The sequence below is a fragment of the Cohnella cellulosilytica genome (assembly GCF_042431195.1).
Lineage (GTDB): Bacteria > Bacillota > Bacilli > Paenibacillales > Paenibacillaceae > Cohnella > Cohnella cellulosilytica.
On sequence record NZ_JBHMDN010000016.1, the window covers coordinates 230,687 to 288,357 of the forward strand.

The window sequence follows — 57,671 nt, forward strand, 5'->3', positions numbered from 1 at the left end:
ATGGAATTCATGAAACAAAATCCCGATATCAAGATCGATATTCAGATGACCCCCTATATCGATTATCCGGTTAAGCTGAGCACATCGGCTGCGGGCAACCAGTTGGCGGATCTGATTTTAATGATAAGAGGCGGATCGCAATTGGAATCGATGGTTCATACGGGATTGCTCATGCCGATCGATGAGGTTATGAACCGGTGGCCCGAAGATTATTTGAAAGCCGACCTCATTCAAGACTTCAACGTAGATGGAAAGCAGTATGGGATTCCAAGCGAAATCTCATACCACTCGATTATCTTTTATAACCAAAAAATATTGAAGGATGCAGGGTATTCCAGCTTTCCGGCTTCATTCGAAGAGTTTGAAAAATTGATCATGGCACTTAAGGCCAAAGGGATTACGCCGATTTCCGTCGGCAATGCGAAAGGCGCGGCTCTGATGGATTCCTATCTGTCTCCGCTGAATGCAAAAATTTCGGGCAAAGGCGTGTATGAAGCCCTCTTGTCCGGCCAAAAGAAGTTTACGGACGCCGACTTCGTAGCTTCGCTGGAGAAAATTAAAGAACTGTTCGAAATGGGAGCTTTTAACGTCGATCTCAATAACATCGACAATGTGCAGGCTACGGATTTGTTCCTTACGGGACACTCGGCAATCTATATAGACGGCAATTGGGCCGTGAAGCAAATTTCCTCTTCCAAAGCGGAGGACTTCGAAGTCGGATTCGCTTTGTTCCCGCAAGTCGAAGGGGGCAAAGGCGACGTATCCGTCACAACGGGCGCAACGAACATGGCGATCGCGTTGAATGCCAAGCTGGATGAGACCGAAAAAGAAGCCGCCGTGAAATTCCTGGACTTCATGTACAGCGAACAGGCTTATCAAAGCGTCATCCGCGCAGGAAACCTGGTGCCTGCCAATGTGGCCGTACCGGAGGATCTCGATCCCCTGTTCCAGGAGATGTCGGAAGCGTTGAAGAATGTGGCCGAGGTATACAAGCCTTTCTTGAACGCGATGCCGCCTGCAGTGAATACCGCAGCGCAAAACGGACTGCAAGGGTTAACGGTAAAGAACGGACCGACTCCCGACGAGCTGGCTAAAACCTTGCAAAAGGAACTGGAGTAAAGTCAAAAACAGGATCGGGCAATCGTTCGACATTCATTCGGGGGTGTATGGACTTCATGCACCTCGAATTCTTTTGGAGGAGCTTATGCAGATTTTTTTTCGCAGAAAGTCGCTCATCATCGCCGGACTGACCCCTTTATTATCCGTATTTACGCTATTCGTAATCGTCCCCATTGCCGGTTCCTTTTATTTCTCCTTTTTTTCATGGGACGGGTTTTCCCCGCGGCAGTGGGTGGGGCTCGATAATTACGCGAAGCTGATTCAAGACTCTATCTTTTGGAATTCCATAAAAAATAATCTTTACTTTGTTGGCTTTTCGATTTTCTTCGAAATTCCGTTAGGGTTGTACTTGGCGATTGTTTTGAACGGAAAAATAATTCGGCGAAGCGGTATTTTCAAAACCGTATTTTTTATGCCGGTTGTCATCCCGACGGTCGTGCTCGCGCTAATTACCAACATGGTTCTCAATTATCAGATCGGGCTGGTTAATACTTTGCTCAGGCAAGTCGGATTGGGGGATTGGGCGCGCAACTGGCTCGGAGATCCGCAGTTTTCCATCCTTTTGCTTTGTTTTATCGTCGTATGGCAGTATACCGGTTTATTCATGGTGATCTTCCTGGCAGCGCTGCAAAACGTACCCGATGAAGTGCTGGAAGCGGCGGAAATGGATGGCTGCACGGGAATGAAAAGAACGCGGCTGATTACGGTTCCCATGATCACCGATACGATACTGGCATCCATGGTGCTGTGTATCAGCGGCGCTTTGCGCACTTTCGAGTTGATCTATGCAACGACGAACGGCGGACCGAATAATGCGACCGACGTGGCGGCGACCTATATGTTTAACCAAACGTTCGTCTCCATGAAGTATGGATACGGGAACGCTATCGCTTTTTTTACGTTATTGATCAGCCTGCTCTTGATCTTGGCAAGCTACGTTTTTTTCAGAAAACGCTGAAGAGGGGATCGCAGAAATGGGATTTCGTAACCGGGTGCCGATCGCCTATCGCGTGCATCGGATCGTGTTTGCCCTATTATTGCTTCTGAATGTATACCCGATCGTCTGGTTAATTCTCAATTCCTTCAAGACGGAGAAGGAATTGTCGCTCAACCCCGTAGGCCTTCCCAAGGAATTGCTGTGGAGCAACTATGCGCAGGCTTGGAAGACGGCTCATTTGGGGACTTATTTCTTGAACAGCATAGTCGCAGCCATTCCGGCCGTATTGATCACCTTATTGATCGGGGCGTTGGGCGCTTTCTTTATAAGCCGGTTCGAGTTCAAGTTTAAAGGCGCCGTACTGCTGTATTTATCGTTAGGCATGCTAATTCCGATCCAGGCCATGCTTGTTCCGCTGTTTATCGAGATGCGGATTTTCGGACTGCTGGATTCCTGGTTCACGTTATGGTTTCCCTATGTTGCTTTCAATCTGTCCATTACGGTTTTTATCCTGGTCGGATTTATGAATTCCTTCCCGCGGGAAGTGGAGGAAGCGGCCATTATCGACGGGTGCGGAATTATGGGGATCTTTTCCCGAATTATCCTGCCCACTCTTCTGCCCGCTCTTGCCACGGGGTTCGTCTTAAATTTCTTGTACAACTGGAACGATTTTTCCTTTGCGCTGGTGCTCATCAACGATGACAAATTAAAGACGCTTCCGCTTGGTCTTGCGAATTTTTCGGGGGCGTTTAATCGAAGCTACTCGGTTCAAATGGCCGCGATTACGCTCGTACTGGTTCCGACCTTGCTCTTCTATGTTTCGGTTCAGAAATATATCACTTCCGGCATGACAGCCGGAGCGGTCAAAGGATGATCGCACACGCTCCAGGCGTTCATCGGGAAAGGGGAATCATTCAAAATAATGAATTTCGATGCATATGAAAGCTTTATATTCGATTTGGATGGATGTTTATATTCGGGGGATACGCCTTATCCGGGCGCAGCGGATCTAATTTCCTATCTGCTGAAGCTGGAGAAACAAGTGTTTTTCCTGAGCAATAATTCGACGGAAACGTCCGAACAGGTTTTGGGGAAATTAAGCAGATTGGGATTTCAAACCGGCGGTACGACGGCCATCGTCGCTACAGAGCTGATCGGCAAGTATATTTATGAAAATCATGGCCTTTCCGTCGTTTCGGCGATCGGTTCCGGTGTATTGGAAAACAGCTTGCGGGATGTCGGACACCAGGTCGTCGCGCTCGACGGGGACAGGCATGTCGATTTTATCGTGCTGGGCCGAGACGAAGCGTTTTCTTACCATAAATTAACGGTTTGCGTAAACAGAATGTTCGCGGGAGCGAGGTTGATTACAACCAATCCCGATTTATATCACCCGGGACTTCATGGCTTAAGGGTTCCTGAAACGGGGGCGCTGCTTGCCGCGATTTCGGCAGTCAAAGGCGAGAATCAGGTCGAATCCATAGGCAAGCCCCACCCGTATCCGTTCCAGACGATCGTGAATCTGACAAACGCCGACCGCAGCAAATGCATCATGATTGGGGACAACCTGCTGACTGATATTAAGGGGGGAGCGGAATTCGGGATGGACACGGTATGGATTTCCCACGAGAACGTCTTACCGGCGGATACCCGGATTCAACCGGATTTTATCTACGCCTCGATAGCCCAATTTTACGATTTCCTGAAGGATGAACTGCATGGCAGACCGTGAAGAACTGCTGACGATCGATATTGTGGCCCTGTCCGACTTCCTGGGCGAGTTGGAAGGGGATACCGGAACGGGAGCCGCTTTATTGGCCGCTTATATGAACGATTTCAAACAACGGAATCCGGCTGGCACCCTTATTTTGGACGCTGGCGACGCGTTTCAAGGTTCATTGTTATCGACGGCATTCCGAGGCCGGCCCGTCATCGAACTCATGAATGCGATTGGATACGATGCCATGACGGTTGGCAACCATGAATGGGATTGGGGTGTCGAGGAATTATTGGAAGTGATGAAGCCGGCCCGATTCCCTTTGTTAGGCGCCAATATCTGCCTGTCGTCCGGCGAAAGAGCGCCTTGGGCGGCTCCCTATCATCTGATAGAGAGGTCCGGGCTGCGAATCGGCATCGTAGGCTTCACGACGATAGAAACGCTTCAAGTAACCTTAAAGTCGAAATTGAAGGGGTATACGATCTGCGAAGCTCGTGATATCGCGGACGAGATTTTCAGGGAAGTCAAGAATAAAGGCGCCGACATCATCGTCGTATTGGGGCATCTTCCGATTTACTGCAGCCCGATAACGCCCGATTATTATGGCGAGCTGGTGGAGCTCGTACGCGAGTTTCACCCTTATATCGATGCGGCAATCGGGGGACATCATCTATCGCCCTGCCGATTGAACATTGAAGGCGTGCCCCTTGTCCAGACGGCCCCCAAAGGGACAATGCTCGGCCATATTCGACTCGTGTACGACAAAAGCGTCAACCAAGTGATTCAATGCGAATCCGAGTTGATCGATCTCTCCAGCAATCCGAAGGGATTGGAGCCGGACAAAATCATTGACGGCCTTGTGCGGGATTACCAAACGCAATTGTCGGGCCGATACTCCGAAGTCATCGCGCGAACCGCCGAACACTGGCCGGTTGCCTATGAGCGCCAGATGGCCATTGGAAGCTGCATTACGAATGTTATGAGGGAAAAAACGGGGGCGGATTTGGCTTTCTTTAACGCGTACGGCATCGTGGCGGGAATAGGGCCGGGTCCCGTTCGCATGGAGCATGTTTATAACGTTTTGCCTTATGAGGGCAATCGTATCTTGGTTGGCCGAATGCGCGGAGAGCAGATTTATCGCGTCATAGAACAAAGTCTGACCCTGCAAAAAGGGCTGCTGCAACTATCCGGCCTGAAGGTGGTCTACGAATCCGATTCGACAGGCGGCAAAACGATTCATACGATCTACGACAGCCGACATCGCGAACTGAAATCGGACGGCTGGTATACGGTGGCCGTAAATGAATTTTTAGGCGATGGAGGAGACGGATACGACGTCCTTGCTCACATTCGATGGGAGAGCGTTCGGGCCGACATTCGCGAACTCCTTGCAGCGGATTTTCGCGGCAAGGGATCGCTTGAACCGGGTCTCGATCATCCCTATATCGACCGGTCCCAATCTTGGATGTAAAACGAAGGAGTGGCTTGCGAGATGCTGCGATTAGCGATCATGGGCGATCTGCATTATGCGAGGACGGAGCGAATCGAAGGTTTATCCGGGCTGCGCGCGGTTCAAGAACGATTTCTGGACACCTATTTCCGGCATTTCTTTGGAGAACCCGCGGATGGGTATATATCCGTTGGCGATCTTACGCATACCGGAAGTTTGCAGGAGTACGAGGACGTATATCGCAAGATGGGAGATTCCCGCCCAAGATTCATGCAGGTGCTGGGAAACCATGACGTCCTGGACAATTCAAAAGATAAGGTGTTGGCCTTTCTGAAACAACCCGCTTATCACAGTATAACGACGAAAGAAGCCACGCTGTTGTTTTTGGATACGACTCGGGAACGAAGTCCCGATCATTCCGACGGAAGGATGGATGATGAACAATTGCGGTGGCTCGAATCCATCGTGGAACAAAACGAATCCCAGCCCCTTATCCTTTTCGCGCATCACCCGATCCGCGGAACGACGGCATTTTCGGAACGCGATCAGCTGTTCGTAAACTCCGAAAGACTGGAGGAGATCCTTCAACGCAGGAAGGGCACGGCTCTCTATCTGAATGGACATAATCACGTGCATTCCGTTTATCGGCAGGGGAATTGGCGCTATATTCAAACGGCCGCGTGTCTGGCAGCGCCGTCCTATCGCATCGTTACGATCAGCGGCAACCGTATTTCCGTGAAAACGCGCGTACTGTCCGATGGGGATTTAAAACAGTACGGCTTGCAGCTGGAAAAGGAGCTTCTGTATTTTCCCGACGCTGTCCGGCCCGTTCCTTCCCGGGAGGATTTGGAACTGGAAATCGATTTGAGCGCCGAAGGCATCGGGGGGAGCGCGTAAGTGAGTTTTGACCGTATTTTTCTTATTGTCCTGGATAGCGTGGGAATCGGCGAATTGCCCGATGCCGATCTATTTCACGACACAGGAGCCCATACGCTCGGACATATCGCCGAAAGGATCGGAGGACTGAACGTACCCAACCTGCAAGCGATGGGGTTGGGGAACATTGCGCCCCTTATGGGGGTGAAGTCCGTCGCTGCCCCGCAAGCCCATTACGGGAAGATGCTGGAGAGCGCTCAAGGGAAGGACACGACGACCGGCCACTGGGAAATGATGGGCATTGAAATGAAGACTCCTTTTCGCACCTATCCGAACGGGTTTCCCGAACGTTTGATCCAGGACCTTTCCCGGGCCATCGGTCGCGGCATCCTGGGGAATAAACCGGCTTCCGGTACGGAAATCATCGAAGAGCTCGGCGAACTGCACATAAAAACCGGGGATGCGATCGTTTATACCTCCACGGACAGCGTTTTGCAAATTGCCGCTCACGAGGACATCGTTTCCCTGCCGGAGCTGTACGAAATATGCAGAACAGCCAGAGAGTTGACGTTAAAAGACGAATATGCAATCGGCCGCGTCATCGCGCGTCCGTTCGCCGGCGAACCGGGCAGCTTCCGAAGAACTTCCCATCGCAAGGACTACTCCGTTAAACCTCCGGAATCGACGGTCATGAACGCTTTGGTCGAGCAGGGATTTGAATCGCTGGCCATCGGCAAAATCTCGGATATTTATGCCGACGAAGGCATAACGGAAAGCCTGAAAACCGCTTCCAATAGGGAAGGGGTAGATAGATTGCTGGAATGCATGGGCAGGAATTTCACAGGCTTGTGTTTCGTCAATCTGGTAGATTTCGATTCCCAGTTCGGGCATAGGCGCGATCCGATCGGTTATGGCAGAGCTCTGGCGGAGTTTGACGGCCGACTGCCGGAAGTGGTCCGAAAAATGGGCGATCGCGATTTGTTGATCATCACCGCTGATCACGGCAACGACCCGACTTTCCGGGGGACGGATCACACGCGCGAATACGTTCCTTTATTGATCTATCATCGTCGCCTTACGAAAGCGGCAAATCTGGGCATTCGGAAAACTTTCGCAGACATCGGGGCGACCGTTGCCGCTAATTTCGGCGTTAACTTGCCGACAACGGGAACAAGCTTGCTGGAGGAAATAGATTGATTGGGCTTTTGCCTGGAAGGAGAGAACGGTATGAGAATGGTGGACCTGATTCATCAAAAGAAACTGGGGAACGCTCTGTCGGAGGAAGAAATCGGGTTTATGATCCGCGGATTTACGGAAGGAGATATTCCCGACTATCAGATGGCCGCGTTTTGCATGGCTGTGTTTTTCAAGGGGATGGAGGACCGGGAGATTGCTTCCCTGACCTCGGCTATGGCGCGCTCCGGCGATCTCCTGGATTTATCGGGAATAAGCGGCAAGGTCGTAGACAAGCACTCCACGGGAGGGGTAGGGGATAAAACGACCTTGATCGTGGCTCCCCTTGTTGCCGCCGCCGGCGTTCCCGTAGCCAAAATGTCCGGGAGGGGGCTTGGGAATACCGGTGGAACAATCGATAAGCTGCAAGCGATAGAAGGCTTTCAAGTGGAGCTGACCATTCCGCAGTTCATTCATCAAGTCAACAACATTCAATTGGCTTTAGCCGGTCAGACCGGGAATCTGGCTCCGGCGGATAAAAAAATGTATGCGCTGAGAGATGTGACGGATACCGTCAATTCGATTCCGCTGATCGCCAGCTCGGTCATGAGCAAGAAGATCGCTTCGGGAGCGGACGGGATCGTTCTGGACGTGAAGGTCGGCTCGGGAGCGTTTATGAAAAGCATCGGGGAAGCGAAACGGCTCGCCGAGCAAATGGTGGCCATCGGTAAGAATTTAGGCAGGGAGACAGTCGCCCTGATTACGGATATGAATCAGCCGCTTGGTTATGAGATCGGGAACGCGAATGAAGTCAAAGAGGCGATTGACGTGCTCCGAGGCCGGAACGTCGAAGACCTGAGAACTCTATCGATTACGTTGGCCGCGCATATGACCGTCATAGCCGGACGGTTTTCGAATACGGACCAGGCCTGCGAGGAGTTGGAAAGGATACTTGATTCGGGCTTGGCCTTTGACGCGTTTCTTCGATTCGTAAAGGCGCAGGGAGGGGATGCGGGCATGGTCGAAAATCCGCGCTTGCTTCCCCAGGCTCGTTATCACCGGGCGATAATAGCGCCGAAAGCCGGTTACATTCAAGCTATGGATACGGACAAAATCGGTCTGGCCGCCATGATGTCCGGCGCAGGGAGAAAGAAAAAGGAGGATTCGATTGATTACGCCGCCGGAATTACCTTAAATAAAAAGCTTGGCGATTGGGTGGATCAAAATGAACCGCTATGTGTTCTGCATTCCAACGCGGAGCATGTACCGGATGCGGAAAAAGCGCTGCAGGAAGCATTCACTGTGAGTGCAGAGGCGGTGCCGAAAACGCAATTGATTTACGATGTCGTGACAAGTGCGAAGCGATAGCGAGGTGAGGGTCGTTGCATTGGCTGGACAGCTGGTTTGCGAGCGAATCGATATGGCGGATTACCTTCCCGGAGCTTGCGCTTAGAATGACGGTTGCGATCGTACTCGGCGGCCTGATCGGTATAGAAAGAGAGTGGAATAACCATCCTGCCGGCTTTCGCACGCACATTCTCGTATGCCTGGGATCCGCAACTCTTATGATTTTATCCATTTACGGCTTCTCGGAATTCATAGACGAACCGAACATCCGCATAGACCCGGCGCGCCTTGCGGCGCAAGTAGTGAGCGGCATCGGATTTCTTGGCGCGGGAGCGATTCTGCGCAATGGCAGCATGGTGACCGGCTTGACGACCGCCGCCTCTGTCTGGGTGGTGGCATCGATAGGGCTTTGCGTAGGCGCCGGGTTTTATAAAGGCGCAATCAGCGCCTCCGTTCTCGTCCTGATCAGCTTGCATCTGTTCAATCGCTGGGAGAAGCGGTGGATGAAAAACAGAAGGTATCACAACGTCAGTATCAAGATCATGGAAGTCCCGGAAGCGATGCCGGATTTGATGCAGCTCTTCGGACGGAACGGCGTCGTGGTCAAAAGCTTTAAAGCCGTTCCGGAGCCCCGGCAGAAGAATGCGACGAATATGCAATTGACGCAAATCAATTTTCAGCTGAAAATTGCCGATTTCACCAAGCTGTTCGATATCTTTACGCAGGCGGCGGCGTTTCATCATGTGCAGACGATCCAATCCTCCGCGTACGAATATCGCAAAAGCGAACGAGCAGCCGACCTCGGAACGTCGGCACGCCTCTGAAAGACTCGGATGCGCCCGGGGCCGCGCCGTCGTCCGGGCCCATTCGGACAGCCGCAATCGACCCGGACGTTTTGTACAAAAACTCCGACGAGAATGTGCATTGAGAGTTCCGCTTCCTTTCCGTAATATTGTCCGTGTGGTAATTGAGAATGAATATCAATTACAGCGAGACTACGGAGAGGGGATTCATCATGTTGGCAAAAACAAACAAAGCCGCGGCGCTCGCCCTGGCTATTCTATTGGTCGCGGCGCTGGCCGCCTGCGGAGGCAAGTCGAACCCGGAGGTTTCGTCTTCGCCGGCGCCGGCCGCCGAATCGCTGTCCGCGCCGCCGTCGGCATCGTCGTCCGAGCCGTCGCAGGAGACGCGAGACGATGGGGACACGAGAATCGTGACGGACGAGTTTGGCGAAGTCGAAGTACCGGCGCATCCCCAGCGCGTCGTCGGAGTTTACGTCGAGGATTACTTGAAGGCGCTCGGCGTGACGCCGGTCGCACAGTGGTACCATCCGCTGTGGGGCAAGCAGGATTACCTGGATCTGGACGTTCCGCTGTTCGACACGACGGGAAGCATCGAGGCGCTGCTGTCGTACAACCCCGATCTGATTATCGTGGACGGCTCGGTGGACAAGGAGAAGTACGAGACCTACTCGAAGATCGCGCCTACCTACCGGCTGCCGGAAAGCGTGCTGCAAAGCTCGCCGGACATTTTGAAGGTCGTCGCGGACGTGCTTAACCTTCCGGAGAAAGCCGAGCAGGTCATCGCCGACTACGAGAGCAAGGTCGCCGACGCGAAAGCGAAGCTGGAGTCGGCCGTCGGCAACGAGAAGGTGGCCGTCGTCCGGGTGAACGTAGGCGAGAAGACGCTTGCCCTGTTCGGGGTGAAGAACCGCTACGCGGGCGTCATCTATACGGAATTCGGGCTTGAGCCGATTCGGATGGCCGCGGAGATGACCGATTTCCAGAGCATTATCTCCGAAGAGGTTATTCCGGATCTCGGCGCCGATCACATCATCTTCATTCCTTCCAACGGCAGCTGGGACACGCCGGAATACCAGGAGGACTTTAAGCTGCTGGACAGCCCGCTGTGGAAATCCGTCCCCGCCTTCCAGAAGGGCAATATTTACAAGGTCGAACGGAGCCATTGGCAGAGCGGGGCGATTACGGCCAATTCGATGAAGCTGGACGATCTGCTGAGGCTGATGGTGAAATAATAGGGCGATTCGGGAAGGGCTTTTCAATGACGATCATTGAAGAGCTCTTCTTTTTCTTATACACTGATAACACGGATTGAAAATCATTCTCAGTATTGCTGCGAGGATAAAGGGGCAAGAAGTTATGCAGGACGCAACGGCGCGGCTGAGAGCTTCGGCGCGGTACGCGATACGATCCATCGTATTTCGGAGGGAGGAGGCGTTCGCGGAGCGGACGACGGCTTTGGATTCGCGCTTCGCGCTCGTTGCGGTAACCGCGGGAAAAGGGAGGCTGGTCGTCGACGGGGCGGGCTGCGAGCTGAAGCAGGGCAGCGTCCATCTGGTCGAACGCGGAAGAACGCTGAGATTCGAGGCGGGAGCCGACGGCTTAAGCCATTATCTGCTTGGCTTCGATTCGTCCGAGGAGGGCGCGCGCGCCGGAAGCCTGCTCCCGACCGGAGCTTTGTGCTGCACGCCGTTCTCCCAATGCCTGCTGCTGCTCGACGCGCTCTACCGGCAGCGGGAAACGCAGGACGAGCTGGAGGCGTTCGAGAACCAGATCCGCTTTGGGGAGCTGCTGGTTTTCCTGGGCAAGCAGAACCGCTCCGCCACCTTCGAAGCCCGAATCAGGCAGGAGGTGCTGCGCACCGCCGCAGAGCTGCAGAACCAATACGCGCTGCCGCTGACGGTGGATCAGCTGGCCGCGTCGGCCGGCACGACCCGGGCGAAATACACGCAGCTGTTCAAGGAGCTGACCGGCCAGCTTCCGCTGGAATTTCTGAACGGGCTGCGGATAGAGAAAGCCCAGCAGCTGCTGGTGCTCACGCAGGACAAGCTGGGCGATATCGCCCAGGCGGTCGGCTATAGCGACGAGTATTATTTCAACCGGCGCTTTAAGCAGGAGGCGGGCGTCACCCCGGGACAGTTCCGACGCAGGCGCCGCAATCCGGATCGGGCGTTCGCGCCGTTTCTGGAGGATTTCCTGGTGGCGCTGGACATCAAGCCGGTCGTGCAGTTTTACGATCGGATCTGGGGCATGCAGGACTATCTCGGCCTGCGCGACGTTCCCGGCTTCGACCTGTCCGCCGGCGATTGGGACGCGCTTGCGGGTTATCGGCCCGAGCTGATCCTTCTGGACGGGGGCTACCGACGCTGGAGTCTGGAGCGGTGCCGCGGCGTCGCCCCCGTCCTCCGGCTGCCGGCGACGGCCGAGGACTGGAGGGAGACGCTGCATACGATTGCGGCCGTCTTCGGAGTCCAGGACCGGGCCGCAGAGGCGATCGCGCGATACGAGAACAAAGCGGAGCGGGCGAGAGCGGCGCTGTCCGTCGCCTGGCGCGGAAGCCCGCCGTCCGTCGCCGTGCTGCGCATTTCCGAGCTCTCGGTCTATTTGTACGGCGGCAGCCGGCTCGGCTATACGGGGCCGGTGCTCTACGGGGATTTGGGCTTGAAGGAACCGGCTTTGCTCGGACGCTTGATGCCGCACGAACGGAGAGCGGCCGTCGAGCCGGAGACGTTGGCCGGGCTGGACGCCGATCACCTGTTCATCACGTTCGACAAGCGGGAAGGAGAAGGGCGGCAGCTGCTCGATTCGCCGGCGTGGGAAGCCCTTCCCGCCGTCCGGAAAGGGCAGGTGCACGAGGTCGACTTTTTCTCCTGGATGAATTACGGAGTGATGTCCCATCAGCGTAAAATCGAGGACGTGCTGCGCCTATTGGGTTAGCGGGGGACCAATATCCGACCGGTCGAGTCAACGCCGGCTGCCGCGCCCGACTTCCGGTTTCGGCCGCTCGCAGGGTCAGGCCATCCAGAACCGGATCAGCCCCGATACGGCGAAGACGAACAGGACCGTTCCGGCGCCGATGCCGGTAATCGCGCTCTTGGCCACCTGCAGCCTGGGGGAGACGAAGTAGCCGACGACGGCCGCCGCCACGAGAAGCGCCGCCAGAACATACAGGCTGCGATCCTGGAATACGCTCTGCAGGCCGATGAAATGAATGCCGACGATGAAGGCGATCCATGGGGCGACATCGCCGGCGCGTTTCAACCGGATCAGAATAAAAGCGCCGATGCCGGCCAAAGCAAACTCGGCGTATACCGAAATCAAATAGTTGCCGAAAGCGGTTTGCTCCGACAAGGCGGACGCGGCATCCCAATTCGTCGCGCTGAGATAGACGCCGACCAGGCAGATCAGCATCGCCGCTCCGGAGGCGGCGCCCAAATATTTTCGCCAGCCGGCCCGCGGACCCTCCTGCGCCCAGCCGAACCAGACGAAGCTGAACAGTCCGAAAATCGAGGCGTACATGGCGTAATCTCTTATATATTCCACTGCTTCATTCGCCTCCTGCGCGATGGGGATAGTTGAGTCTACTATAAAGGAACAAGGGAATGTTTGCCACCCGTTTCTTCCGTATGGAAGGGGATGGCGGACGGAGCCCGGGGAAGGAGGAGAACGGAATGAATTGGGACGAGCGGCTGCTGCTGTGGAACGAAGCCGCCATTAAATTGCTGGATATCAGATGCGTCGCGCGCTCTCCGGGGGATGATCTGCGCGGCTATGCGCTGCCGTCCAGCGCTTTGCTGTGGATCAGGCGGGGAAGCGCGCGGGTAACTTTGGCCGGAACGGATTACGCGGTCGAAGGCTTTTATTTGATGCATGGGGGGAAAGGCGACACGCTGAACATTTTCCCGACCGGGGACGGCATGGCGTACGATATGATTCTGTATAAGGCGCGGCTTCCCTTATCCGGCAGCCGCCTGCTGAATCGAATGCTGGAACGCGGCAACCCGTTCCGGATGCGCTGCGGATTTGCGCCGGCCGACCCGCTCGCGCTCGAAGCGATGGCGAGAAAAATGGAGGAAAGCTGGCGTCGGCGCACTCCGCTGGACAAGCTGCTGGCAAGGGGGTTGTTCCACCAATTCGCGCATGAATGGATCGCCCAGCTGAAGCTGCACGAAGCTTCGGCGGACGGGCCGGACCTGGTCGGGCAAGCCGTTCGCTACATCCAGGACAATTACGCGCAGCCGATTACGGTGGAAGGCCTCGCCGGGCTGCTCGACTGCAGCGCCAGCTATTTGTCCCGGCTGCTGAAAAAAAGGCTCGGGACGACTCCGAACGATTATTTGACCCGCGTGCGCATGGAGCATGCCAAACGTCTGTTGGCGGAGACGGACGCGGCCCTGCAGGAGATCGCGGCGAGTATCGGCTACCCGGACGTGTACTATTTCAGCCGCGCGTTCAAGAAGCAGACCGGGCTGCCGCCGCTGCGCTACCGTTCCGCGGCCGCGGGGCGCCATCCGGTTCAGAATAATCCATCGAAGCGTTCAGACCAAGCCATTGCTCCTCTTCTGTCCCGTGGCTATAATCTTATTGAGAATCGTTATCAACAGGGTGGAGAGGGAGATTTTCCAATGCATAAGGATTTGAAAGTATCAATGGCCGCCGTGATGCTGCTGTGCGTGACTTTGCTGTTCAGCGGCTGCGCAAGCCCGTCGGGGGCGAACGAATCGCCCGCCGCGGCCGGGTCGCCTGCGGCCAGCCAGAGCAGCGTCGCGCCGCAGCAGGCGCAGACCGTCAAGGTGACGCATCTGATGGGGGAGACGGAAATTCCGGCCGACCCGCAGCGGATCGCCTCCGCCGGGCTGGAGGACATCCTGCTGGCGCTTGACGCTCCGCTCGTGCAGGCCCAATCGATGGAAGGCCATTATTTGTACGATACGCTGCAGCAGAAAAACATTCCGGCGAGCTATACGCCGGGGCAGATGAACTACGAAGCCATTCTTGACGCCAAGCCGGATTTGATCGTCGCGTATTTGCTGCCCTCGGACGAAGAAACGTACGCCAGTCTGAGCAAGATCGCTCCGACCGTCGTCTACGACCGCGGGAATTGGCAAACCTCCATCGTCGAGCTTGGGAAGGCGCTTGGCCGGGAAGAGCAGGCGCACGCGGTCGTTCGGGCTTACGAGGACAAGCTGAAGCAGGCGAAGGAAGCGATCGTCGAGGCTGTCGGCTCCGAGCGTTCGGTCGTCTTTATCCGTCCTTCCTCCAAGGACGTGCAGTTATTTTTCCCGGCGTATGCGTACACAAGCACTCTTTATAACGAACTGGGCTTGACGGCGGACGCTTATTTGCTGGAATTGCAGGCCAAAGAGGAGGAGGGCGCCTGGGGGAAGACGGCGTCGTTCGAAGTGCTGCCCGAGCTGACCGCCAACGATCTGTTCCTTACGGTCGGAGGCTCCTACGACATGGAGGACGATTATCGGAACACGGTGGAGCAACTGGGGGAATTGGAGAAATTGAAAGTCTGGCAGGAGATTCCCGCAGTGAAGCGGGGACAGGTGCACATCGTGTCCGCGAGGCATTGGATGCTGAACGGGCCGGCGGCGGACAGCATGAAGATCGACGACGTGCTTGCGGCCCTGGTTCCCTAATGAGTCGGCTGACGGTTTCGTGAACGGCTGACGGCTGCCCGGAAGGGGCTGTGCCATAAGCGAATCAAGCTGCTTGATAAAGATAATCGATGAACAAGGTTCAAGGGGTATGTACCTCCTTCCGATGCTATACGCTCCTGAAATGAGAATGATAAACCCGTTAATCGGTGATTTCAGGAGCGTATGAGGCATCTCCAGGAGGTACATACCCCTTCTTTGTCTATCGATCCTCTCAAGCAGCTCTGCTTATGGCACAGCCTCTTCTTCGCGTTCGCGGACAACCGCTCGAATAGTTTGACGGACATGCTGCGTATCCATAACCGCAAAGCAGCGGTATTTTTGTACAAAGTAGCGTCACTTGCGTTCGCGCTTCCTTGATATGCTAGGACCAGACATCGCATAAGGAGGCGGGCAAGCATGTTGAAGGTTGCGATTATCGGAGCCGGAGCGATTTCGTCGGCGCATATCGAAGGTTATTTGAGGTTTCCGGAGAGGTGCCGCATCGTTGCGATCTCCGATCTGTACGTGGATAAAGCGCTCGGCCGAATCGAGCAATACGGGCTGGACGCGCGAGCCGTCGAAGATTATCGGGAGCTGCTCCGGGAGGAGATCGATCTCGTCTCGATCTGTACGCCGCCTTACACGCACGCGGCGCTTGCGGAGGAATTTATGGAAGCGGGTTCGCACGTGCTGGTGGAGAAGCCGATGGCATCTTCGTTAGAAGAGTGCGATCGGATGATCGAGGCTCAGCGCAGGACGGGCAAGACAATGTCCGTCGTCGCGCAGAATCGCTTCAGAACGCCGATGATGAAATTGAAGACGGTGCTGGAGAGCGGACTGATGGGCAAAATCGGCCATGTCCAGGTCGATTCCTTCTGGTGGCGAGGCCACTGCTATTACGATCTGTGGTGGCGCGGCACGTGGGAGAAGGAAGGCGGCGGACCGACGCTTAATCATGCCGTTCACCATATCGACGCGCTGCTGTGGATGATGGGAAGTCCCGCGGAGGTGCAGGCGTTCATGGGCAACGTCTCGCACGATAACGCCGAGGTCGAGGACATTTCCGTCGCTATGCTGCGATACGGCAGCGGTTCCCTGGGGCAGGTCACCAGCTCCGTCGTCCATCACGGAGAGGAGCAGCAGTTGATTTTCCAGGGGGAGAAAGCGCGGGTATCCGTCCCCTGGAAGGTAAAAGCGTCGAATTCGAGACCCAACGGCTTCCCCGAGCCGAACCGCGAGCTGGAGGAGCGGCTGCAGACGCTGTACGACGGGCTGCCCGAGATCGAGCACGAAGGACATGCCGGGCAGATCGACAACGTGCTGACGGCGATCGAGACCGGAGCGCCGGTGCTGATCGACGGCGAGAGCGGCCGGCGGACGCTGGAGTTCATTACGGCGGTCTACGCCTCCGCCAGCACCGGCGGGCTCGTGAAGCTTCCGCTGGACCCGCAGAACAAGTTCTATACGAGGGCCGGCATGCAGGAGAACGCGACGCATTTCTATGAGAAGAAGACGTCGGTCGACAATTTCGCGCCGCAGGAAATTACGATCGGCAGCAGCTACAAGAAGGAGGAATAAATCGCGATGTCCAAAAGCGACGGCATGAATTACGCGCCTCAAGGCCACTTCAACGCGGTATGTCAACCGGGCGAGTTCGTATTCGCGGCCGCGGGTCTGGATCACGGGCATATTTACGGAATGTGCAACGGCTTGCGGGAGGCGGGGGGACAGCTCAAGTGGGTGTACGATCCCGATTCGGAGAAGGTGGAGCGATTTCTCAAAACCTATCCGGAGGTCCGGGCGGCAGACTCGCTGGAGACGATTCTGCAGGATGAGGAAGTCCGGCTTGTCGCGTCCGCGGCGATCCCGTCCGACCGCGGGCCGCTTGGCCTGCGGGTGATGGACAGCGGCAAGGACTACTTCGCGGACAAGGCGCCGTTCACGACGCTGGAGCAGCTGGAGGCGGCGCGCGCGAAGGTCGCCGAGACCGGGCGCAAATACGCGGTTTATTACGGCGAGCGCCTGCATACGGAGAGCTCGGTGTACGCCGAGCAGCTCATCAAGCAAGGGGCGATCGGGCGCGTCCTGCAGGTCATGGGGCTGGGGCCGCACCGGATCAACGCGAAGAACAGGCCGGCCTGGTTTTTCGAGAAGGAGAAATTCGGCGGCATTCTGTGCGATATCGGCAGCCACCAGATCGAGCAGTTTCTGCAGTTCACGGGAGCGAAGGACGCGCGGGTCGTTCACAGCAAGGTCGCCAACTATAATTACCCGCAATATCCGAACTTCGAGGATTTCGGCGACGTCTCGCTCGTCGGGGACAACGGCGCGACCGGCTACTTCCGGCTCGATTGGATGACGCCGGACGGGCTGAGCACCTGGGGAGACGGCCGCATGATGATTCTCGGCTCCGACGGTTATATCGAGCTTCGCAAATACGTCGATATCGCCCGCGAGCAGACGGGCGACCACGTATATTTGGTGAATCATGAAGGCGAGCGTCATTTTGCCGTGAACGGTCAGACGGGCTTTCCTTATTTCGGGCAATTGATTCTGGACTGCCTGCATCGCACGGAGAACGCGATGACGCAGGAGCATGCGTTCAAAGCGGCGGAGCTGTGCCTGATCGCGCAGCGCGACGCCATCGTCATCACGAACGCGGGACGGCGGTAGCGCCGGGCGGATTCAGCGCCAGCTTCCGGTATTGGTGCGGCGTGACCCCGTAACGGGTTTTGAACAGCTTGCAGAAGTAGGAGCAGTTCGTCAATCCGATCGCTTCTCCGACGCGGGCGACGGCCTGGTCCGTCGAGGTCAGCAGCTTGATCGCCTGCTGCAAACGTCTCGCCGTCACGTAGTCGGAGATGCTGGACCCGGTGCATTCCTTGAACAGATGCGACAGATGGTACGGCGACAGATGGAGCTCGGCGGCCATCTGGCTTAGGCGCAGCGGCTCGGCGTAATGGCTCTCCAGCCAGACGAGGATGCGCTCGGCCTGGTGAACCTTGCGCGTCAGACCCGGCCCGAGCTGTCCGGAATTTCGTTCCCAGACCGCTCTGAAGGCGTGGTAGAACTCGACCAGGAACAAGGAAAACTCCTCCGGCTCGTCCTTCTTGGCGAGGGAGGAGCGCTTCCGGTCGAAGCGCTGCAGCACCGTGTGCAGCGGGTCGTTCCCGTCCAGGCCGTAGAGGCACGGATACGGCAGCTTGCTCGTGTGGATTTGCTTGAAGAAGGCGAGCAGGCCCGGCCACTTGTCGAAATAACCTTCGTAAAGCGAGGGCACAAACTGAATGACCGAGCGAACGAAGGGCTTCTGCGGACGGATGTCCATCTGAATGTGATGCAGCTGGTACGGCTGGAACACGCACAGCATGCCGGGCGCGACCTCGTAGCTCTTCTGGTCGACGACCAGCGTGCCGCTGCCCTCGTGAACGATCAGAATTTCAATGCCGTTATGGGCATGAAACGTCCCGTGAAATTGATCGGAATCGGCGCTTGTTCGCCGATAAGTATAATAAAGCTTCATCTCGCTCAAATTGAAGGCTTGTACATAGGTCATCCGAGCGCTATCCTTTCCTTAACCGAAGCTTGCCGGCGTAATCTCCCGATGGAGATAAGATACCACAAGAAGGCAGCGATGAGGAGGCCTATCGCGCGCCAAGCCGGTTCCGGGCGGTTTTTTTCTATGGACCGGCCAACTCGCATGCATGAACTCGAAGGAATCGCGAACCTTCTACTCAACCAACCCGCTTTTAACGGTCTGGGGGGCTGCTAAGCAGGCCCATGCGGGCAGCAGCCCGCTTTTAGCGGTCCGGTAGGCCGTTACGCAGGCCCATGCGGGCAGCAGCCCACTTTTAACGGTCCGGTAGGCCGTTACACAGGCCCAAGCGGGCAGTTGCCCGCTTTTAGCGGTCCGGTAGGCCGTTACGCAGGCCCAAGCGGGCAACTGCCCGCTTTTAACGGTCCGGTAGGCCGTTACACAGGCCAATGCGGGCAGCAGCCCGCTTTTAACGGTCCGGTAGGCCGTTACGCAGGCCCATGCGGGCAGCAGCCCGCTTTTAACGGTCCGGTAGGCCGTTACGCAGGCCAATGCGGGCAGCAGCCCGCTTTTAACGGTCCGGTAGGCCGTTACTGGGCGGCTTCGACCGATTTTGGAGCCTGAAGGCTCGAAGGAATCGCATGTCGAAGCACGGGTAGAGCCATAGCGGAGGTTAATCTATTTCGTACACCTTTACTTCAAAAGATTCTGGAGAGTTCATGTACGTCACATGTGCGTCAATTGGTCTGCCGCAGTTTTTTACTGCGAACGTCGGCATGCCCGAGGCTTCGGGGTACGGGAATGAACAATCTGGAGGAGGGACAACGCGGTGAAAATGGTATTCAGATGGTACGGGGAAGGCAACGATACGGTGACGTTGAACCAGATCAAGCAGATTCCCGGGGTGGAGGGCATCGTATGGATGCTCCATGACGTCCCGGCGGGCGAGGAATGGCCGACGGACAAAATCATGACCTACAAGAAATGGTCGGAGGAGTCCGGCCTGCACCTGGAGGTCGTCGAGAGCGTGAACGTGCACGAGGACATCAAGCTCGGCCTGCCCTCTCGCGATCGCTATATCGAAAATTACAAGAAAACGATCGCGAAGCTGGCTTCCGTCGGCGTGAAGACGATCTGCTACAACTTCATGCCGGTATTCGACTGGGCGCGGACGGATTTGTTCAAGGAAATGGAAGACGGCTCGACCGCTTTGTTTTTCGAAAAAGCGAAAATCCAGAATCTCGATCCGATGGAGCTTGTCCGCCAGATCGCCGACAACCCCGACTTTACGATGCCGGGCTGGGAGCCGGAACGGCTCGGCAGGCTGAGCGAATTGTTCGAGGCCTACCGGGGCGTGACCGAGGACGATTTGCGCAGCAATCTGCGCTACTTCCTGGAGCAGGTCGTTCCCGTCGCCGAGCACTACGACATTAAAATGGGCATCCATCCCGACGATCCGCCGTTCTCGATTTTCGGCCTGCCCCGCATCGTCAAAAACAGGGACGACATTCGCCGCATTCTGGACTTCGTGGACAGCCCGTCGAACGGAGTCACGCTGTGCAGCGGGTCGCTGGGCGCGAATCCCGACAACGACATCGCGGCGATGGTCAAGGAATTCGCGGGCCGAATCCCGTTCGCGCATATCCGCAACGTGAAGGTATACGATAACGGCGACTTTATCGAAACCTCGCACCGTACCCAAGACGGCTCGGTCGATATCGCGGGCATCGTGCGGGCGTACGCCGAAACCGGCTTTACCGGCTACGCGAGGCCGGATCACGGACGGCACATCTGGGACGAGAAATGCCGCCCCGGCTACGGGCTGTACGACAGAGCGCTCGGCATTATGTATTTGTGGGGCGTCTGGGATTCGGTTGCGCGCGAGAAAACGGCGAGGCTGGAGGGAAGCGGACAATGACGTTATCCAAAGAAGGGCTGCGCGGCAAAGTCGCCGTCATCACCGGGGGAAGCGGCGTGCTGTGCTCGGAGATGGCGAAGGAGTTGGCGAAATTCGGGGTTAAGGTCGCCGTTCTGAACCGCAACGAGGAGAAGGGACGGGCGGTGGCCGACGCCATCAACGCCGCCGGCGGCGAAGCGATCTCCGTCTCCTGCGACGTGCTGGACCCGGACAGTGTGGCGAAGGCGGACCGGATCGTCGCGGAACAGCTCGGGAGCTGCGACATTCTGATCAACGGCGCGGGCGGCAATCATCCCGACGGGGTGACGAGCAAAGAAATTTTCCAGGCGGAGGATTTGGGCCGGCCGTACGTCAAAACGTTTTTCGACCTGACGGTGGACGGATTTTCCTCGGTGCTGAATTTGAACTTCGTCGGCACGCTGATTCCGACGCAAATTTTCGCGAAGCGGATGATCGGCAGGAAGGGCGCGGTCGTGATCAATATTTCCTCGATGAGCGCGCCGAGCCCGATGACGAAGGTGCCCGCCTACAGTGCGGCCAAGGCAGCGATCGACAACTTCACGCAATGGCTTGCCGTACATATGGCCGAAGCGGGCATTCGGGTGAACGCGATCGCGCCGGGCTTTTTCCTGACGGAGCAGAATCGCCGGCTGCTCACGAACGAAGACGGGACGCTGACGGAACGCTCCCACAAGATCATCGCCCATACACCGATGAGAAGGTTCGGGGAGCCCAAGGACTTGCTGGGTACGCTGCTGTGGCTCGCGGACGACTCCGTCTCCGGCTTCGTGACGGGCGTCACCGTGCCGGTCGACGGCGGCTTTATGGCGTATTCGGGCGTATAATACAATTGCGAGATTCCGGATTCGAATTCGGCGGCATCGGGGGAGCTTCCTCCGGTGCCGCTTTTTTGCTTGCGGGCACCGGGCTCGGCGAATCGTCAGCGTTCCGTCAACTCACCCCTGTTCGCCAAAAACGGCGATTGAAAAAGCGGGTCCCGTCCGTTAGGATATGAACGAGAACAATTCTCAATTGTTGACTTTGGGCGTGGGGGAAAATAGATGAAGGCGCAAGAGAAGAAAACGGATCGCCGGCGGCGGAGAGAGCGGCTATGAATACATCCGCGGCAATGGATTCCCTGTGGTTCAAGCTGCGCTCCATCGAGGAGGTCCAGGCGAGCAAGTGGCTGTATCCGCTTTGTTACCTCCATTCGCACCTGCTGCTGCTGAATCTGGACGGGAAGGCGCACGTCACGGTCAACGGCAGCCCGATGCGGCTTCATAGAGGCAGCGCGTTCGTCGGCCTGCCCGGACAACTGGTCAGCGTCCATCCGGAAGGGGAGGGAACGATATTCGTCCTCTGTTTCGATACGATCGAGGCAGGGGACGACGGGGCCGGTTCGAACGTGAACGAGAGCGGCGACAAATCCCCCTTGAAGGGGAAAAGAATACTGGCGGACGTCAAGACGGCGGACGAGCTGTGCCGCAGAGCTTTGCGGGAGTGGCGCAGCGGGGACGCCTCCGGGCGTTTGCTGGCTCAGGCCGCTCTTTACGAGCTGCTCGGCTTTCTGTTGAAGGAAGCCGAGGCGGAGGCCGAGCTGCCGCTCACCTCCGACGAAGCGCTGAACCGGACGCTGTCTTATATGCAGCGGTATTACGAGCAAAATATTACGATCGACGAGCTTGCGGATCTCGCGGGAGTCAGCCGGTATTACTATATGCGCCTGTTCAAGTCGGCTTACGGCGTAAGCGCGATGGAATATTTGGCCGAGCTGCGGATGAACAAAGCCAAGCTGCTGATGGAATCGTCCGGCCTTAAGCTGAGCGAGATCGCCGCGCGGGTCGGATATAACGACGAATTTTATTTTATTCGCAAGTTCAAGCAGCAGACGGGCATCCCTCCGGCAACGTACATCCGCAACCGACAGCGGCGAATCGCGGCATACAGCTTCCCGAACATCGGGCAGCTGCTGGCGCTGCGGATCGTTCCTTACGCCGCCCCGATCGACCACAGCTGGACGGACCTGTACAGGCGCAAATATCGGACGGATATCGTAACGGAATTAAGCCACGACTTCGCATTTAATCGGACGGCGCTGAAGGACGCCGGCCTCGATTATATTATCGGGGTGGACGATTTCGTGCCCGAGGAGGAGCAGCGGCGGATTGGGGAAATCGCGCCTACGCTGTTCGTCCCCTGGCTGGCGGACGATTGGCGCGGGCATCTGCGGCAGGTGGCGCAATTTCTGGATATTCCGGCCGAAGCGGAGGCCTGTCTGAGCAAATACGAGCATTTGGCCGCCGAGGTCCGCCGCCAGGTTCAGCCTGCGATGCGCGGCAAAACGGTGCTTGTCGTCCACCGGATCAAAGCGGGGTACATCGTTTACGGACGCCGTACGGTGGCGGGGGTGCTGTACGACGATCTCGGCCTGCAGCCGGCCGACGGCGTCGTCGGCCTCGAACGCCCCCGGACCGTAACGCCGGAGGAGCTGGAACGGTATCCGGCCGATCATATTTTGCTTATGCTGCAGAGCGGCGGGAACGAGCCCGGCGACTGGGAGAGGCTGCGGCGCTCGGACGAATGGAGACGGATCGCGGCCGGGCTTCGCGGCGAGGTGACGCCGATCGCGGTATGGCCCTGGTTCGATTATTCGGCGTATACGCAGCACAAATTTCTGCAGACCGTGCCATCGCTGTTCCAGGCGCTATAGGTTGAACCAGGGAGGCAGTCCATTTCATTCCAAAAGAGATGGCTTTGCCGACTTCGAACAGGTTGTTTTGAGCTGCCTTGATCGGTAAGACCTTTAGAGGTATGCAGCTCAAAGCCAAAACTCGCGGCAAAGCCATTCTCTTTTTCCATTTCATTGGATCATCCTTCGTCGTCTCTTGGGTTCAACCTATATTCGGCGGTCGGCAGACAAGAAGTTGTGCGGGACACGATCGTCCATTTTTTTAGGGCATCATCGTCTATGTTCAGATATGCGGGATTCGTTTATATTGTTTCTGGTGATATTGATTATCATTATTAACTACAGAGAGGGAAGTCTGGCTTATGAGGGGAACCCCCAAACTTATTATGACGCTTGCGATGACGCTGATCCTGGGCGCATTGTTCTCCGCTTGCGGCTCGAACGCGTCTCCGACGGCATCCGGCGCAAGTCCGAGCGCCGTATCCAGCCCCGCGCAAGCGGACGGCCAAGAGGAAGCGAAGGAGGAGGAGCAGCAGAGCGAACCGGCAACCCGGATCTTCAAGGATTATCTCGACCGCGAGGTGGAGATTCCGACGCATCCCAAGCGCATTATCGTCGATCAATTTATGGGTCATTTGCTCGCCGTCGGCGTGAAGCCGATTGCCGCGGCGACGCCGCAGATCAGCCAGTTCGAAAATTCGTCGTTCCTGAAGCCGCTGGGGCTCATCGAGGGCGTGGAGGACGTCGGCAGCCCGATTTCTCTGGAGAAGGTGCTGAGCCTGGAGCCCGACCTGATCATCGTCCAGGACAACAACGCGGCCAATAAGGACACGCTTGCGGAATTTTCCAAGATCGCGCCAACGGTCGTGCTCAGCTACGGCTCCAAGTCGATGTTCGACCAGCTGAAGGAAATCGCCGATATCGCCGGCGTGTCGGAGAAGGCGGACGAATGGATTGCGCAGTACCAGGAGAAGGGCGAGCAGTATCGCAAGCAGCTGGCCGAGGTGATCGATCCGGACACTACGTTTACGGTTATGGAGTTTTGGCCGAGCTCCCAGATCGAGATTTTCGGCAATTTGTTCGGCCGCGGCACCTTCAACCTCTATAATACGCTGCAGCTGAAGGCGCCGCCGAAGGTGCAGGAGGCCGTCATGGACAAAGAACCGTCTTACCTGGCGGCATCTCTGGAGACGCTGCCGGACTACGTCGGCGACTACATCTTCCTGACAATCTACGATTGGCAGAACGGGGACAACGACAAGCTGGCGGCGGAGCTGGAGAATGCTCCGGTATGGCGCAGCTTGCCCGCGGTGAAGGAAGACCGCGTCATTCAGGTGAACGTGGACGATTTCCTCCCCGGCGATCCGATCTCGATCGGGAAGCAGATGGAGGAGCAAGTAAGATTGCTGCTCGAGAAGTTCGGCAAGGCGGCGAAATAACAAACGGTCTCGCAGCTTAGAGCTTCGGAACCGGACGAATACGGCGGCATCGGGGAAACTCCCCGGTGCCGCCGTTTTGCGTGGCGGCGCCGGGTTCGGCTTGCGCGACGAACGGCCCGCCCGTAAGGCGCAATTCGTTCCGAAATGCCAATGACGGCCGCTTTCCCGGCGACTATAATAGAAGAGCCGCGCTTCGGGCGCGGAAGAAGGAGGGATTCGCTTGACCGTGTACGACAGCGTCGGAAGCTACGCGGCTCCGGCATACGGCACGATTTTCGCCGGACACTTCAACGAATCCGACCGTTACGTGACGAGAAGGCCGGAAGGGATGAACGACTGTCTGCTGGCCTATACGGTGAGCGGAAGCGGCTATTTTCGCACGCCTTCCGGGGAGAGACGCTGCGGAGCGGGAGACGCGGCGCTGCTGCGCGGCGGCGTGCCCCACGAATACGGCACGTCTCCGGGGAGCCGTTGGAACTTTATTTGGGCGCACTTTCCGGAGCTGGAGGAAATCCGCTATTTCCCCCGCGAAGAGCTGACGGTCGCCGCGCTGGGAAACCGACATCTGCAGCGTCGCGTCTACCGGGCGCTCAGGAACGTGCTGCGGGACTCCCGGGAACGGCGTTCCCTCTGGCAGCAGGTTTGCGAGAACGAGCTGCGCGGCGCGCTGCTGATTATGGCGGAGCGCGGACGGAGAAGGCTGGACCCGCGCGTGGAGGAAATTCTGCATGAGCTGTCCGCGCATATGGGCGAAACGCCAAGGATCGAGGACATCGCCCGTTCGGTCGGCTTATCCGCCTCCAGACTGTCCCATCTGTTCAAGGAAGAGACGGGCCTCACCCTGATCGGAGCGTTGAACCGGATGCGCATTCGCCAGGCGGCTTTGCTGATCGGGCACTTCGGGAGAACCGCGACCGAGGCGGCGTTCGACGTCGGCTTCCGCAATTACAATCATTTCGCGGAGCTGTTCCGCCGCCAGACGGGCGTCGGCCCGCGGGATTACCGGAGGCTCGCGGAGCGGAACGCGGCGGAATCCGCAATCGTTCTGTCCGATTCACCGGCGGAACCGCTCCATTTTCCCCCATTGTAAAAGCGGAGGCTTTCCTGATAAAATGAGCAGACTTGACGCGAAGCGCTTTCGCAAGCGCTTACTTGCGCCCCTGGCGGCTTTGTAAAATTTGGAGGGGTTGAAATGCGGAAAACGTGGTATTATCGCTTATTGTTTTCGTACATGCCCGTATTTTTTCTGATGATCTCGTTTTTGTTTTTTATTTTTTTCCAGGTGCTCAGCGAGCGCGCGCAGCAGGATACGTCGCGTATTTACGCAAGCGTGAACAATCAGATGATGCAGAGCGTCGAGCAGACGCTGTCGGCCATCGACCAGCTCATGGTGACGATGCAGACGCGCAACAGCAATTCCCCGGAATTCAACCTGCTGGATTATTTTAACCAATCGGGCCAGCCGCCGGCTTTTTTCACCTACCAGGCCACCAAGGAATTCAACAACATGAAGCAGCTGAACCCGCTCATTCATTCTGTCTACCTCGTGCGCGACAGCGACAGCTACGTGCTCAGCTCGAATACGGTAGCTCCGCTGGAGCGGTACGCCGATCGCGATTTCGTGGGCGGGCTGCGGCAGGACGGTTATTCGTACCATTGGACGGACCGGCGTCCGTTCAAGGAATTCCAGTCGTCGCGCGAGGAGGAGGTCGTCTCGCTCGCCCGCAAATATTTGACCAACCGGGGCGAGAGCGGACTGATGATCGTCAATGTGAGGGTCAGCGCCCTGGAGCAGCTCGTCTCGCAGCGCATCGACCGGAAATCCAGCTACGTTACGATAACGGGCAAGGGCGGAGAGCCGCTGTTCATGGCGACGGACGAGCCGTCCGGCCGGACGGCGATCGCCGCGACGGTGTCGGATTACACAGGCTGGACCTACGAGAGCGGGCTGGCGAAGGGGAGCGGCTTTGCGCTGCTGCGCACGTTCTCCAACGTCTGGATCGCGCTGGCGCTGCTGGTCGCCCTGGCCGGTCTGCTGGCGATCTTCTATATGACGCACCGCAATTACCGGCCGCTTCGGGAGCTGATCTCCAAGCTGGACCGCATCTCGCGCGCCTCGGGAGCGCGCGGCGGCGAGGAGCGCAACGAGTTCCATTACATCGAATCGACGCTGGACTCCCTTGTCCAGCGGTTTAACCTGTTCAAATCCCAGTCCGACCTCAATATCGGCTACCGCAAAAAATCGATTTTCCTCGAAGCGATGAGCGGCTCCCGCTCGCTGGCGAGCGAGGAATGGAACGCCGAGATGGAGAGCCACGGCTTTACCGGAGGCTTTAAGCAGGCGGCGGTCGTCATCGTCTCCATCGACAAGTATTCCGACGCGCTGTCGCGCTACAAGGAACAGGACATGATCCTGTTCCGCTTCATTATCCAGAACATGTACGTCGAGCTCGTGCAGAAGCACGGGCTGCGCAGCTGGAGCGAATGGATCAACGACAAGGAGATGTGCGGGTTCGTCTACGTGCAGGAGGACGATTCCCTCGCGCTGACGGATCGCATTTTGAAGCTGTCCGACAACGCCCTGCAGTGGATTCGGAGCAATCTGACCTTTACCGTCACGATCGGGGTCGGCAAAGCGGCCGACGGCGTCGCGCAGCTCAAAACGTCCTACAAGTCGGCCGTCGAAGCGGTCAACTGCCGGGCCGTGCTCGGCAGCGACCGCACGATCGGCTACTGGGAGACCGAGGAGGGCGCTTCGGTCGAATTGTACGCCCACCTGGAGCGCATTCGCCGGCTCGTCTATGCCTTCCGGATGATGGAGCCGGATTGGCGGTCCAAATACGCGGCGATGTACGAGCAGTACAGGAGCAACCGGCTGAAGCGCGACGACATCGTCAACCTGCTGAATTATTTCGCCTACCATTTGTTCGAGCAAATTCAGGGAACGATGCTGGACGACGAGGCGGTCGAGACGAACAAAGCGATTATGCGGGATATTATCGACCAGTTCGAGGCGCTGGAGGACGCGCAGGAAGAAATTCTCGGCATCCTGGAAAAGCTGGAATACGTCATGGCCGAGAAGACGGCCAAGGGCGGCGCGGGCGAGATCGCGATCCGGATGAGGGACTACATCGACGAGAACGTCGCCAATCCCGACTTGTCGCTCGTTCATCTGAGCGAGCAGTTCGACATCCCTTCGAAAAACGTCAGCGCCTTGTTCAAGGAGCAGTTCGATATCAAGTTCATCGACTTTCTGATCGATCGCCGGGTGGAGCTGGCCAAGGAGCTGCTGCGCGGAAGCGATCTGTCGGTTCAGGAGATCGGCCAGCGGGTCGGTTATCTGAATCCGGTATCGTTCACCCGCGTCTTCAAGCGCATCGTCGGAATTCCGCCCGGAGATTACCGCCGGGAGCGTTCCGGTTAAGCGCGGAAAATGGTATAGTGACCGGTCGGATCGGGCTCTGCAGCCCGGTCCGATTTTTGTTAAGCGGCGGATTCTTGTCAATTGCCGGAGCGGATCATTCCGCGGTATAGTTGCCCCATCGCACCAATCAGTCAGACGAGGAGGGGGTTGCAACATGTCCGACACGACGAATGCGCCGCCCGCGGCTTATGCCCGGGTCGGTCCGCCGGGGCAGGCGTCCCGGCGGGGCGCGCTGCGGCAAATGCGTCGTCACTGGCAGCTGTACATCGTTATCGCGCTGCCGATCGCTTATTTCATTTTATTCAAGTACGTCCCGATTCTGGGCGTGCAGATCGCCTTCAAGGATCTGAGCCCGAAGCAGGGAATCTGGGGCAGCCCCTGGGTCGGCTTCAAGCACTTCGAGGAGTTCTTCCGTCATCCGAACTTCTGGATGCTGATCAAGAACACGCTGTTTCTGAGCCTGTACGCGCTGGCCGTCGGATTCCCGGCGCCGATTCTGCTGGCCCTGATGATCAACGAGCTGCGCAACGGCTTGTTCAAGCGCGCCGTGCAGATGGTCACCTATGCGCCGTATTTCATTTCCACCGTCGTTATGGTGTCGATGATTCTGCTGTTCCTGGCGCCGCGGATCGGGGCAATCGACCACATTCGCACGGCGCTGGGGTTCGAATCGATCAACTTTATCGGCGAGCCGTCCCTGTTCACGACGATCTTCGTCTTCTCCGACGTCTGGCAGTTCACGGGCTACAGCGCGATCATCTATATCGCCGCCCTGGCCGGCGTCAATCCGCAGCTCTACGAGGCGGCCAAACTGGACGGCGCCAACCGGCTGCAGAAAATCATTCGCATCGATCTGCCCAGCATTATGCCGATCATGGTGCTGCTGCTCGTCCTGAACATGGGACAACTGCTGAACATCGGCTTCGAGAAGGTGTACCTGCTGCAAAATCCGCTGAACACGAGCGCGTCCGAAATTATTTCGACCTACGTGTACAAGGTCGGACTCGTGCAGGCCAACTACAGCTTCTCGGCCGCCGTCGGCTTGTTTAATTCGCTGATCAACCTGGGGTTGATCCTGCTTGCCAACTTCGGGGCAAGACGCGCAACGGGAACGGGGTTGTTCTAACATGGCTATGGCGGCATCCAACAAAATCAGAGAGCCGTTGTCGGACAAGGCCTTGCTCATCTTTATCTACGTCGTGCTGCTTGCCGTGCTGATCGCGGTGCTGTACCCGCTGATCTACATCGTCAGCTCGTCGTTCAGCTCGCCGCAGGCGGTCGTGGCCGGCCGGGTATGGCTGTTCCCGGTCGAATTCTCGCTCAAGGGCTACACGGCCGTGCTGCAAAATCCGCGCATCTGGACGGGTTACGGCAACTCGATCTTCTACATGGGCTTCGGCACGCTGATCAGCGTCGCGCTGACGATCGCCATCGCTTATCCGCTGTCCAAGCGCACGTTTTACGGCAGGACGTTTCTGATGTATTTGCTCATCGCCACGATGATTTTCAGCGGCGGTCTGATCCCGTATTACCTGGTCGTCAAAAACCTCGGCCTGATCGACACCCGCTGGGCGCTGCTGCTGCCCCAGGCGATCGCGGTGTGGCAGGTGTTCATCGCCAGAACGTTCTTCCAGGAGACGATTCCCGAGGAGCTGAACGAGGCGGCGGAGATGGACGGCTGCAGCGACCTGCGCTTCCTGCGGTCGATCGCGCTGCCGCTGTCCAAGCCGATTATCGCGGTGCTCGTGCTGATGTACGCCGTCACCGCCTGGAACGCTTATTTCGACGCGCTGATTTTCCTCAAGAGCGCTGATTTATATCCGCTTCAATTGATTTTGCGGGAAATTCTCATTCAGAATTCCGTCGACAATTCGATGATGGTAGACGTACGAACAATGGAAGCCAGACAGGGGATGAAGGATTTGCTGAAATTTTCGCTGATCGTCGTCTCCAGCCTGCCGGTCCTTATCCTATATCCATTCGTTCAGAAGCACTTCGTGAAGGGGGTCATGATCGGTTCTTTGAAAGGTTAAAATAGACAAACGATAGGCCGGGAGAAACGAAGCTGTATCCTACTACGATTGCGGAGGGTGTCCGAAATGAGAAAAAAATGGAGCAAGCTTGCGGGTCTGGGTTTGATTGCGTCGCTGCTGCTGAGCGCCTGCTCGAACGGCGGAAATTCGGAGCAAGGAGGAAGTCCGTCGGGGTCCGACAGCCCGGAGGCGTCCGGACGGATCAAGCTGACCGCGTTCATCAACCAGTCGCCGAATTTGACGACGCTGGACAATCCGTTCACGAAGCAGGTCGAGGAGAAAACGAACGTCGAGCTCGAATTTACGGTCGGTCCGCCGAACGACAACAACGACAAGCGCAACGTGCTGATGGCCAGCGGCGACTATCCGGCGCTTTTCCTCAGCGGCAACTTCACGCCGGCCGAACAGATGAAATTCGGCAAGCAGGGCGTATTCCTCCCGCTGAACGATCTCATCGATCAATACGCGCCGAACATCAAGCAAATTTTCGCGGAGCGTCCCGACCTGAAGACGGCGGTCACCTCCTCGGACGGCAACATCTACGCGATGCCGCAGGTCAACGAATGCTATCACTGCTGGTACGCGCAGAAGCTGTGGATCAACCAGGCCTGGCTGGACAAGCTCAATCTGGAGATGCCGACGACAACCGAAGAGTTCGCCGAAGTGCTGCGCGCGTTCAAGACGGGCGACCCGAACGGCAACGGCGTCGCCGACGAAATTCCGCTCAGCGGCGCGCTGAACACGTGGCACGGGGACCTGACCGGCTTCCTGATGAACGCCTTCATCTATAATACCGGGGACGGACAGCCGTACTCCTACATCCGTGTCAAGGACGGCCAGGTGCAGCTGTCGGCGGCCCAGCCCGAATGGCGGGACGGTCTGAGCTATATGGCCTCGCTGTACAAGGACGGCTTGATCGACCCGCAGGCGTTTACGCAAAATCCGGAAGGGCTGCAGCAGCTCGGCAACAATCCGGGAGATACGATCCTCGGCGCGTTCGCGATCGGACACGCGCAGATGGCGGTGGCGGGCACCGATCCGCGCAACTACGATTACGTCGCGGTTCCTCCGCTGAAAGGACCGGGAGGCGTACAGCTGTCCGGCTACTATAAGTCGGTCGGCAACCAGGGACGCTTCGTCATTACCGACAAGGCCGATGAAGATCAGCAGATCGCCGCGATCAAGCTGCTGGATTACTTGTGGACCGAGGAAGGCACATGGGGACAGGTGTTCAGCGTCGAAGGCCATTCGTGGCGCAAGGCGGACGATGGCCAACTGACCGTCAACGGCGAGCAGGCCAGCTACCAGGTCGATCCGTCCTACCGTTCGGAGACGATCCATACCGACGGATGGGATCAGGCCGGACCGGATTTCCGGCCGCGCGAGCGCTTCGAATCGGAAGCCGTCTCCCAGGACATGATGTCGCCGGAAGGCTACGAGCTGCGTCTGGTGACGGAGACGAAGAAATACGAGGGCTTCGAGCCGAAGGAAGGCGAGATGTTCCCGATCGACATTTTCATCAGCGCCGAGGACGGGGAGAAAGCCGCCCAGTTCAAAGCGACGCTCGAGGATTACGTCAAGTCGAACATGCTGCAATTCATTACCGGCCACAAGGACATCGCCAAGGAATGGGACGGCTACGTCCAAGGTCTCGACGGTCTCAGATTAAACGACTATCTGGCCATTCTGCAGAGCGCCTACGACGCCGATCTGAACAAAACGAAGTAAGCGAAGCAGAAGGTTCCAAAAAGACAAGATCAGGTTCCATTCCTTGATTGTTAGCGATTTCGCAGAAATCCTATAATAGAGGCCGACAGCAAAGGATGTGAGGCAAATGAGCCGGGAGCAGGCCGAAATCCGCAATCCGATTCTTCGCGGCTTCCACCCGGACCCTTCTATCGTCAGAGTCGGCGAGGATTATTATATGGCGACCTCGACGTTCCAGTGGTTTCCGGGCGTGCAAATTCATCATTCCAGGGACCTTGTCCATTGGCGGCCGCTCGGCCGCCCTCTGGACCGGCCCGGCCAGCTCGATATGACGGGCAATCCCGATTCCGGCGGCGTCTGGGCGCCGTGCCTGTCTTACGACGATGGCGCAGGCTTGTTTTACCTCGTGTACACCGACGTCAAGAGCCATGCCGGAGCGTTCAAGGACACGCATAACTACGTCGTGACCGCTCCGGCGATCGAGGGGCCGTGGTCCGACCCCGTTTATCTGAACAGCAGCGGCTTCGATCCGTCGATGTTCCATGACGACGACGGCCGAAAATGGATCGTGAACATGCAATGGGACTTCCGGAAAGGCAAAGACGCCTTCAACGGCATTTATTTGCGCGAATATTCTGTCAACGAGGGCCGGTTGGTCGGCCCTTCCCGCAAAATCTACGCAGGCTCCGAGCTGGGATTGACGGAAGGCCCCCATCTCTACAAGCAGGATGGCCGCTACTATCTGATGGTCGCCGAAGGCGGAACGAGCTACGAGCATGCGGTGACGACAGCGCGTTCGCGAACGCTGGAGGGTCCGTACGAGACCGATCCGCGCGGGCCGATGCTGACGTCGCGGCACGCTCCGGAGCTGCCGCTGCAGAAGGCGGGCCACGCGAGTCTCGTACGAACGCAGAGCGGGGAATGGTATATCGCCCATCTGTGCGGCAGGCCGCTCGAGGGCGCGGACCGGCGCTGCAACCTGGGGCGCGAGACGGCGCTTCAGCGCTGCGAGTGGACGGCGGACGGCTGGCTGCGGCTGGCCTCCGGCGGGAATACGCCCGAGACGATCGTACGGGGGCCGGCGCTGCCGGCCCATCCGTTCCCGTCCGTACCGGACAAGGACGATTTCGACCGCGAAGCGCTCGGGCAGCAATGGCAGACGCTGCGCCAACCCTTCACCGAAGCTTGGGCGACGCTGACCGAACGTCCCGGCTTCCTGCGGCTGCGCGGCATGGAGTCGCCGAACTCGCGGTTCCGGCACAGCCTCGTCGGCCGCCGACAGCAGGCGTTCGTCTGCGAAGCGGCCACCGTCGTAGAATTCGAGCCGGAGACGTACCAGCAGATGGCCGGTTTGATGTACTACTACAATTCGCAAAACTACTATTATTTGCGCATCGGCCGCGACGAGGCATTGGGCAAAAATATCGGGATTATCGCGGGCGATCACGGCGTCTACGACGAGCATACGGAGCCGCATATTCCGATCCCGGAAGGGACGCCCGTTCATCTGAAGCTGGAGTTGAACGGCCGCGATCTGCGCTTCCGCTATTCGCTGGACGGACAGGACTGGCAGGGAATCGGGCCGACACTGGACGCCAGCAAAATATCGGACGAATACGCCACGCATCTGGTCGACGGCTATTTCACCGATTGGGGCTTTACCGGGGCGTTCGTCTGCCTGTGCGCCCACGACCTGTCCGGCGCAGGGCGGCACGCGGATTTCGATTGGTTCGTCTACCGGGAGAAGGAGGGATGAAACGCGATGGAAGCTTCGAATGAGACGCTGCGCGGCCGACGGATCGTGTTCGTCTGCGGCGAAGACGAGTACGAATCGGAGAGAACGATGCCGCTGCTGGCCGAGGAGGCAAAAAAATACGGAGCGTGGACCACGGTGCTGCAGGCCGCCCCGGACCCCGCGTCCCCGGCCAGCATCCCCGGACTGGAGGCGCTGCGGACGGCCGATCTGGCCGTCTTCTACATCCGCTTCCGGCAGCTGCCGGAGGAGCAGTTCCGCCATATCCGCGATTACCTGGCGTCCGGCAAGCCGGTCGTCGGCCTGCGGACGAGCACGCACGCCTTCCAATATCCACAGGATCATCCGCTGGCCGAATGGAACGACGGCTTCGGCATCGACGTGCTCGGAGCGCCGTGGATTCGCCATTTCGGCCATTCCTCGTCGACGAGCGTGTCGGTCGCCTGGGGCGCGGAGCGGCATCCGATTTTGCGGGGCGTGCCGACGCATTTCGAATGCCGCTCCTGGCTCTACCAGGTGCTGCCGTATCCGCCGGAGGGCGCGCAAATTTTGCTGAACGGCGCGACCGTTAATCCGGAGGACAACGGCTGGTCGTACACGAGCGAGACGCCGCGCGTCCAACCCGTCGCCTGGACGAGAACGCGCGCCGGAGGCGGCCGCGTCTTCACGACGACGATGGGGCATCCCGAGGATTTCGAGCTGTCCGCTTTCAGGCGGCTGCTGATCAACGGCATGCACTGGGCACTCGGATTGGAGCGGAGCATCCCGGAGCAAGACCCGTTAAAGCAAGAGATTGAGGGAGGCGAACAACGATGAAGGTGGCAGCGATTACGGGAGAACGCCGCGCCGAACTGGTCGAGCGGGACAAGCCCGCCCTGCCGGAGGGCTGGGCGCTCGTCAAGGTGCATGCGGCGCCGATGTGCGCCGAATACAAAAGCTTCGTCCGCGGCGAGCATTCCGACTGCCTCGGGCACGAGGCGGCCGGCGAAGTCGTCGAGACCGCGCCGGGCAGCACGGTCAAGGTCGGCGACCGGGTCGTCGTCATGCCGCAGTACCCGTGCGGGGAGTGCGAGCTGTGCCGCGCGGGCGATTTCATCCACTGCGAGCGGGGACTCGACCATTACGAGCCGACGATGACGCAATATTTGTCCAAGCCGTCGTGGCTGCTCACGCCGATTCCGGACGGCGTATCGTACGAGAAAGCTTCGCTGGCCTGCTGCGGGCTCGGGCCGTCCCACGGCGCGTTCTCCGCGATGGAGGTAGGCGCGTTCGACACGGTGCTCATTACCGGTCTCGGGCCGGTCGGTCTGGGCGCGGTCGTCAACGCCAAGTTCCGCGGGGCGCGGGTCATCGCGGTGGAGATGAATCCTTACCGGGCGGAGCTGGCGCGCCGGATGGGTGCGGATCATCTGATCGATCCCCGCGATCCCGACGCGGCCGCGCAGGTGAAGGCGCTGACCGGCGGCAGGGGAGCCGACTGCGGTCTCGACTGCTCCGGCGTTGTCGCCGCGCACCGGCTGCAGATCGACGCCGTCCGGCGCAAGGGCAAAGTCGCGTTCGTCGGGGAATGCTTCTCCGAGACGCCGATCCGCGTCAGCGACGACCTGCTGCGCAAGGGCATTCATCTGATCGGCTCCTGGCATTACAACCTGAAGCTGTATCCGGATCTGATGAAGGTGATCGAGCGGTCGCTGCTGACCGATCTGCTCATTACGCATACGTTCCCGATGAGCCGGATTCAGGAAGCGTTCGAGCTGTCAGCGTCGCAGGACAGCGGAAAAATCATTTTGAAGCCATGGGAGTGAACGGAGCCGTGAAGGTGGGAATGAATTTGCTGCTGTGGACGGACAAGCCCGATCCGTCCGTCCATGGCGAGCTGCTGCGGCGGATCAAGGAATGGGGCTTCGACGGCGTGGAGCTGCCCGCGGACAATATGGCTCTGGCGGACGCGCGGGCGTTCGGCGCGCTGCTGCGGGAGCTTGAGCTCGGCTGCACCGCAATCGCCGCGCTGGACGCCGCCGTCGCCGACCCGGCCAGCCCGGACCCGGCGCTGAGGCAGGGCGCGCTGGAGACGCTCAAGCTGGCCGTCGACAACACCGCCGCCATGGACGGGGACGTGCTGTGCGGTCCGCTGTTCCAGGGCTTGGGCCGTTTCAGCGGACGCGGGCCGCAGCCCGGCGAATGGAACGATGCGGTGGAGACGCTGCGCGCGGCGGGGGAGTATGCCGCGGAGCGGGGCGTCCGCCTGGCGCTGGAGCCGATCAACCGGTTCGAGATGTACCTGGTCAACACGCTGGCGGACGGCGTCCGCTTCGTGCGGCAGGTCGGTCTGCCGAACGTTGGCCTGCTCGCGGACACGCACCACGGCAACATCGAGGAGCTCGACGTGCCGCGGGCGTGGCGGGAGGCGGCGGAGCATATTTTCCACGTGCACATTTCGGAGAACAACCGCGGCGTGCCGGGAAGCGGCCACGCCGTGCCGAAGGAAGCGTTCGACGTGCTGAAGGACGTCGGCTACGGCGGCTGGCTGACGATCGAGGCGTTCGGCCGGCAGGTTCCGGGACTGATCTCGCGGCTGCATCTGTGGCGGGATTACGCGGAGCATCCGGACGACGCGGCGCGGTTGGGCGTGCAATACATTCGCCGACATTTGATTTGAAACGGAGCGGGGAGGGAACGGACGGATGCCATTCGTGCGAACGAACGGAATCAGGCTGCACTATACGGAAAGAGGACAGGGCGAGCCGCTCGTTCTGCTGATGGGGCTTGGCGCGCCGGGCAGCGTCTGGGAGGAGCATGCTCGCGTCTACGAGCGGCATTTTCGCTGTTTCTTGATCGACAACCGCGGGGCCGGACAATCGGACAAGCCTGTCGGTCCCTATACGACGAAGGCGATGGCCGAGGATACGCTGGGCCTGGTGCGGGAGCTGGGGCTGGAAGCGGTCCATCTCTCCGGCATTTCCATGGGCAGCGCCATCGCCCAGGAGGTCGCGCTGGCCGCGCCGGAGCGGGTGCGCAGCCTGACGCTGAACTGCTCGTGGCAGGCGTGCGGGTCGTATACGGCCAGCGTGTTCGAGACGCTGGCGGCGGGATACGAGCGGCTGCGCCCGGACGAGTTCCAGCGGCTGCTGCAGGCGTTTATTTATACGCCGGCCTATCATGAAGCGCACGGCGACAAGCTGGAGGCGGCCCGTCGGGCGGCGCTGACCGAGGCCGAGCCGATGCCGGCGCATGCATTCCGCGCGCAGTGCGACGCGTGCCTGACGCATCGTACGGCGGGGAGATTGGCGGCCGTCGCGGCCCCGACGCTGCTTACGGTCGGCGACCGCGACGCGTTTACGCCGCTGCCGCTGACGGAGGCGATCGCGGCGGAAATGCCGCAGGCCGAGCTCGAGGTGTTCTCCGGAAGCGGGCACACCCATCATTGGGACCGGCTGGACGATTTTAATCGCAGGACGCTCGATTTTCTGCTCGGCCATCGCGCTTCGGGCCGTTGACGGCACGCGGGCAGCCTGCAAGGTGGAGGCGGTAGTGATATGGCATTGGTTGTTCAAAGGCGGGATTACAGTCTGACCGGTCCCGAGAGCGAGCGCGCGAGGGAAAAAGGGCTCGTGGCGGCGGAGTGGTACGTCAGTCCGGTACCGCGGGCGACGATGAAGGCGCTCATGAAACGCAGGAACGGGCCGGCGATCCGCGACACGCTGATCTGGTTCGGCCTGCTGGCGATATTCGGGGCTGCGGCCTGTCTATCCTGGGGCACGTGGTGGGCGATTCCGGCGTTTCTGGCTTACGGGATTCTGTACGCGACGCCGGCGGATTCCCGGTGGCACGAATGCGGCCACGGCACGGCGTTCAAGACGCCGTGGATGAACGAAGCGCTCTATCAGATCGCCTCGTTCATGGTGCTGCGTTCCGCGACGCCGTGGAGGTGGAGCCACGCCAGGCATCATACCGACACGATTATCGTCGGACGCGATCCCGAGATTATTACGGAGTGGCCGCCCCTGTGGAAAATATTATGGATGCAGCTGTTCGATCTGTACGGCGGCCCGATCGAGATCAAGCGGTTTTTCCTGCATGCGCTGGGACGGATGGAGCGGACGGAGGCGGAATACATTCCGTCCGGCGAGTTTCCCAAGGTGTACCGCGAGGCGCGTCTGTGCCTGCTGGTCTGGCTGCTCGTTCTCGCGGCCTGCCTGTATACCGGCAGCCTGCTGCCCGCGATGCTGGTCGGCCTGCCGACCTTCTACGGCTTCGCGATCGTGCTGGCGTTCGGCATGACGCAGCACCTCGGGCTGCATGAAGACGTGCTCGATCACCGGCTCAACTCCCGCACGATCTACATGAATCCCGTGCTGCGGTTTCTCTATTGGAACATGAACTATCATATCGAGCACCATATGTTCCCGATGGTTCCGTATCACGCGCTGCCGAAGCTGCACGAGGAGATGAAGGCCGACTGCCCGGCGGCCTGTCCGAGCTTTCTGGCCGCGCTGAAGGAAGTGATCCGGGCGCTGCGGCGGCAGAAGCATGATCCCGCGTACGTCGTGGTCAAGCCGCTGCCGCCGACGGCGCGACCCTATCAATATCATCGCGAGGCGACGCCTCAGGCAAGGAGTGAACCGTTATGAGCGATCCGATCTGGGTCGAGGTGTGCGACGCGGAAGACATCGAGGAGGAAGACGTCGTCCGCTTCGATTACGGCGACCGGACGTTCGCCGTCTATCGGACGGACAAAGGCGACTATTACGCGACGGACGGTTATTGCACGCATGAGAGGTTCCATCTGTCGAACGGCCTGGTGATGGGCAGCGTCATCGAGTGCCCGAAGCACAACGGCCGCTTCGACATTCCGACGGGAGCGGCGAAGCGCGCTCCCGTCTGCGTCGACTTGACGACGTATCCGGTCAAGCTGGACGCGGACAAGGTCTATATTCGAATTCCATCTTAAGGAAGCTTAGAAGAAGCTTAAGGAGTTTACCATGAACGCACAAGGAATGGTCATTGTCGGAGCCGGCGAAGCGGGCGCGCGCGCCGCGCTGACGCTGCGGTCGCTGGGCTGGACGGGGGCGATAACGCTGGTCGGGGACGAGAGCCGTCCGCCGTACGAGCGTCCGCCGCTGTCCAAGCGGCATCTGGTCGCGGAGGAGGAGCTTCCGCCGTCCGTCATCGCCGACGATCGAACGCTGCGCGACAGCGGGATCGAGCGAATCGGCGGGGAAGCGGCCGTTCGCATCGACCGGGAGAATCATCTCGTCGAGCTGGCCGGAGGCCGCAAGCTGCCGTACGAGCGGCTGCTGCTGGCGACCGGCGCCCGCCCCCGGCCGCTGCCGGCGGAAGGCACGGGAGCGGGGGAGCTGCTCTACCTGCGCCGGTTCGAGGACGCCGAGCGGCTGCGCGGCCGGCTGCGGCCCGGGGTACGCGCGGTCATTATCGGCGGCGGCTTTATCGGCCTGGAGACGGCGGCGAGCGCCGCCGCGCGGGGCTGCGCCGTCACCCTGCTGGAGGCCGCGCCTCGTCTGCTGACGCGCGGCGTGCCCCAGGCGCTCGCGGAGCGGGTGGAGCGGCTGCACCGCCAAGCCGGCGTAGAGGTCCGGCTTGGCGCCGCCGTCGCCGCGATCGACCGGGCGGGGGACGCGCTCGCGATCCGGCTGGCCGACGGAACGGAGCTCGCGGCGGACGTCGCGCTGGCCGGCATCGGCGCCGTGCCGGAGACGGCGCTGGCGGCGTCGTGCGGACTGGAGCTGGACAACGGGGTGAAGGCGGATGCGAGATTGGCCACCAGCGATCCTTATATCTATGCGGCGGGCGACTGCTGCTCGTTCCCGCACCCGCTGTACGGAGGCCGCCGCGTTCGGCTGGAGGCATGGCGCAACGCCAAGGATCAAGGCGCGCACGCCGCCGCCGCGATGCTCGGCTCGGACGAGCCGTACGCCGCCCTGCCCTGGTTTTGGTCGGATCAATACGACCAGACGCTGCTTGTCGCCGGATTGGCGGAGCCCTCCGACACGGTCGTGCTGCGCGACCTGGGCGAGGCCGGACGCTTGTATTTCCATCTGGGAGCGGACGGACGGCTGTCCGCCGTCAGCGGCATGGGACCGAGCGAGGCGATCGCCAAGCCGTTCCGCCAGGCCGAGCTGCTCGCGGAGAAACGGGCCGCGCCGCCCGCGGAGCAGCTGGCCGATCCGCTCATCAAATTGAAAACGTGGCTGAGCGAATAGGGGGAATCAGGATGACAGCGGACAAACGTCTGCGGACGAACCGTTATTTGCTCGGCGTCTGCTATTACCCGGAGCATTGGCGCCGGGAGCTGTGGGACGACGATTTTCGCCGCATGCGCGAGCTGGGCTTCAATACGGTGCGGATGGGCGAGTCGGCGTGGCCGATATTCGAGCCGGAGGAGGGCCGCTACTCCTTCGAGCTGTTCGACGAAGCGATCGCGCTGTGCAAGCGGCACGGACTGGACGTCATCCTCGGCACGCCGACCTATGCGCCGCCGGCGTGGCTGACGGCGAAATATCCGGAGGCGCTGCGCCGGGATTTCCATGGACAGGTTATGCATCACGGCTCGCGCCGCCACTGCAACTATACGGCGGCCGCTTATTTGGAACGATGCGCGGCGATCGTCGAACGGATGGCGCTGCATTATCGCGACGAGCCCGCGGTCATCGGGTGGCAGATCGACAACGAGCTGAACTGCCATATGGACGTCAGCTTCGCGGACAGCGACCGCGCGGCGTTCCGGGAATGGTGCCGCCGCAAATACGGCTCCCTGGAGCGGTTGAACGAGGCCTGGGGGACGGTGTTCTGGGCGCAGACGTATTCGGATTGGGCGCAGGTCGACCTGCCGCGCCCGACGCCGACGTATCACAATCCGGGACATTTGCTGGATTTTTACCGTTTTACTTCGGATTCTACGATTGCCTTTGCGAAGCTGCAATACGACGCGCTCAAGCGGCACGCTCCGCACCGGTTCGCGACGCATAACGGCTTGTTCGGCAACATCGACAATTCCGAGCTGACGGAGCGGGCGCTCGATTTCATGTCGTTCGATTCCTATCCGGCCTTTCAATTGATGCGCGGCGATCTGCCGGCGCATTACCGGGACCGGATGACGTCCAAGCATCTTGGCCGGGTCCGGGGCATGTCGGGCAAATTCATGATTCTGGAGCAGCAGGCCGGCCCGGGAGGACAATCGGGCAACGCGCTGAACCGGTACGGCTTCGGAGATTATCTCCAGGCGACGCCCAAGCCGGGGCAGCTGCGGCTGTGGGCGTGGCAATCGGCGGCGCACGGGGCCGACGGCCTGCTGTTCTTCCGCTGGAGAACGGTTACGGCGGGCGCGGAGACGCTGTGGCACGGGCTGAACGATTACGGCAACCGGCCGAACCGCAGAGTGGAGGAGGCCGGACGGTTCGCGGACGACATCGTGAAGTTCGGCGATCTGCTTGTCGGCAGCGAGATCGTCCCGGAGACGGCTTTGCTGTATGACTACGACAACGACAGCAACGCCAAAATCGAAGGCTATATCGGACCGTTCGAGTGGGAGAGCGAGGAAAGCCTGTTCCGCGGACTGACCGAGCTTCATCTGAACGCCGACCAGCTGTCGCTGCGCCCTATGTGCGATCCGGAGCGGCTTCGCCCGTACAAGGCGCTGTTTTATCCGAACGCCCAATTGCTGGCCGAAGAGGACGTCGCGCTGCTGCGCCGCTACGCGGAGGAGGGCGGCATCGTCGTCTTCGGGCCGCGGGCCGGCTACAAGGACCGGACGAACCGCTGCTACAGCCTGCCGTTTCCGGGCGTGCTGCGCGAGCTGACCGGGACGGAGGCGGTCGAATTCACGATGGTGCGGGATACATCGTCGACGATGACCTACGCGTCTTCGGGGGTTAGCGCAGCCGCTCCGCATTTCAACGAAATCTTGCGCCCGTTCTCGCCGGAAGCCGAAGTGCTGGCGCGCTATGACGCCGACTACTACCGCGGGGAGCCGGCAGTCGTCGCAACGCGCGTCGGACGGGGACGGGTCGTCTACTGCGGCGCGTTCTTCACCGACGCCAACGTGCCGGAGCTGCTGAGCGCGCTCGGCCTGGCCGATCCGCTGGCGGACTGGGCGCGGATTCCGCGCGAGGTCGAGACGGTCCGGCGGCTGAGCGGGACGGACGAGTTTTATATTTTCCTGAACTATACGGCTGAGCCGCAGCCGCTCGTATTTCTGTCGCCGGGCGAGACGCTGCCGGACGGTTCGCCGCTGCTCGGGGAAGTCGCCCTGCCGCCGTACGACGTTCTGGTCGCCAGACAGGCGCGGCGATAAAGCCGGCTTATTTTACGGGCAAATCTATCTTTTCAAGCAACCTACTTTTTCCTACAAGGAGTGACGACGATGAATCCGAAATTATCGATCGGTTCCTGGGCGTTCGCGTTCGGTCCGTTCGCGGCCGCTCCCTGGCCGTTCGAGCGCGTGCTGGAGTATGCGGCGCAGGCCGGCTATGACGGCGTGGAAATCAACGGCTTCGCGCCGCATCCGACGCCGGACAGCCATCCAAGCGCGGCCAGCCGGCGCGAGCTGCGCGAGCGCATCCGCGCCCACGGGCTCGGCATTTCCGGCTATGCGCCGGATTTCGCCAAGGTTCCGCCGGACCTCTGTCCGCAGAGAGATTATTTGGCGCAGCTGCAAGCCTATTTGGACTTCTGCGTCGACCTGGAGATCGGGACGATCCGGGTCGACACCGTCAGTCCGCCCGCCGAACTGGCGGCCACCGAATACGAGGCGCGCTTTGCCCGGTTGGCGGACACGTGGCGGGCTTCCGCCGAGCTGGCGGCCGCCAGGGGCGTGCGGATCGTCTGGGAGTTCGAGCCCGGCTTCTGGTTGAACAAGCCGGGCGAGGTGAAGCGGCTCGTCGAAGCGGTCGGCCATCCGGCGTTCCGCGTGCTGTTCGACACCAGCCACGCCTATATGAGCGGAGTGGCCGGCGCCAGACAGACGGGGGAGCGGGAGACGCTGCCCGGCGGCATTATCGAATACGCCGACCTGCTGCGCGATACGATCGGACATTTCCATCTGATCGATTCCGACGGCACGCTGCACGACGACGAGACGAGCACGCATGCCGAGTTCGGCGCGGGACGCATCGATTTTCCCGCTTTTCTGGCGGCAATGGAGCCCGTCGTCGCGCCGCTGGAATGGTGGTGCGTCGATTACTGCTTTAACGCGCAGGCCGAGGAATGGGGACGGCGGGCGGTTCCGTTCATACGCCGCGCGATCGGGGAGGCGAAGCGGAGATGAGCATCCGATTCGGCTATCAGACGTATACGTGGCAGATGTCCTACGAGAAGTATCGCGACCGGCTGGACGATATTCTCGACGTGATCGCCCGGGCGGGCGGCGAAGGGGTCGAGCCGGAGGTGTGCATGCTCGGCCGCTACCGCACCGAGCCGGAGGCGCTGATGGAGGCGCTGGACCGCCGGGGACTGAAGCTGGGCGCGCTCTGCTTGGCGCTGTCTTGGCGGCAGGCGGAGGAGACGGACGAGGAGCGCGAAGAGGCGGATCGCGTCATCGGCTATATGCGGACGTTCCCCGGCAGTCTGCTGACGCTCGTTCAGCTTCCCGGCTCCGACCGCTCCGAGCTGGCCGAGCGGCAGCGCCGCGCCCTCGCCCATGCGAACGCCGTCGCCCGCCGGGCGCACGAAGCCGGCGTCGACTGCGCCTTCCATCCGAATTCCCCGTCCGGCTCCGTCTTCCGCACGGAGGAGGACTATCGCGTGCTGCTTGACGGACTCGATCCGCGTTATTGCGGCTATGCGCCGGATACGGGCCATATCGCCCGCGGCGGCATGGACCCGGAGCGGGTGATGCAGCGTTACCGGCCGCTCATCCGGCACGTTCATTTCAAGGATTGGGAACGGGACGGCGGAGCGTGGACGGCGCTCGGGCAAGGCTCGATCGATCACGTCCGGATCGCCGCTTACCTGCGCGAGAGCGGCTACGGAGGCTGGATTATGGTGGAGGAAGAATCGGCGGCCGCGGAGTCGGAGCCGGATCGGGTGACGCTGGAGAACGGCGCGTTCGTTCGCGGCGAGCTGGCGGCCGCGGTCAAGTGATTCGCCGTCGGGGTGAAGATCGTGCGCGAGCCGCTGAGCGTTAAGGAAACGTTGGACTTTGCGCTGTACCACGTAGAGAAAGCCGCTTACGACTCCTTCCGCCTGGAGATGATCAAGCCGCACTGGACGGTATCGTTCGTGCTGGAGGGCAGCGTGGAGATGCGTTCGTCCGGGATGACGAGCCATGCGGAGACCGGGGACGTCATGATCCACCCGCCGAACGTTCCTTTTACGGAAATCGCGGTCGGCCGGGGCGTCCATCTGTGGATGCTGCTCGACGTCAAAGGGGAACCGCAGCTCGATTTTTTTCGTCGGTTCCCGGTCGGCCGTGTCGTGACGCTGCAGTGCGCGGAAACTTACGCGCATTCGTTCGAAGAGCTGCTGGACGTCTGGCATCGCCCGCAGACGCCGGTGCGGGATTACCGCGCGATGTCGCTCTCGCTGCGGCTGCTCGGCGACATTCTGGACAGCTGGCTGGAGACGGAGGGTGCAGGCCGCGCGGCTTCGACGATGACGACGGGAGATCGCTTCTATCCGGTGATCGCCTATATGGAGGAGCATCTGGAACAAAGAATAACGAGGGACGATCTGGCGCGAATGCTGCACCTGCATCCGAACTATTTCAATCGTCTGTTCAAGCGCGTGTACGGCGTATCGTCGCAGCAGATGCTGCGGACGCTGCGGCTGCGCCGGGCGATGCAGCTGCTGGAGAACGAGGACTATACGTTGGATCGGATCGCTGCCGCCTGCGGCTTCGGCGACGCGGTCTATTTCAGCAAGGTGTTCAAATCGAGCGTCGGACGGACGCCGGGCGAATACCGCAGAAGCATCCGGAAGACCAAGGAAGGCTATGCGTCGTTCCCTTAAGGGAACGTGTTTTTTCACAACAAGGCTAGGGCGTGTCTGAATACTCCGAGGGCAGCAGATTTGGCCGAATTTTCGTTCCATGCAAGGAACTTTTGTGAAGGCGTACCGGAGGTACGTCAAAGGGTCGAAGCAGGGGGCGAAAAGGCGGTGAAAGATGCCCCTGAGCGGGTTTTCAGACACGCCCTAATACGAACGGGAGTGAACCCCATTATGGTTCAACGTATTTATATGGTCGGCGCGGGGGCGATTGCCCGCCTTCACGCCAAGGCGATCCGCAAGGAAGCCGAGGCCGGGCAAGCGGCCGCGGAGCTGCATGTGACGGACAGCAATCCCGCCGCGGTCGCCGACTTCGTCCGGCAATTTCCCGAGGCCGTCCCGCACGGCGATCTGGAGACGATGCTCGCGGAGCCGGCAAGGGACGACGACATCGTGATCGTGGCGACGCCGCCCGTCGCCCATGCGGAGATCGCCTGCCGGGCGCTGGCTTCGGGGCGGCACGTGCTCTGCGAGAAGCCGCTGGCGGTCAGCCGCGAGGAAGCCGCGCGGATGCTAAGCGCGGCTCGCAAGGCGAACCGGCTGCTCGGCTGCTGCAGTTCGCGGTTCGCCGGCCTGCCGACGACCGGCCGGGTGAAGGAGCTGCTGGCGCGGGGAGAGCTGGGCCGAATCTATCAGATGAACTGGATTCAGCGCCGCCGCCGGGCGCGCTCCGGGGTCGAATACCAGCCGGAGAGCCGCTGGTTTCTGCGCCGCGAGATCAGCGGAGGAGGCACGCTGATGGATTGGGGGCCGTACGACATCGCGGCGATGACCGAGACGCTGCAGCCCGTGCGGGTGGACGTGCTGCACGCCTGGACGGCCAATCCGCGCGCCGACCATCCCGTCGCGCTCGCCGCCCCGTTCGACGTGGAGCAGCATGTCGGAGCGCTGCTGCAATTCCACTTGGCGGACGGCAGCCGGTTTCCGGTCCGCTACGAGCGGGCCGCCTGCTGCCATGGCGAGGAGCGGACGGTGACGGAAATCGAAGGGACGGAGGGAGCGGTGTCGTGGGACTGGCTCATCTTCGGCGAGGACGGGGAACTGGTCCGCTTCGGCGATGAGGGCGGAGAGCCGGTCCGGGAGACGAGCCGGCTGGCCGACGCGACGCCGGACATGATGGACAAGCCGATCGTTTATTTCCGCCGGGCGGTGGCCGGGCTGCCTTCCCTCGCGATCGTCGGCGAGCAGGCGGTATTCAACTTCGGCATCCTGGCCGCGATCTACGATTGCGCGCGCACGGGAGAAGCCCAATCCGTCGAACTGGAGGAGCCGCGATGAACAGAATCTACGCGATGGACACTTTTTTCTATCATTCTCTCGGCAGCTATCCGCTGGAGACGCGCTGCGAGATGCTGCGCGAGCTCGGCTACGACGGCGCTTACTTGACGCTGTGGGACGAGCGGGCGTGGCGGGACGTCGAGCGGCTGTCCGCGGTCCGAGGAGATTACGGGCTGGACGTGGCCGCCGTCTACGTCGTGCTGGACGTTGCGCTTCCGCCCGAGCATCCGGAGGCGGCCCGCATTCTGGAGCTGTTCGGAAGACTGCAAGGCTGCGACAGGGTCGAGCTGGCCCTGACGACCGGCGAAGCGGGACCGCCTCCTTCCGATCCCGCTGGGGACGCCATGGCGCTGGCCTGGCTCCGGCGGCTGCTCGCCGCGGCCGAGCCGGGCGGCGTCCGGATCTCCCTGTACCACCACGTTTACTACTGGATGGAGCGCTGGCAGGACGCGCTGCGGCTCGTGCGGCAGCTTCAACATCCGCTGCTTGGCATCGCCTTCAGCTCCTTTCATTGGTACGCCGTCGACGGACGCGCTCCGGAGGAAGCGCTGACCGCCTGCCTGCCTTATCTGCATGCGGTCAACCTGTGCGGAAGCCGCAAACTGCCGGACGGCGCCGGCCTGCCGGCGTCGATCGAGCGCATCGAGCAGGGCGAGCTGGATATTTTCCATCTATTACAGCTTCTGCGGCGCCTCGGGTACGAAGAGTGGATCGGATTTCAGGGCTACGGCATCGGCGGGGACGCGTACGCGCACCTGGACAGCAACAAGCGAACGTATCTCGGCCTGCTGGAGCGGCTCTCCCGCCATCCGGAATGGCGGCTGTCCGCGCCGTGAGGGGTTAAGATGCGCAAGGTGCTGCTGGTGGACGACGACGTGTACATTCGCCAGGGGATGAGAAATCTGATCGACTGGCGCGCGCTCGGATTCGAGATTGGCGGGGAGGCCGGCAACGGGATGGAGGCGCTCGCCTGGATGCAGGCGCACCGGCCCGATGTGGTCATTACGGACATTCGCATGCCGGTGCTGGACGGGCTCGAACTGGTGGCCAAGGCGGCGAAGGAATGCGCGTTCCCCGTGTCCTTCATTATCGCCAGCGGCTACGAGGACTTCAAATACGCGCAGCAGGCCGTGCGCAGCGGCGTCAGAGACTATCTGCTGAAGCCGATCGACGAGGACGAGCTCGTCTTCGCCCTGCGCGGAATCGAAGCGCGGCGCCGCGGCGATCCGGAGCGGGAAGCGGAAGAGCCGTCCTCCTTCTCCTCGTCCTCCGGCGTCATTTACGGCGTCAAAGCTTATATCGAAGCGCATTTTCGCGAGGAGATCAGCCTGAAGAGCATCGCCGCTTTATTTTATATGAATCCGGTGTACCTGGGTCAGCTGTTCCGCAGAACGTTCGGGCTGCTGTTCAACGAATTTCTGCTCGGCGTCCGGATCGCGGAGGCGAAGAAGCTACTCCGCTCTACGGACAGGCTCGTCTACGAGATCGGCGAACAGGTCGGCTTCAATACGCCGAGCTATTTCGTCGCGCAGTTCGAGAAGCTGGAGGGTGCGACTCCGTCCCAGTTCCGCAGCCGCTATCGCGAAGCGCCGGAGAGAAGGAGCGAAGGGCATGAACCGGAGCCTGAACAACGTCAGACTTCGCCATAAGCTGTTGCTGATCTATTTTCTGTCGGTCTTTTTTCCGATTCTGCTGACCAACCTGTTCTTCTACTCGGTGACCGCGCACAACGTCCGCAGCCAGAGGGAGAAGGACGCGGCGCAGGCGCTCGAACGGATTCACGGCGAGCTGCAGGCGCGCATCGATACGGCCGTCGGCATCTCTTCGGTCTTCTACGCGGACAGCGTCGTTAACGAGGCGCTGGAGAGAACTTACGATTCCCCGATCGCCTATTTGGACGTCTACGACGAAGCGCTGCGCGCGAGCCTGGCGAAATACGCTCCGGTATACGGCTTTATCCAGAGTATGACGATTTACACCGACAATCCGACGGTGCTCGGCTCGGGCGGCATCGGCTTCATCGACGAGACGGTCAAGCGCGCCAACTGGTACGGGAAAGTGGCGGAGGCCGGCGGCATGCCGGTATTCGTGCACGACGGGCGGCGCGGAAGCTCGCCGTTCAGCGTCGTGCGGAAGCTGAACGCCTTCAGCTCCCGGGACGAATACGAGAAGGTGCTGAAAATCGACCTTCACCGCGACGCGATTGCGCAGGCGCTCGGCAACATGGGGTTCCCGGGCGACTTGTATTTGCTCGGCCCCGACCGCGCGATCGAGCTGGCGACCGGTCCGGGAACGAACGGCGGAGACGGGCCGGTCCGCTTCGACGACCTGCCGGTGCCGGACGGCTCGCGGGTGCTCGTCCAGCCGTATTCGCGGGCGAACGAGCTGTACGGATGGGCGCTGGCCGGCGTTATCCCCAAGGGTCAGGCGCTGGCCGGGACCGGAGAGCCGCGCAGGCTTGCGCTTTACCTGACCTGCGTCAATCTGCTGCTGCCGACGCTGGTGCTCGTCTGGATCGCGAAGTCGCTGCACGATCGCCTGCTGCGGATCGTCAGGCAGATCAAGAAGGTGAAGCGCGGCAACTTCGAGCCGATTGCCGAGGAGGAGGCCGAGGCGGCGAAGGACGAGATCGGCCAGCTGTCCGCCGAGCTGAATCGGATGACGCGGCAAATTCGCGAGCTGATCGACGAGGCGCTCGCGGCGGAAATCGAGCGCAAGGATCTGGAGCTGCAGCGCAGGCGGGCGCAGATTCATGCGCTGCAAAGCCAGATCAATCCGCATTTTCTGTTTAACGTGCTGGAGACGCTGCGGATGCGCAGCCTGATCAAGGGTGAGACGGAGACGGCCCAAATCGTTCGCAACATGGCCAAGCTGTTCCGCAAATCGCTATCCTGGGGCAACGACTGGATTACGGCCGGGCAGGAGCTGGATCTGATTCGCTCGTTTCTGGAAATTCAGAAATATCGCTTCGGAGACCGGCTGCAGTACCGGATCGAGGCGAACGGGGAGGCCGCGCAGAGCCGAATTCCGAAAATGGTGTTTTTGCCGTTCGTCGAAAACGCCAGCCTGCACGGAGTGGAAAAAATAGAAGCGCAGGGCGTCATCGAGCTGGTCTTGTCGCTTGATCGGGACGGTCTGCTGTTCCTGCTTCGCGACAACGGCGGGGGAATGGACGAGCCTACGCTGCGAAAGGTGCTGTCCGAGCGGCCGGAGGAGGAAGAGGACGAGACGCATGTCGGCATCCGCAACGTCCGTTCCAGGCTGGCGCTCTATTACGGCGACCGGGCGACGCTGGACATCGCAAGCACTCCCGGATGCGGAACAAGCGTGCGGATCCGGCTGCCGCATCCTCTTTAAGCGGCTATTCGTCAAGCCCGGCTTATGAACACGACTTTAATTTGTGTAATTATCGCTAAAGTTTGTTGCTCTCTCTCCGTGCGGACCGTTCGTTATGATGGATTTGTAGGCGCTTACAAAAATTCATTCCAATCTCAAGGGGGAAACGACAAGCATGAAAGGCTCGCATATCCGTTATCTCGCGCCGGCAGTGGCGGCGATCGTTCTGTTGGCCGGGTGCGCCAAGGACAACGGCGCTCCGTCCTCCGGAAGCGCCGCGCCCGCCTCGGCCTCGTCTTCGGCGGAAAGCTCCGCCGCGCCGGCGCTGCAGCCGGTGACGTTCACGTATTTTAACGCGGCTTCGGCCGGCAAGGACGGCAATACGAACGAGACGACGCTCGGCAAAATACTGGAGGAGCAGACCGGCGTCAACTTCCGCATGGAGCATCTGGTCGGCGATCTGAATACGAAGCTGGGCGTGATGCTGGCCGGCGGGGACCTGCCCGACGTCGTCGTGCCGGACGCCGGCATCGACAAAATGCTGGACGCCAAAGCGTTCATCCCGCTCAACGAGCTGCTGGATCAATACGGACCGAACCTGAAGAAGCTGTACGAGCCGTATTGGGACCAGCTGCCGGCGGAGGACGGCAGCATCTACATTCTTCCGTTCGCCGCCAGCAAAGGCTTCGTTCCCGACATGTACCAGCCGGGCGCGTTCTACATTCAGCGCGGAGTGCTGAAGGAGTTCGGGTATCCGAAGCTGGAGACGCTGGACGAATATTTCGACCTGATCAAACGGTATAAGGAGAAATACCCGGAGATCAACGGCGCCGGCACGATCGGCTTCGAGGCGCTGACCGACGACTGGCGGTTCTTCACCCTCAGCAACCCGGCCGCGACGCTGGCCGGTCTGCCGAGCGAAGGCGAAGTGTACGTCGACATGGCCACGAAGCAGGCGCACGTAACCGGCGACGCCGAGTTTACGAAGCGCTGGCTGCAGACGCTTAACAAGGCGAACGACGAAGGGCTGTTCGACAGAGAGTCGCTGGTCGCCAAGTACGATCAATATATCGCCAAGCTGTCCAGCGGACGCGTGCTCGGATTTTTCGATTACGGCTGGCAGATTACGCCGGCGGTGCAAAATTTGCTGCAGGCCGGGGACGACGACCGCCAATACATCGGCTTCCCGCTCGTGCTGGACCCAGGCGTGCGCGAGCAGTACATGGACCCTCCGGTATTCGCGACCAACCGCGGCATCGGCATTACGACAAGCGCGAAGGACCCGGCGCGAATCGTGCAATTTTTCGACAATATGGTCAAGGAAGAAAACCAGAAGCTGCTGTTCTGGGGCGAGCCGGGCAGCATGTACGAGGTGGACGGGAAGGGCCGCTTCTACCGGACGAAGGAGCAGATCGAGCAGATCGCCGATCCCGAATTCCAGCAATCCTACGGATTCAAGTATTTCAGCTACTACTGGCCGATGGGCGCCGGGCTGTACGAGGACGGCAACGCTTATTTCCCGGATCGTCAGCCGGAGGTAATCTCGGCGAGCTATACGGAAGGGGACAAAAAAATTCTGGAAGCTTACGGCTTGCAGGTGTTCACCGACGTATACCGGGAGCCGGCCGACGTGGAGGAGCGCAAGTGGTATCCGGTCTGGACGGCGGCCAAGCAGCAGGGATCGCCGGAGCAAATGTTCGAGCAGAAGAAGATGGATCTGCAGCGCAAATGGTTCCCGAGGCTGATTCTGGCCGAGCCGTCCAAGTTCGAGGCGATGTGGGAGGAGTATGTCGGGCTGTTCCGCAAGCTGGACGTGAAGGCGTACGAGGATTGGGCGAACGGCGTCATTCAGGATCGTCTGGCCGGGAAGAAGCGGTAACGCCCGGCTGAACGGACCAAGGCGCAGTCAGGAGGAAAGGAGAGGGGAGACCGGCGGGCGCATAAGGACATCCGAGCGCGTTAGGACCGCCGGGTCTTCCCGACCCTTGGGCAGGAGGAAAAGAGAATGTCCCGCAAATCGTGGATGGGCAGGCTGATGGATCAGAGGACGCTGGTGTTGATGTCGGTGCCTTTCGTGATCTGGTTGTTCGTATTTCGTTATCTTCCGATCTGGGGCTGGACGATCGCTTTCCAGCATTATCGGCCCGGAACGAAGTTGTGGGAGCAGGAATGGACGGGCTGGGACAATTTCCGGCTGCTGTTCCGGGAGGAAGCGTTCTATCTGGTCATGCGCAATACGCTGGCCATGAGCTTGATTAATTTGGCGCTGGGCTTTGCAACGGCGATTACGCTGGCGGTGCTGCTGAACGAGCTGCGCAGCGTGCTGTTCAAGCGCGTCGTACAGACGATCAGCTACTTGCCTCATTTTATTTCCTGGGTCGTCGCCTCCAGCATTATCGTCACGGCGCTGTCGACCGACGGCTCCGGCATCGTCAATCTGATTCTGCTCAAGCTGGGTTTGATTAACGAACCGATCTTATGGCTGGCCGAGGGAAAATACTTCTGGGGCATTCTCGGCGTGTCGGAGGTTTGGAAAAACGTCGGCTGGAATACGATTATTTATTTGGCGGCCATTACCGCGATCGACCCGGCCCAGTACGAAGCGGCGGAAATCGACGGAGCGAACCGGCTGCAGCGGATTTTGTACGTCACGCTGCCGGGGCTGAAGCCGATTATCGTCCTGCTGATGATCATGAATATCGGCAATATTCTGGAATCCGGATTCGAGCCGCAATATTTGCTGGGCAACGGTCTGACGGCCGATTATTCCGACAATCTCGATATTTTCGTATTGAAGTACGGCATTGCGATGGGCAACTTCTCCTTCGCGACCGCCGCGGGCGTGTTCAAGACGGTCATCAGCATCGCGCTGCTGTTCGGGGCCAATCATATGGCCAAGCGCTTCGGCCAAGACAGATTATTCTAGGCGGTGTATCGCTTCATGAAGCTGACATCCGGAGCCCGTTCGGCGGGCGACGTAATGTTCGATATCGGCAATGTACTGTTTATGTGCGGCCTGATGGCCGTCACGCTGTATCCGTTCGCGAATATGCTGGCGGTGTCGCTTAACGACGCCATGGACGCCTCGCGCGGAGGCATTTTCCTCAAGCCGCGACTGTTTACGCTGTATAACTACGAATACGTGCTGCGCGAAGCTTCGATCTTCCGGTCGCTGACGATTTCGGTGCTGCGTACGGTCATCGGCACGGCGATCACCGTGTTCTGCTCGGCGATGGTCGCCTATACGGTAAGCCGTCCGGAATATTTGCTGCGCAAATGGGTGACGCTGGCGTTTATTTTGACGATGTATTTTAACGGCGGGCTGATCCCGACGTACTTGCTGCACAAGGAGCTGCATCTGATCAACAGCTTCTGGGTGTACATTATTCCCGGCATTGTCGGCGCCTTCAATATCATTATCATTCGCTCCTTCATCGAAGGCATTCCCGACGGCATTAACGAGTCGGCCAGAATCGACGGTGCCGGTGACTTCAAGATTTTCATGAAAATCGTGCTGCCGCTCTGCACGCCGGCCTTGGCGACCGTTGCGCTGTTCGTCGCGGTGTGGCAGTGGAACTCGTGGTTCGACGTGTTTCTCTACAACTCTTCCAATCCGAAGCTGAGCACGCTGCAGTACGAGCTGATGAAAATTTTGCAGACCGCCAACGGTTCGTCGACGCAGGCGACCGTCGGGGACGTGCTTGGAGGCGGCCGGAGCGCGGGCGCGACAAACCAGGTGACGCCGACGTCGATCCGGGCGACGATGACGATCGTCGCCAGCCTGCCGATCATTCTCGTCTATCCGTTCCTGCAAAAGTATTTCGTCAAGGGGATGACGCTGGGCGGGGTGAAAGGTTAGGGGCGGCCGATTCTCAGGCGCTGTCTCGTAAGTAAACAAGGACGTACCGAACGATAATCGATGGAATATTGCAAGTCGCATCTATCTCCTTCCGCTGCTATACGATCCTGAAATTTTGAAGGGGTAAACCCGTCGCAGGGTCATTTCAGGAACGTATGAGGCAGTCTCCAGGAGATAGATGCTTCTTCTTTACCCTCGATCATCCAGTACGCCTTTACTTACGAGACAGCTCCCGCATAATCGGTTAGTCCGGAATTCGCACAACGGTCTGGTTCAGCGTCCCGGCCGTCGCCGGAAAGCGGAGACCGCCGGCCGGGTCGAGCACGTAATATTCCAGATCCTCGTCCCCGCCGGGAATCTCGGCCCGATAGACGCCGCGGTTGACGTGCTCGAGCGGAATTCGGCGGTAATCGCCTTCGCCCATCGGCCGCCAATGGACCGCGGCCCCGTCCGGGCGCGTGCCGAGAAACAGGACGGTCAGCTTCAGCGGCTCGCCGCGATCCAGCGACGTCCTGACGGTCGGCACGATCATCCGCGCTGCTCCCGAGTAATCGGAGGACGGGCGGGCATCCGGCGGCAGCGGCCGGCCAAGCAGCTTTTCCAGGCGCTCTCCGTCGCGGATCATGATCCGGTGGAGCGCCTGCTGCTGCGTGTTGGCGACGGTGCCCAGCTCGCCGGGGGTGGAGACGGTCGCCAGCAGGTGGCGGTTCAGCTCGGCGACAAGCCGGACAAGCCGCAGGCGAATCGGCAGCAGCAGCTCGGCCGCCAGCTCCGCGCGGGACTGGGGATCGGCCGCGGTTTCCGTGCGCTCTATCGCCGCTTCGTAAGCGCCAAGCTCGCAGCCGATGCGCGCGGCGGAGCGGAGGTAGCGGAACTGGTTTAGCCAATAATCGAAGCGCTCCAGATTGCCCGCCCCGACGACGCGTTCCCGCAGCGCTTCGAGCCGGTCGAGGAACGCATAGTCGAGCGACACAAGCGCCCAGGGCGAGCGGTCGGCGGCGATCGTGCTGCCCGGTCCGGTCACCCAGACGATCGGACGGGGGAGCGCGCCGTCCGCGGCGGCGAACAGCTCCGCGATGTCGTCGGCCGCTTCCGGTCCGAATCTGGCGGCCGCCCAATCGCGGTAGAAATCGCCCGACGGAAGATGACGGCTGCGCACCGCGATTTCCGGCAGGTCCGCCTCCCAGTCGTCCCCGGCCGCGCCGCCGCAGTTGATCGTGCGGATATACGCGTCTCCGAGAGCAGGGTCGGCTTCGTACGGCCGTCCGGCGACTTCGATTGCGCACAGGCACGCTTCTCCGCCGATCGGCCGCAGCGTCAGCCCGAGCAAGCCGTCCACGACCTGAATCGGGATCGTCAGCTCCACTGGCGGCTCCTGTGCCGTCCCGCCGTGCAGCTCGACGATTCGCGAGACGGCCTGGCCTTCCGACTGGCCGTAGACGGACAGCTTGACCGTGCATTGGCCTCGGGTATCGTACGACCACGGCCTCAGGAGCAGGCGAACGCGGTAGAAGCCGCCGGGAATGCGCAGACGGTAGCCTTCCGCCCCGACGCGCCCGGTTCGGCCAAGCTCGCCGCCTTCCTCGCCGTGCAGCACGACGAGCGCGCCCCCGATTGCGCCTTCGCGGCGCGGATCGCCGCCGCTCACAGCGTCGTCGTCGGCCTCCGGAGGCGGCGTCCACCCGGCTTGAGCGAGCGCGGCCAAGGCCGGATCGATCGCTTTCGTGCGCCAGTGGATGCCCATGAGGCCGCTGCAGCCGAAGCGGGCGGCGTCCGCCGCGTCGCGGAGCATCCGGCCGGCCCAGAGCTGGGGCGCGATCAGCGCCGGATCGTCCTCCAGCCAGGGGATGGCCCATTTCGGCCGGTCGCCGATTGCCCGGAAGCCGTCGTCGATGAATTCGAAGCCGAATTGCCGGTTGATGCAGCTAAACGGCATCGATGCCGGAAGCTGCCGGTCGTACAGCGTTCGGTCCTGCTGCGGCCCGAGCACCCAGCCGCAGGTCGCAAGCTCGAACTCGGCTCCGGCAGCTTGCGCCGCCTCGGCTGCTGCGGCGATGTCGCGAAGCGTCGCCTCCGACTCTTCCGCCGTATTGCCGTTCCAGGTCCAGCTTTCCGGCGTCCACAGCCAATAATAATCGAGCGGGTGCGTATGTTCGATACGAGCGAATATACCTTCGTAAAGCTTGCGGATCGTGTCGGCATCGTCCGGGTCGAGACCTTGCTTCAGCAGCCGCTGCCGCAGCCTGTCCGGTACGGCGAGCGGCGTCTCCGTGCCGAGGCACGTGCGTACGCCAAGCTTGCGCGCCCAGGCGAAAGTGCCGGCGAGCAGCCGGCCGAAGCGGTCGAACAGCTCGTTCTCGGCCTGCTCTCCGGGCGGCCAAGGGGTCATGTCCCGCATATAAGGAGCGCCGTACGAATCGCGCTCGAACAGCTCGGCCGCGCCGTCGAAATAGCTTCCCGTAGGCCGCGGGGCAAATCCCCATACTTCGCTGTCCGTCGTGAAGTGGCGGGCGGGATAGCTCGCGGAGACGCGGCGGTCGCCGTCGTCGCTGCCGGCGTCTTCGGGCAGACCGATCCAGACGCCCGGCTCCGCGTTGTAGGACAGCGGATCGGGCTGCTTCTCCGGATAGTTGTGGAGGCCGAAGAAATTCATTTTCAGCTTGGGCAGCTGTGCGATAACCGCCTTGTAATCGTCCTCGGACCACCAGTCCGGCCCTTCGGGAAAGTCGTGGAAGGGCAGAACGCCGCGCAGCTCGAAGCCGGGCGACCCGGACTCGTCCAATTGGGGCAGCTCGAACGGAATCGTCCGGTCGGGAACGATGTCCCCGTGCAGGGAGAAGCGGACGCCGAGGCGCTCCGCAACCCGGTAGGCCGCGTACAGCATGCCGCCCTCGCGGCCGCCGCGGACGTGTACCCAGCGGCGGCCGTCCGGCGAGGGGCGGGTCACGATCCGGTACTGCTGCGGATCGCCCTCATGAGCGACGGCGTATCCGCTCGCTCCCGCGGGCGGTTCGTCCGCCTGCACCAGCGGCAGCAGCCGCGAGGTTCGCAGGTAAACGTATCTTCTGAGCTCGCGCGCGGCGAGACGTTCTTGAACGGTGGCTTCCGTCGGGTAAACAATGACGATAGAGTTGCTGGACATATAGGGGCAGCATCCTTTCTATAGCTATAATCTACTTTCACTCTAGGACACGAGGAGCGGGCGGACAATGAACGGACGGACGAAGATCGTGCACTATTTACCTGAATGGAAAGGGGAATCGTTCATGGCAGCAAGAGCGGCAGCCGATGCGCAGCACATTCATCCTTACGTGATCTACGCGGGGTGGTTAAACGGGGACAACTGCCCGCCGGAGGGCAGCGCCTTCCCGCCGCGCACGACGAAATGGTACGAGCTTGAGCTGATCGTCTGGGGCCGGGGCCGGATCGATACGATGGGGGACCGTTCGGACGCTTTCCGGGGCCGGCTGTTTTTCCGCAGGCCGGGCATGCGGGTTCAGGGCTTCGCGCCCTACCATTCTTATATGATTCTGTTCGATCTGATCCGTGACCCGGACAAGCAGGCCCAGTATGAAGAGGAGGGAATGGGGCAGCTTTACGGCGGTGAGGCTTGGGCCGGAGCGGAGGAGACCGCCGCGGCGGCAGCGTCGTTCCCGGGCATCGTGGACACGGAGGACAGCGAGGCATGGGAGCGGCTGTGCGACGGCCTGTACCGGGAGTATGCCCGGAGCGGTCGTACGGACCAGCTGTTTCTGAAAACGGGAGTGCTGCAGCTGCTTTTGCGTCTGCGGCAGGAGCCGGTCTCCCGGCGTGCGCCGCTCTCGCCGCATTGCGCGGCAATTCGCGTGGTTCAGGCGGCCATCGACGGAAATCCAGCGGAGCGCGTCACGCTGGCGGAGCTGGCCAGGCGAGCCGGAATGAGCCGCAGTCTGTTCGGCAGCCATTTTACCGCCGTCGCCGGCGAATCGCCGATCGCTTACGTGAATCGCGCCAGAATCCGGCTGGCCAAGCGGGAGCTGCTTCGAACGGACGACAGTGCGAAGGAAATCGCCCACCGGTGCGGCTTCGAGAACGTCAACTACTTTTTCCGGGTATTCAAGAGATTGTGCGACTTGACGCCTCTCGAATATCGCGAGCGCGCGCTCCGCGACAGCGGACGAAGCGGCTTGGACGCTGCGGAGCGGATAACGGAGCAAGCCCGGACATCCGAATAGGCGGGATGCCGAGAGAGCGGTCCGGGCTGCCGGCAATCGGCGGAACGGCGCGGCGCGAGCGAAAAGCCAAATTGACGAAGGAAAGCCCGTTCTGCTATACTCGGCCTATCGATAGAATTATCGATAATTTTATCGATAACCTAACAAAAAGAGGGATGCGCCATTTCGTTTCGATTGGACGAACGGGGAACTTCGCTGAGCGAGCAAGTGTACCTGGGCTTGCGGGAGGCGATCGTCCGAGGAGAGCTTAGCCCGGGGTACCGGCTGCTTGTGCTGGAGATTGCGAGCGCGCTCGGCATCAGCCAGGCTCCGGTCAGGGAAGCGATGGAGCGGCTGAAGCAGGAAGGACTGCTCGTCGGCAAAGCGAACAAAGGCTCGATCGTCGCGGAGATCAAGCAGGAGGAGATCGAGGAGCTGTACG

At 60.2% G+C, this 57,671-nt stretch carries 48 protein-coding genes (2 of these 48 running past the window's edge); 44 read left to right on the plus strand and 4 right to left on the minus strand.

Features of this window, described 5'->3' with window-relative positions; translation table 11 throughout:
* From ACFFT4_RS13010 to ACFFT4_RS13060, 11 genes are all read left to right on the plus strand, one after another.
* Positions 1–1,119 carry the 3' portion of an ABC transporter substrate-binding protein gene (locus ACFFT4_RS13010; RefSeq protein WP_378048232.1) on the plus strand. The gene continues 198 nt to the left of window position 1, outside the view, so 1,119 of the gene's 1,317 nt are visible here — the last part of the coding sequence; its start codon lies beyond the left edge, outside the window; the stop codon is at positions 1,117–1,119.
* A gap of 85 nt (positions 1,120–1,204) precedes the next feature.
* Positions 1,205–2,077: a carbohydrate ABC transporter permease gene (locus ACFFT4_RS13015; protein ID WP_378048234.1), complete on the plus strand. Its 873-nt coding sequence runs from the start codon at positions 1,205–1,207 to the stop codon at positions 2,075–2,077.
* Between the two features lie 16 nt (positions 2,078–2,093).
* Positions 2,094–2,930, plus strand: coding sequence for a carbohydrate ABC transporter permease (locus ACFFT4_RS13020; RefSeq protein ID WP_378048236.1), 837 nt, complete (start codon positions 2,094–2,096; stop codon positions 2,928–2,930).
* Between the two features lie 48 nt (positions 2,931–2,978).
* On the plus strand, positions 2,979–3,788 hold the full coding sequence (locus tag ACFFT4_RS13025; protein ID WP_378048238.1) for an HAD-IIA family hydrolase: 810 nt from the start codon (positions 2,979–2,981) through the stop codon (positions 3,786–3,788).
* A complete protein-coding gene (locus ACFFT4_RS13030) occupies positions 3,775–5,244 on the plus strand; it encodes a bifunctional metallophosphatase/5'-nucleotidase (protein ID WP_378048240.1) in 1,470 nt (489 codons plus the stop codon). The genes ACFFT4_RS13025 and ACFFT4_RS13030 overlap by 14 nt, the downstream gene beginning before the upstream one ends.
* 21 nt (positions 5,245–5,265) lie before the next feature.
* Positions 5,266–6,120: a metallophosphoesterase family protein gene (locus ACFFT4_RS13035; protein WP_378048242.1), complete on the plus strand. Its 855-nt coding sequence runs from the start codon at positions 5,266–5,268 to the stop codon at positions 6,118–6,120.
* Positions 6,121–7,296, plus strand: coding sequence for a phosphopentomutase (locus ACFFT4_RS13040; protein ID WP_378048244.1), 1,176 nt, complete (start codon positions 6,121–6,123; stop codon positions 7,294–7,296).
* A 30-nt stretch (positions 7,297–7,326) separates the two neighbouring features.
* Positions 7,327–8,640 carry a pyrimidine-nucleoside phosphorylase gene (locus ACFFT4_RS13045; RefSeq protein ID WP_378048245.1) on the plus strand — a complete coding sequence of 438 codons (1,314 nt, stop codon included), beginning with the start codon at positions 7,327–7,329 and terminating at the stop codon, positions 8,638–8,640.
* Positions 8,641–8,726: 86 nt separating this feature from the next.
* The gene (locus ACFFT4_RS13050) at positions 8,727–9,443 is read left to right on the plus strand and encodes an MgtC/SapB family protein (RefSeq protein WP_378048437.1); all 717 of its coding nucleotides are present in this window, start codon (positions 8,727–8,729) and stop codon (positions 9,441–9,443) included.
* Between the two features lie 191 nt (positions 9,444–9,634).
* On the plus strand, positions 9,635–10,654 hold the full coding sequence (locus ACFFT4_RS13055) for an ABC transporter substrate-binding protein (protein WP_378048247.1): 1,020 nt from the start codon (positions 9,635–9,637) through the stop codon (positions 10,652–10,654).
* Between the two features lie 124 nt (positions 10,655–10,778).
* Entirely contained in the window at positions 10,779–12,356 is a 1,578-nt protein-coding gene (locus tag ACFFT4_RS13060; RefSeq protein ID WP_378048249.1) for a helix-turn-helix domain-containing protein, read from the plus strand.
* Positions 12,357–12,431: 75 nt separating this feature from the next.
* Here ACFFT4_RS13060 and ACFFT4_RS13065 read toward each other — a convergent pair whose 3' ends face one another.
* On the minus strand, positions 12,432–12,962 hold the full coding sequence (locus ACFFT4_RS13065; protein ID WP_378048251.1) for a hypothetical protein: 531 nt from the start codon (positions 12,960–12,962) through the stop codon (positions 12,432–12,434).
* 128 nt (positions 12,963–13,090) lie between these two features.
* On the opposite strand from ACFFT4_RS13065, the gene ACFFT4_RS13070 reads away from it, so the two are divergent.
* The 3 genes from ACFFT4_RS13070 (at position 13,091) to ACFFT4_RS13080 (ending at position 17,737) form a co-directional block, all read left to right on the plus strand.
* A complete protein-coding gene (locus ACFFT4_RS13070; protein WP_378048252.1) occupies positions 13,091–15,064 on the plus strand; it encodes a helix-turn-helix domain-containing protein in 1,974 nt (657 codons plus the stop codon).
* A 417-nt stretch (positions 15,065–15,481) separates the two neighbouring features.
* Positions 15,482–16,642 (plus strand): Gfo/Idh/MocA family protein, encoded by a 1,161-nt coding sequence (locus tag ACFFT4_RS13075; RefSeq protein WP_378048254.1) that lies wholly within the window; start codon positions 15,482–15,484, stop codon positions 16,640–16,642.
* Between the two features lie 6 nt (positions 16,643–16,648).
* The gene (locus ACFFT4_RS13080; RefSeq protein WP_378048255.1) at positions 16,649–17,737 is read left to right on the plus strand and encodes a Gfo/Idh/MocA family protein; all 1,089 of its coding nucleotides are present in this window, start codon (positions 16,649–16,651) and stop codon (positions 17,735–17,737) included.
* Here the strand turns inward: ACFFT4_RS13080 and ACFFT4_RS13085 are convergent.
* Positions 17,715–18,620 carry a helix-turn-helix domain-containing protein gene (locus ACFFT4_RS13085; protein WP_378048256.1) on the minus strand — a complete coding sequence of 302 codons (906 nt, stop codon included), beginning with the start codon at positions 18,618–18,620 and terminating at the stop codon, positions 17,715–17,717. The two genes, ACFFT4_RS13080 and ACFFT4_RS13085, sit on opposite strands and share 23 nt — an antisense overlap.
* Before the next feature lie 174 nt (positions 18,621–18,794).
* Positions 18,795–19,151, minus strand: coding sequence for a hypothetical protein (locus ACFFT4_RS13090; protein WP_378048257.1), 357 nt, complete (start codon positions 19,149–19,151; stop codon positions 18,795–18,797).
* Positions 19,152–19,428: 277 nt separating this feature from the next.
* Here ACFFT4_RS13090 and uxuA point away from each other — a divergent pair, with 277 nt between their 5' ends.
* From uxuA to ACFFT4_RS13230, 28 genes are all read left to right on the plus strand, one after another.
* Positions 19,429–20,517: a mannonate dehydratase gene (uxuA, locus tag ACFFT4_RS13095; protein ID WP_378048259.1), complete on the plus strand. Its 1,089-nt coding sequence runs from the start codon at positions 19,429–19,431 to the stop codon at positions 20,515–20,517.
* Positions 20,514–21,362: an SDR family oxidoreductase gene (locus ACFFT4_RS13100; protein ID WP_378048260.1), complete on the plus strand. Its 849-nt coding sequence runs from the start codon at positions 20,514–20,516 to the stop codon at positions 21,360–21,362. The genes uxuA and ACFFT4_RS13100 overlap by 4 nt, the downstream gene beginning before the upstream one ends.
* Positions 21,363–21,628: 266 nt before the next feature.
* On the plus strand, positions 21,629–23,227 hold the full coding sequence (locus tag ACFFT4_RS13105) for a helix-turn-helix domain-containing protein (RefSeq protein WP_378048262.1): 1,599 nt from the start codon (positions 21,629–21,631) through the stop codon (positions 23,225–23,227).
* A 341-nt stretch (positions 23,228–23,568) separates the two neighbouring features.
* Positions 23,569–24,645 (plus strand): ABC transporter substrate-binding protein, encoded by a 1,077-nt coding sequence (locus ACFFT4_RS13110; RefSeq protein WP_378048264.1) that lies wholly within the window; start codon positions 23,569–23,571, stop codon positions 24,643–24,645.
* Between the two features lie 226 nt (positions 24,646–24,871).
* Positions 24,872–25,735 carry a helix-turn-helix domain-containing protein gene (locus tag ACFFT4_RS13115; RefSeq protein WP_378048439.1) on the plus strand — a complete coding sequence of 288 codons (864 nt, stop codon included), beginning with the start codon at positions 24,872–24,874 and terminating at the stop codon, positions 25,733–25,735.
* 102 nt (positions 25,736–25,837) lie between these two features.
* On the plus strand, positions 25,838–28,069 hold the full coding sequence (locus ACFFT4_RS13120) for a helix-turn-helix domain-containing protein (RefSeq protein WP_378048266.1): 2,232 nt from the start codon (positions 25,838–25,840) through the stop codon (positions 28,067–28,069).
* Between the two features lie 154 nt (positions 28,070–28,223).
* Positions 28,224–29,195, plus strand: coding sequence for an ABC transporter permease (locus ACFFT4_RS13125; protein WP_378048268.1), 972 nt, complete (start codon positions 28,224–28,226; stop codon positions 29,193–29,195).
* A gap of 1 nt (position 29,196) precedes the next feature.
* The gene (locus tag ACFFT4_RS13130) at positions 29,197–30,102 is read left to right on the plus strand and encodes a carbohydrate ABC transporter permease (RefSeq protein ID WP_378048270.1); all 906 of its coding nucleotides are present in this window, start codon (positions 29,197–29,199) and stop codon (positions 30,100–30,102) included.
* A 66-nt stretch (positions 30,103–30,168) separates the two neighbouring features.
* On the plus strand, positions 30,169–31,830 hold the full coding sequence (locus ACFFT4_RS13135) for an ABC transporter substrate-binding protein (RefSeq protein WP_378048271.1): 1,662 nt from the start codon (positions 30,169–30,171) through the stop codon (positions 31,828–31,830).
* A gap of 106 nt (positions 31,831–31,936) precedes the next feature.
* On the plus strand, positions 31,937–33,565 hold the full coding sequence (locus ACFFT4_RS13140; RefSeq protein WP_378048272.1) for a glycoside hydrolase family 43 protein: 1,629 nt from the start codon (positions 31,937–31,939) through the stop codon (positions 33,563–33,565).
* A 6-nt stretch (positions 33,566–33,571) separates the two neighbouring features.
* Positions 33,572–34,378 (plus strand): ThuA domain-containing protein, encoded by an 807-nt coding sequence (locus ACFFT4_RS13145; RefSeq protein ID WP_378048274.1) that lies wholly within the window; start codon positions 33,572–33,574, stop codon positions 34,376–34,378.
* Positions 34,375–35,367: a zinc-dependent alcohol dehydrogenase gene (locus ACFFT4_RS13150; RefSeq protein ID WP_378048276.1), complete on the plus strand. Its 993-nt coding sequence runs from the start codon at positions 34,375–34,377 to the stop codon at positions 35,365–35,367. Before ACFFT4_RS13145 ends, ACFFT4_RS13150 begins: the two co-directional genes overlap by 4 nt.
* 8 nt (positions 35,368–35,375) lie before the next feature.
* Positions 35,376–36,221, plus strand: a complete 846-nt coding sequence (locus ACFFT4_RS13155; RefSeq protein WP_378048278.1) for a sugar phosphate isomerase/epimerase family protein — start codon at positions 35,376–35,378, stop codon at positions 36,219–36,221.
* A 25-nt stretch (positions 36,222–36,246) separates the two neighbouring features.
* A complete protein-coding gene (locus ACFFT4_RS13160) occupies positions 36,247–37,059 on the plus strand; it encodes an alpha/beta fold hydrolase (protein ID WP_378048280.1) in 813 nt (270 codons plus the stop codon).
* 39 nt (positions 37,060–37,098) lie between these two features.
* The gene (locus ACFFT4_RS13165; protein WP_378048282.1) at positions 37,099–38,193 is read left to right on the plus strand and encodes a fatty acid desaturase family protein; all 1,095 of its coding nucleotides are present in this window, start codon (positions 37,099–37,101) and stop codon (positions 38,191–38,193) included.
* Positions 38,190–38,513, plus strand: a complete 324-nt coding sequence (locus ACFFT4_RS13170; RefSeq protein WP_378048283.1) for a MocE family 2Fe-2S type ferredoxin — start codon at positions 38,190–38,192, stop codon at positions 38,511–38,513. Before ACFFT4_RS13165 ends, ACFFT4_RS13170 begins: the two co-directional genes overlap by 4 nt.
* Positions 38,514–38,544: 31 nt before the next feature.
* Positions 38,545–39,783, plus strand: a complete 1,239-nt coding sequence (locus ACFFT4_RS13175; RefSeq protein WP_378048285.1) for an NAD(P)/FAD-dependent oxidoreductase — start codon at positions 38,545–38,547, stop codon at positions 39,781–39,783.
* An 11-nt stretch (positions 39,784–39,794) separates the two neighbouring features.
* The gene (locus ACFFT4_RS13180; RefSeq protein ID WP_378048287.1) at positions 39,795–41,873 is read left to right on the plus strand and encodes a beta-galactosidase; all 2,079 of its coding nucleotides are present in this window, start codon (positions 39,795–39,797) and stop codon (positions 41,871–41,873) included.
* 69 nt (positions 41,874–41,942) lie between these two features.
* Positions 41,943–42,845 (plus strand): sugar phosphate isomerase/epimerase family protein, encoded by a 903-nt coding sequence (locus ACFFT4_RS13185; RefSeq protein WP_378048289.1) that lies wholly within the window; start codon positions 41,943–41,945, stop codon positions 42,843–42,845.
* Entirely contained in the window at positions 42,842–43,660 is an 819-nt protein-coding gene (locus ACFFT4_RS13190; protein ID WP_378048290.1) for a sugar phosphate isomerase/epimerase family protein, read from the plus strand. The genes ACFFT4_RS13185 and ACFFT4_RS13190 overlap by 4 nt, the downstream gene beginning before the upstream one ends.
* A gap of 21 nt (positions 43,661–43,681) precedes the next feature.
* Positions 43,682–44,527, plus strand: coding sequence for an AraC family transcriptional regulator (locus tag ACFFT4_RS13195; protein WP_378048292.1), 846 nt, complete (start codon positions 43,682–43,684; stop codon positions 44,525–44,527).
* Positions 44,528–44,737: 210 nt separating this feature from the next.
* Entirely contained in the window at positions 44,738–45,841 is a 1,104-nt protein-coding gene (locus tag ACFFT4_RS13200) for a Gfo/Idh/MocA family protein (protein ID WP_378048294.1), read from the plus strand.
* The gene (locus ACFFT4_RS13205) at positions 45,838–46,677 is read left to right on the plus strand and encodes a sugar phosphate isomerase/epimerase family protein (protein ID WP_378048295.1); all 840 of its coding nucleotides are present in this window, start codon (positions 45,838–45,840) and stop codon (positions 46,675–46,677) included. Before ACFFT4_RS13200 ends, ACFFT4_RS13205 begins: the two co-directional genes overlap by 4 nt.
* A 9-nt stretch (positions 46,678–46,686) precedes the next feature.
* On the plus strand, positions 46,687–47,490 hold the full coding sequence (locus ACFFT4_RS13210) for a response regulator transcription factor (RefSeq protein ID WP_378048296.1): 804 nt from the start codon (positions 46,687–46,689) through the stop codon (positions 47,488–47,490).
* Positions 47,453–49,198, plus strand: a complete 1,746-nt coding sequence (locus ACFFT4_RS13215; RefSeq protein WP_378048297.1) for a sensor histidine kinase — start codon at positions 47,453–47,455, stop codon at positions 49,196–49,198. The genes ACFFT4_RS13210 and ACFFT4_RS13215 overlap by 38 nt, the downstream gene beginning before the upstream one ends.
* Before the next feature lie 154 nt (positions 49,199–49,352).
* Positions 49,353–51,056 (plus strand): ABC transporter substrate-binding protein, encoded by a 1,704-nt coding sequence (locus ACFFT4_RS13220; RefSeq protein ID WP_378048299.1) that lies wholly within the window; start codon positions 49,353–49,355, stop codon positions 51,054–51,056.
* A 126-nt stretch (positions 51,057–51,182) separates the two neighbouring features.
* Entirely contained in the window at positions 51,183–52,103 is a 921-nt protein-coding gene (locus tag ACFFT4_RS13225; protein ID WP_378048301.1) for an ABC transporter permease, read from the plus strand.
* Positions 52,104–52,118: 15 nt separating this feature from the next.
* Positions 52,119–53,036 (plus strand): carbohydrate ABC transporter permease, encoded by a 918-nt coding sequence (locus ACFFT4_RS13230; protein ID WP_378048303.1) that lies wholly within the window; start codon positions 52,119–52,121, stop codon positions 53,034–53,036.
* Positions 53,037–53,280: 244 nt separating this feature from the next.
* Here ACFFT4_RS13230 and ACFFT4_RS13235 read toward each other — a convergent pair whose 3' ends face one another.
* Positions 53,281–56,178 (minus strand): hypothetical protein, encoded by a 2,898-nt coding sequence (locus ACFFT4_RS13235; protein ID WP_378048305.1) that lies wholly within the window; start codon positions 56,176–56,178, stop codon positions 53,281–53,283.
* A gap of 67 nt (positions 56,179–56,245) precedes the next feature.
* On the opposite strand from ACFFT4_RS13235, the gene ACFFT4_RS13240 reads away from it, so the two are divergent.
* Complete coding sequence (locus tag ACFFT4_RS13240) at positions 56,246–57,250, plus strand: AraC family transcriptional regulator (protein WP_378048307.1); 1,005 nt, start codon at positions 56,246–56,248, stop codon at positions 57,248–57,250.
* Between the two features lie 174 nt (positions 57,251–57,424).
* Positions 57,425–57,671: the start of a GntR family transcriptional regulator gene (locus ACFFT4_RS13245; protein ID WP_378048308.1), read on the plus strand. Its footprint extends 434 nt past the window's final position; the window shows 247 of its 681 coding nt (coding positions 1–247); it begins with the start codon at positions 57,425–57,427; its stop codon lies off the right edge, out of view.

Excerpts from the sequence above, each read along its gene's own strand:
- ACFFT4_RS13165 (WP_378048282.1), top strand. The coding sequence starts at position 37,099 with ATGGCATTGGTTGTTCAAAGGCGGGATTACAGTCTGACCGGTCCCGAG.
- ACFFT4_RS13185 (WP_378048289.1), top strand. The coding sequence starts at position 41,943 with ATGAATCCGAAATTATCGATCGGTTCCTGGGCGTTCGCGTTCGGTCCG.
- ACFFT4_RS13210 (WP_378048296.1), top strand. The coding sequence starts at position 46,687 with ATGCGCAAGGTGCTGCTGGTGGACGACGACGTGTACATTCGCCAGGGG.
- ACFFT4_RS13110 (WP_378048264.1), top strand. The coding sequence starts at position 23,569 with ATGAGGGGAACCCCCAAACTTATTATGACGCTTGCGATGACGCTGATC.
- ACFFT4_RS13015 (WP_378048234.1), top strand. The coding sequence starts at position 1,205 with ATGCAGATTTTTTTTCGCAGAAAGTCGCTCATCATCGCCGGACTGACC.
- ACFFT4_RS13180 (WP_378048287.1), top strand. The coding sequence starts at position 39,795 with ATGACAGCGGACAAACGTCTGCGGACGAACCGTTATTTGCTCGGCGTC.
- ACFFT4_RS13145 (WP_378048274.1), top strand. The coding sequence starts at position 33,572 with ATGGAAGCTTCGAATGAGACGCTGCGCGGCCGACGGATCGTGTTCGTC.
- ACFFT4_RS13170 (WP_378048283.1), top strand. The coding sequence starts at position 38,190 with ATGAGCGATCCGATCTGGGTCGAGGTGTGCGACGCGGAAGACATCGAG.
- ACFFT4_RS13050 (WP_378048437.1), top strand. The coding sequence starts at position 8,727 with ATGACGGTTGCGATCGTACTCGGCGGCCTGATCGGTATAGAAAGAGAG.
- ACFFT4_RS13205 (WP_378048295.1), top strand. The coding sequence starts at position 45,838 with ATGAACAGAATCTACGCGATGGACACTTTTTTCTATCATTCTCTCGGC.
- ACFFT4_RS13075 (WP_378048254.1), top strand. The coding sequence starts at position 15,482 with ATGTTGAAGGTTGCGATTATCGGAGCCGGAGCGATTTCGTCGGCGCAT.
- ACFFT4_RS13135 (WP_378048271.1), top strand. The coding sequence starts at position 30,169 with ATGAGAAAAAAATGGAGCAAGCTTGCGGGTCTGGGTTTGATTGCGTCG.
- ACFFT4_RS13220 (WP_378048299.1), top strand. The coding sequence starts at position 49,353 with ATGAAAGGCTCGCATATCCGTTATCTCGCGCCGGCAGTGGCGGCGATC.
- ACFFT4_RS13175 (WP_378048285.1), top strand. The coding sequence starts at position 38,545 with ATGAACGCACAAGGAATGGTCATTGTCGGAGCCGGCGAAGCGGGCGCG.
- ACFFT4_RS13085 (WP_378048256.1), bottom strand. The coding sequence starts at position 18,620 with ATGACCTATGTACAAGCCTTCAATTTGAGCGAGATGAAGCTTTATTAT.
- ACFFT4_RS13140 (WP_378048272.1), top strand. The coding sequence starts at position 31,937 with ATGAGCCGGGAGCAGGCCGAAATCCGCAATCCGATTCTTCGCGGCTTC.
- ACFFT4_RS13215 (WP_378048297.1), top strand. The coding sequence starts at position 47,453 with ATGAACCGGAGCCTGAACAACGTCAGACTTCGCCATAAGCTGTTGCTG.
- ACFFT4_RS13060 (WP_378048249.1), top strand. The coding sequence starts at position 10,779 with ATGCAGGACGCAACGGCGCGGCTGAGAGCTTCGGCGCGGTACGCGATA.
- ACFFT4_RS13070 (WP_378048252.1), top strand. The coding sequence starts at position 13,091 with ATGAATTGGGACGAGCGGCTGCTGCTGTGGAACGAAGCCGCCATTAAA.
- ACFFT4_RS13025 (WP_378048238.1), top strand. The coding sequence starts at position 2,979 with ATGAATTTCGATGCATATGAAAGCTTTATATTCGATTTGGATGGATGT.
- ACFFT4_RS13200 (WP_378048294.1), top strand. The coding sequence starts at position 44,738 with ATGGTTCAACGTATTTATATGGTCGGCGCGGGGGCGATTGCCCGCCTT.
- ACFFT4_RS13150 (WP_378048276.1), top strand. The coding sequence starts at position 34,375 with ATGAAGGTGGCAGCGATTACGGGAGAACGCCGCGCCGAACTGGTCGAG.
- ACFFT4_RS13105 (WP_378048262.1), top strand. The coding sequence starts at position 21,629 with ATGAATACATCCGCGGCAATGGATTCCCTGTGGTTCAAGCTGCGCTCC.
- ACFFT4_RS13240 (WP_378048307.1), top strand. The coding sequence starts at position 56,246 with ATGAACGGACGGACGAAGATCGTGCACTATTTACCTGAATGGAAAGGG.
- ACFFT4_RS13130 (WP_378048270.1), top strand. The coding sequence starts at position 29,197 with ATGGCTATGGCGGCATCCAACAAAATCAGAGAGCCGTTGTCGGACAAG.
- ACFFT4_RS13125 (WP_378048268.1), top strand. The coding sequence starts at position 28,224 with ATGTCCGACACGACGAATGCGCCGCCCGCGGCTTATGCCCGGGTCGGT.
- ACFFT4_RS13120 (WP_378048266.1), top strand. The coding sequence starts at position 25,838 with ATGCGGAAAACGTGGTATTATCGCTTATTGTTTTCGTACATGCCCGTA.
- ACFFT4_RS13020 (WP_378048236.1), top strand. The coding sequence starts at position 2,094 with ATGGGATTTCGTAACCGGGTGCCGATCGCCTATCGCGTGCATCGGATC.
- ACFFT4_RS13055 (WP_378048247.1), top strand. The coding sequence starts at position 9,635 with ATGTTGGCAAAAACAAACAAAGCCGCGGCGCTCGCCCTGGCTATTCTA.
- ACFFT4_RS13225 (WP_378048301.1), top strand. The coding sequence starts at position 51,183 with ATGTCCCGCAAATCGTGGATGGGCAGGCTGATGGATCAGAGGACGCTG.
- ACFFT4_RS13080 (WP_378048255.1), top strand. The coding sequence starts at position 16,649 with ATGTCCAAAAGCGACGGCATGAATTACGCGCCTCAAGGCCACTTCAAC.
- ACFFT4_RS13230 (WP_378048303.1), top strand. The coding sequence starts at position 52,119 with ATGAAGCTGACATCCGGAGCCCGTTCGGCGGGCGACGTAATGTTCGAT.
- ACFFT4_RS13235 (WP_378048305.1), bottom strand. The coding sequence starts at position 56,178 with ATGTCCAGCAACTCTATCGTCATTGTTTACCCGACGGAAGCCACCGTT.
- ACFFT4_RS13190 (WP_378048290.1), top strand. The coding sequence starts at position 42,842 with ATGAGCATCCGATTCGGCTATCAGACGTATACGTGGCAGATGTCCTAC.
- ACFFT4_RS13160 (WP_378048280.1), top strand. The coding sequence starts at position 36,247 with ATGCCATTCGTGCGAACGAACGGAATCAGGCTGCACTATACGGAAAGA.
- ACFFT4_RS13045 (WP_378048245.1), top strand. The coding sequence starts at position 7,327 with ATGAGAATGGTGGACCTGATTCATCAAAAGAAACTGGGGAACGCTCTG.
- ACFFT4_RS13100 (WP_378048260.1), top strand. The coding sequence starts at position 20,514 with ATGACGTTATCCAAAGAAGGGCTGCGCGGCAAAGTCGCCGTCATCACC.
- ACFFT4_RS13030 (WP_378048240.1), top strand. The coding sequence starts at position 3,775 with ATGGCAGACCGTGAAGAACTGCTGACGATCGATATTGTGGCCCTGTCC.
- ACFFT4_RS13035 (WP_378048242.1), top strand. The coding sequence starts at position 5,266 with ATGCTGCGATTAGCGATCATGGGCGATCTGCATTATGCGAGGACGGAG.